Here is a 55467-nt window from a genome sequence, read left to right on the forward strand (position 1 = left end):
TCCCCGCCGCCCCCGCCCCCCCCCCCCCCCCCCCCCCCCCCCGGCCCGCCCCCGCCGCCCCCCCCCCCCCCCCCCCCCCCCCCCCCCCCGACGCCGGAAGCCGCCGATCAAGGAAGACGGGGGTGAAGGAGGACGGGGGGAGTGGTGGAGGGATGGGAGGGGAGGTGAGGCGCGCCACCGGCGAACGACAGGGATGGGGGATTGCGCGAGAGTAGGGTCGGCCCGGGCACGAACCGCCTGTGTCGCACATAAGGCATAAAGGGAGAGAGATGCCGACCTGGCTCGCTTCGCCGAAGGTGTTGCGTACGGAAGTGCTCGCCGGGCTCGTCGTGGCGCTCGCGCTGATTCCGGAGGCGATCTCGTTCTCGATCCTGGCGAACGTGGATCCGAAGGTCGGCCTGTTCGCGTCGTTCACGATGGCGGTCACGATCGCGATCTGTGGTGGGCGCCCGGCCATGATCTCCGCGGCGACCGGGGCGATCGCCCTGGTGGTGGCGCCGCTGGCGAAGGAGCACGGGCTCGGCTACCTGACCGCGGCGGTGATCCTCGGCGGGCTGCTGCAGATCCTGCTGGCGGCGGCCGGGGTGGCGAAGCTGATGCGGTTCATCCCGCGCAGTGTCATGGTCGGGTTCGTCAACGCGCTCGCCATTCTGATCTTCACGGCGCAGGTGCCGCATCTGATCGGCGTGCCGTGGCTGGTCTACCCGATGGTCGCGGTCGCTCTCCTGATCATGGTGTTCCTGCCCCGGTTCACCACCGTCGTCCCCGCGCCGCTGGTGGCGATCGTCCTGATCACCGCGTTCGTGATGATCACCCACCTGACCGTGCCCACCGTCGGTGACGAGGGCACGCTGCCGGACAGCCTGCCGGTGTTCGGGATCCCGGGTGTCCCGTTCACCTGGGAGACGATCAAGGTCGTTTATCCGTACGCCATCGGCATCGCTCTGGTGGGTCTGATGGAGTCCCTGATGACCGCCAAGCTGGTCGACGACGTGACCGACACCCGCTCGGACAAGACCCGTGAGTCGTGGGGGCAGGGGGTGGCGAACATCGTCACCGGGCTGTTCGGCGGCATGGGCGGCTGCGCCATGATCGGCCAGACGATGATCAACGTGAAGGCGTCCGGCGCGCGGACCCGGCTGTCCACCTTCCTCGCCGGGGCGTTCCTGCTGGTCCTGGTGGTCGCGCTGGGTGACGTGGTGGGGCAGATCCCGATGGCCGTGCTGGTCGCCGTGATGATCATCGTGTCGGTGTCGACCTTCGACTGGCACAGCATCGCCCCGGCCACCCTGAAGCGGATGCCCGCCGGCGAGATCGTGGTCATGCTGGTCACCGTCGCCGGCACCCTGGTCACCCACAACCTGGCGGTCGGTGTGGTGCTCGGCGTGCTCACCGCCATGGTCGTCTTCGCGCGCCGGGTCGCGCACTTCACCGAGGTGCGCAGGAGCGGAAACACCTACGCCGTACGCGGTGAGTTGTTCTTCGCCTCCTCGAACGACCTGGTTCACCAGTTCGACTACGCCGGCGACCCGGACCACGTGGTGATCGACATGAGCGGCGCGCACATCTGGGACGCCTCCTCGGTGGCGGCCCTGGACGCGATCACCACGAAGTACGCCGCCCGCGGCAAGCACGTGGAGATCGTCGGGCTGAACGAGGCGAGCAGCGACTTCCACGGCAACCTGGCCGGGCGGCTCAACGCCGGGCACTGACGTTAGGCCGTGGCCCCGGGGGGTAAGCGGCCTGCGTGCATCGTGTCGGATTGCTCCTGATGTCGGTCCTTCTGGTCGCCGCGGGTTGCGGGCTGCCCCGGGACGCCGGAACCACCCTGGACGACGTTCGCGGGGGCGTGCTGCGGGTCGGCGTGACCGCGAACCCACCGTGGACCGACGTGCCCGGCGACGGCCCGCCGTCCGGCGCCGAGGTGGTGCTGACCCAGCGGCTGGCCGCGCGGCTGGGCGCGACCGTCGAGTGGTACCCCGGCTCCGAGTCGACGCTGATGGCCGCGCTGAAGGACCGGGTTCTGGACCTGGTGATCGGCGGCCTGGACGCGGCGGCGCCGTGGACCGCCGACGCGGCCCTGACCCGGCCGTTCGTCACCATGCGCACGGTGGTCGCCGCCCCGCCGGGCGTACCGGTCCCCGAGGACCTGACCGGCGCGCGGGTCGCCGTGCGGGCGGGCACCGCCGAGATGGCCGCGCTGACCGCCGAGAAGGCCGAGGTCGTGCCGGTCGCGGAGGTGACCGGCGAGGAGGGGCTGCTGGTGGTGGTCGGCGAGTGGCGGCTGGCCGAGCTGGGCCTGTCCGAGTCCGGTCACGACCTGGGCGCCCACGATCACGTCTGGGCGCTGCCGCCGGGGGAGAACGGCTGGCAGGCCGAGGTGGAGACGTTCCTGCTGGAGCAGTCGCACAGCGGGGTCGTGGATCTGCTGGTGGCGGCGGAGCGCGCGGCATGAAGGTCTACGACCGGTTCGAGCTGCCGCCGGACAAGGCGCGCCTGCACGCCCGCGCGGTCCGCCTGGAGTGGTGGACGATCGTCTTCTTCCTCGTCGCGATCACGCTGCTGGCGCTGACGCTGGGCCAGTCGCAGGCGATGAAGGCGGCCTGGATCGAGGACATGCTGGGCCTGGTGCCGCCGGTGGCGTTCCTGGTGGCGGCGCGCTATCGCAACCGGAAGCCGACGGAGCGTTTCCCGTACGGCTACCACCGCAGTGTCAGCGTCGCGTTCCTCACCGGTTCGGTGGCGCTGCTCGGGCTCGGCGGCTACGTCGTCTACGACTCGTTCGTCCGGCTGCTGGCCCGGGAACGCCCGCCGATCGGCATGATCGAACTGTTCGGGCACCGGTTCTGGCTGGGCTGGCTGATGATCGTGGTGCTGCTCGCGACGATGGTCCCGGCGATCCTGCTGGGCCGGGCGAAACTGCGCCTGGCCCAGGAGCTGCACGACAAGGTGCTGCTGTCGGACGCCGAGATGAACCGGGCCGACTGGCTCACCGCCGGCGCCGCCGTGCTCGGCATCCTCGGGATCGCCGCCGGGCTGTGGTGGGCGGACGCGGTCGCCGCCCTGATCATCGGCGGGGACATCGTCCGCGACGGGGTACGCACCACCCGCGCCGCCGTCGCCGACCTGATGGACGAGTCCCCGTCGGTGGTGGACGGCAGCCGCCCGCACCCGCTGCCCCGCGAGCTGCTGGCCGCCGTGCTGGACCGGGACTGGGTGGCCGACGCGTGGCTGCGGCTGCGCGAGGAGGGCCACGTGTTCGTCGGCGAACTGCTGGTCGTGCCGGTTCCGGACACCGACCGGCTGCCCGAGCGCCTGGAGGAGCTGGCCGATTTCGCCCGGCACTTCAACTGGCGGATCCACGACCTGGTGGTGGCGCCGGTGACGCGCATCGACTGATCGGTGGATGGGGGTCTCCGTGGCGGTCGATTCGCCGGGCCCCGCGGAGCAACAGGCTGGTGTCATGACAGACACCGGATCGATCAGCCTGCGGGACCGGGCGCTCGCCCCCGACCTCGCCCGCGGCCTGATGCTCGCCCTGATCGCCCTCGCCAACTCGGTCATCTACCTCTACGGCAGGCCCTACGGTTTCCGGCAGCACATCGTCGAGGACGGCCTGCCGGACCGGATCGTCAGCGTGCTCACCGTGACCCTGGTGGACGCCCGGGCGTATCCGCTGTTCGCGGCCCTGTACGCGTACGGCGTGTTCCAGATCCTGCAGCGCCACCAGGACAGGTCGGTGATCAGGCGGCGCAGCGCCTGGCTGATCGGGTTCGGCTTCCTGCACGCCGTGCTGCTGTTCCCCGGCGACATCCTCGGCCTGTACGGGCTGGTCGGCTTCCTGCTGCTCGCCGCGACCCGCCTCCGCGACCGTACGCTGCTGGTCCTCGCCGCGTTGTGGCTGGTCGTGGTGGCGGTGCTGCAGGGCGCGGCGTACTCGATGCCGTCCGACCCGGGCGAACGTTCGTTCTTCTGGTCGTTCGAGACCGCCGACCCGCTGACCGCGCTGATCCTGCGCCCGATCGAATGGGTGATCACCCCGATCGGCGTCATGGGTGTCGGCAGCGCCGTCCTGGTCGGCACCTGGGCGGCCCGGCGCGGCATCCTCGCCGACCCCGCGTCCCATCGGCCGCTGCTGGTGCGTACCGCGGTGATCGGCCTGACCGTCGCCGTCCTCGGTGGCCTGCCGTCCGGGCTGGCGGTCGGGCACTTCTGGCAGCCGGGCGCGCCCTGGGCCCTCAACGCGCTGCACGCGGTCACCGGGGTCGCCGGCGGCCTGGGCTACGCGGCCCTGATCGGGCTCTTCGCGATCCGCTCGCGCCGCGGACCGATCGTGCGGGCGCTCGCGACGGCGGGGCAGCGGTCGCTCAGCCTCTACCTGTTCCAGTCGGTGGTGTTCGTGCTGGTGCTGACACCGCTGCCGTACAGCCTCGGCTGGGGCGAGACCATGGGCACCGCCGCGGTCGCCGGGTTCGCGCTGCTCACCTGGCTGGTGTCGGTGCTGCTGGCGCCCCTGACGCGGCGCGGTCCGGCGGAGGTGCTGCTGCGCCGGCTCACGTACCGTACGAGAAGTGACGTCCGTGGATGAGCAGCGGGAGCGGCGGTGGAACCGGGCGTGGGCGCTGGCCCCGTACGGTCTCCTCGCTCTCGCCTGCCTGGTCTTCCTGGTCTCCGGCGACGCCGACCCGGTCACCCTGGCCGTCGCCGGAGGCCTCGCGGCCCTGCACGGATGGTTCATCGTCGCGCATCCCGGCTGGTGGGAGCGCCGGTCCTGGTGGAACGCCGCCTACTTCGCCGGTGTCCTCGCCCTCACCGCGGTCCTGATGCGGCGCGACGACGCGTTCCAGATCTTCGTCCCGGCCTGCTACCTGATCGCGTTCCTGGCGCTGCCCGGCTGGTGGGCCTACCCGGGCGTGCTCGCCGCCAACCTGCCGGCCCTTCTGGTGACCGGCCCGGATCCGTCCTCGCTGTTGATCAGCGTCGGGGTGGCGACACCGCTCGCGGCACTGTTCGGCGGCATGGTCCGCACCATGGAACGGGAGGCGATCCGGCGGCGCGAGATCAACGCCGAACTGGTCGCGATGACAGCGGAGAACGCCCGGCTGGCCCGGGAGGCGGGCGTCGCCGGGGAACGCGCCCGGCTGGCCCGGGAGATCCACGACACCGTCGCGCAGGGCCTGACCGGCATCGTCACCCAGCTCGAAGCCCTGGAGGCGGCGCCCTCCGACTCCGACCGGCGGCGCCTCGACACCGCCCGTGCGCTGGCCCGCACCAGCCTGCAGGAGGTGCGGCGGTCCATCGACGCGCTGCGGCCGGGGCCACTGCGCGACGCGCGGCTCGGCGATGCGATCGGCCACACCGTCGAGACCTGGACCGAGCAGTACGGGGTGAACGCCGCGTTCACCGTGACCGGCACCCCGTCGCCGCTGCACTCCGAGTGCGAGGTGACGATGCTGCGCGCCGCCCAGGAGACACTGTCGAACGTGGGCCGGCACGCGTCGGCGGAGCGGGTGCACGTCACCCTGTCGTACATGGAGGACGTGATCGCGCTGGACGTCCACGACGACGGCGTCGGCTTCTCGCCGCCCGGCACCCACGGGTTCGGGCTGACCGCGCTGCGGCAGCGGGTCGGCGCCCTCGGCGGCTCGGTGGAGATCGAGTCCACGCCCGGCGCCGGAACCACGGTCAGTGTCACCGTGCCGCTGATCGGGGCGGGCCGATGACGCTGCGCCTGCTCGTCGTCGACGATCATCCGGTGGTCCGGGACGGGCTGCGCGGCATGCTCGGCACCCAGCCCGACTTCGAGGTGGCCGGTGAGGCCGCCGGCGGGGTGGAGGCGCTGACGGTGGCCGGGGCGCTGCGCCCGGACGTGATCCTGACCGACCTGCGGATGCCCGAACCCTGCGGCGGCACCCTGATCCGGCTGCTGCTGGAGCGGGTGCCGGACACCCGGATCCTGGTGCTGACCACCCACGACACCGACTCCGACGTGCTGCCGGCGATCGAGGCGGGCGCGATCGGCTACCTGCTCAAGGACGCCCCGCGCGAGGACCTGTTCCGCGCGGTCCGGGCCGCCGCCCGCGGCGAGACGGTGCTGTCGCCGTCGGTGGCCGCGCTGCTGCTGGCCCGGGTGCGCCCGCAGCGGTCCACGCCGCGGGCGCTGCTCAGCGCCCGGGAGCGCGAGGTCCTGGCGCTGATCGCCGAGGGCCGCACGAACCGGGAGGCGGCCGCCGCGCTGTTCCTCAGCGAGGCCACGGTCAAGACGCACCTGCTGCACATCTACGCCAAGCTGGAGGTCCCGGACCGGGCGTCGGCGGTCGCCGCCGCCCACCGCCGCGGTCTCCTCTGAGCAGCGGCTGCCTTTCGACGGTGCGTAACCTCACGGCAACCCTTTGCCGCTAGGGTTCGTTCGCTGGCTGGTTCTCGAGACAGCCCTGACGACCAGCCGGGGTTCTGCGACTCCATCGTCGATCATCGGAGCAGCGCGTATGACGTCGCCGATCAAGCGCCCTCCCGCCGACGGCCTCTACCTGGCCGCCCACGACGGCATCGGCGCCCGGGCCCTGCTCGCCCCGGAGGTGCTCGCCGTCGGACTGAGCGCCGCCCTGATCGGCGAGCTGATGTTCTGGCGGCGGCTGCACCTGGCCGGCGACACCCTGCACGTGATCGACAACCAGCCGACCGGTGACCGGGCCAGCACCGCCGTCCTGGAACGGCTTGCCGCCGTGCCGGGCCCGCAGAGCCTGACCCGCTGGCTCACCCACGGCCGGTTCACCCCGCTGATCGAGCAGCGCCTCGCCGACGCCGGCGTGATGCGGCGGGAGACCCGCCGCCGGTTGCTCAGCACCACGTCGTCGCTGGTCTTCGCCGATCCGCGCGGCCCGGGCGAGCCGGCCGCGCGGATCCGCACCGCGCTGTCCTACAACGAGTCCCTGGACACCGCCGACCTGATGCTGGCCGGCCTGATCCTGGCCACCGGGCTCGACGAGTTCGTCCTGGACACCTGCAACCCCCGTGACCGGGCCCGGCTGTCCGACCAGTTCCGCCGCAGCCTGCCGGAGCCGCTGCACCACCTGGTCGCCCAGACCCGCGAGGTCACCGTCCGGGCCGGCGGGACCCTCCAGCCCACCGGTTAGCCGTCGCAGCCCAGGGCGCCCCGGTAACCGTTCGGGTCACCCTTCGGCCCACCGCCGGACAGGACCTCCCCGACGGTCTGCCGCAGCGCCTCCGGCCAGTCGCCCTCGGCCTCCATGTTCTTGAGCACCTGCCACCGCGTGCTGCTGCGCAACGCCGTCACCGCCGTGTCCGTCGCCGCCGCGTCACCGGCCTGATCCGCGCGTCTCCACTCGGCGATCCACGCGCACGTCACCTGCCCGGTGACCGAGGCCCCGAACTGGTACGCGTCGTTCGCCCCCTCGACCCGCAGTTCCGCGACGTCGAAGCCCGGCGGGATCGGCACGTCGGCGAGGGCCTTCCGCACCTGCGCGCGGACCTCGCTCGGCGTGACGACCTCCGGCGGCATCGCGGCCAGGAACGCCGCCGCGTCGACCCGGCGCACGCTCGTCAGCAGCTTCTCCAGGCCGGCCCGGGTCCAGCCCTCGTTCGCGCGGATCTCCACGAACACGCCGTCCCGTGGTTTCACCGCCGCCGCGAAGACGCTCTCCCCGTAGGCGAGGATGTGCGCGGGCGTGCCGGCCACCGTCGTCGCCGACGGCTCTCCCTCCGGAGCGCGCTTGTCGTAGAACGCCTGATACTGGTCCTCGGTGTTCCAGTTCATCTCGATCTGGCGCGTGCCGTTCACGAACTGGATCGTCCCGGTCTGCGCGCCGAACCCGTACACCGTCGTGATCCTCCACCCCGGCTCGCCGATCAGCAGCCGCGGCAGCTTCTCCGCCGCCACCAGGTCGAATCGGTAGTCGGCGGACGCCGCGCCGGGCAGTGCCGCCGGTGGCGCCGGGTCCTCCTGGCCCCGATCCCCGAGCAGGGTGGTGGCTCCGATGACCCCGGTGACGACGGCGGCCGCCGCGAGGGCCCCGAAGAAGCGTTTCTTGAGTACGGGTACGAGCACCGGCGTGGACATGATCTCCTCCAGGAGCGTCTGCTCCGCCCCACCGAGGCGCTCGGCGAGATCGGTCCGGTACGGGTCGGCGTCCCGAACCAGCCGGGTCAGGTCGTCCTCGCTCATCGCTCCTCCTTCAGGGCGGTGGTGGTCAGGACGTCACGTTCATGTCCGGCCACCTCCGGGTCGTCACCGATCAGTTCGCGGAGCCGCGCGCGAGCCCGGGACAGCCGGGTCCGGACCGCGCCCGCACCGATCCCGAGCACCTCGGCCGCCTCCCGAGGCTCCAGGCCTTCCCAGGTGGTCAGCATGATCAGTTCCCGGTCCGGTTCGTCGAGGCGAGCCAGCGCGGCCCGTACCGCCAGCCGTTGCGGCACCTCACTGGCCGGATCACGGGACACCACCGCCGTCAGCCGCTGCCGCAGCCGGTCGCCCAGCCGGTCCCGGCGCGTGCCACCCCGGTGATGATTGGCGAGGACGCGGCGGGCCACCCCGTACAGCCAGAGTCTGATCTCCTCATCGGGTGGCAGGTCGCCGCTGCGCCGCCAGGCGACGAGGAACGTCTCGGCGACGATGTCCGCCGCGTCCTCGGGCTGGTCGACACGGCGTGCCGCGTACGCCAGCAGTGCCGGGAAGTTGCTCGCGTAGACGCGCCGGAATCGCTGCTCGTGCTCGGTCCCAGAACTCACGTCACATCCATGTCCGGACCGTCGGTCAGCGTTACGCCGATGACATCGACTGACATCTACCGTATCGGCGGCGATCTCCCGTGCGGCGGCTCGACGGGCGCCCGGAGGCCTGTCCGAGGTGACCGCCGGGCAGCTCGGCGGGGCACGGGAGATCGTGGAGATCGCCAGCGTGCAGAACCGCCACAACCTCCTCGACCGGGAACATGAGCCGGTCCTCGACGCCTGCGAGAGCGCCGGCATCGCCTTCCTGCCGTGGCGCCCGGTCGCGGCGGGCGGTTCCGGGGAACGGCAGGCGGTCGCCGAGGTGGCCGCTGAGCTGGGAGCCACTGCTCCCCAGGTGGCGCTGGTGTGGCTGCTCGCCCGGTCGCCGGTGATCCTGCCGATCCCGGGCACGGCCAGCATCGCCTCCCGGTTGTCCGGCCGGGACCAGAACAGCTCGTGCAGGTCGCCGGGAAGCTCGTCGCGGTGGCTGCCGGTGCGTCCTCGCCGGGAGCAGCCGGCTCAGGACGTTGGCGCCCCAGCTCACGGTGCCGACCGGATCATCCCGGAGGATCATGGCCCGCAGCTCGGCCTCGTACCGCGAAGGATCGTTCTCGCTCTGCAGCCGCGCCCACGAGACCAGCGCGTCCCGGCCGTTTCGTCGACATCGCCGTCACGCTGCCGATGAGTCCTGACGAAGTGGAACCCCGGTGCGGCCCGGAGCGCGTCCGGGGTGCCCGGCCGGTCCTCGTACCCGACCAGGTCCGGGCCGAGCCGCGCGGCGACGCCGTCGACGTCATAGACCGTCGAGGTGCGGATACCGTACAGCCGGAGCAGCAGGATGCGGAGAAAAGTGTTACCGGACGGGGGTACGAAGCGACCCACACGAGCATCCTCGCACGGTAACGCAGCGCACGAAGGGGCACACGGCGTGAAGTTGACGGAGGCACGTGACCTGGCCGCCGGCCTGATGGACCGGCACGGGCTCACGGGCTGGCGACTGATCTTCGACGACGCGAAGACCAGGGCCGGGGTGTGCCGGCCCGCCCGCAAGGAGATCGGCCTGTCCCGTCCCCTGCTGCGCCTCTACACCCCTGACCAGGTCACCGAGACCGTGCTCCATGAAATCGCCCACGCCCTCGCCGGCCCGGGGCACGGCCACGACGACGTGTGGCGGGCCATCGCCCGGCGGATCGGGTGCTCCGGCGCCCGCTGCGTCCCCGAGGACGTCCCCCGCGTCGACGGCGACTGGGAGGGCACCTGCCCGGCCGGCCACCGCACCACCGCCCACCGCCGGCCGGCCCGGGTCCGCTCGTGCGGCAGGTGCTCGCCGCGTTTCAGCCCTGCCGCCGTGTACGAGTGGACCCACCGCGGCGAGCCCGTCCCGATGCTCCCCGCCTACACCGCGGAGCTGAACCGTCTCCGGTCGGTCACACCCTCCACCGCGCCGCTGCCCCGGGTCGGCGACCGGGTGCGCCTGAAGGGCTCCGGAAAATACGGCGGCCTCACCGGGACCATCGTGAAGCAGGGCCGCACCCGCTTCCACGTCCGGACCCGGGCCGGCCTGCTGCAGGCCTCCTTCACCATGGTCGAGCCGGCCGGCCCTTGATCACCGCGCGTCCTCCGGGGACAGCCCTGCACGTCGCCGGTCACCGGGGCCTGCTTGCGCAGCCCGGCCGTGATCAGCTCCTCGTCCGGACGGACGCGTCCTCACGATTGCGGCGAGGAAGGAGGTGAGCCGGGCTCGGGACAGACACCGGACCGAGGCGCACAAGGGTGAGCCGGGCTCAGGACAGGTTGTAGAAGCGGCTCGGGTCGTCGGCGAGGGAGGCCTTCACCATGGCGCTCCACTTGTCGAAGACCACCTCGATCCTCCCCTGCTCGATGCCGTCCAGGGCGGCCCGTACGACGTCTGCCGGATCGGCCTTCTCGATGTCGAAGCCGGCCATCATGTCGGTGTCGGCGGCGCCCAGGTGCAGGCCGGTGACCAGGGTTTTCTGGGCGGCGAGTTCGAGGCGGACGCCGTTGGTCAGGTTCCACTGGGCGGCCTTCGCGGCGCCGTAGGCGGTGGCGCCGTCGGTGTTGAACCAGGACAGTGCGGACAGCACGTTGAGGATCGCGCCGCCGGCCAGCCGCGGCGCGAACGCCCGGATCATGCCGAGCGTCCCCCAGAAGTGCGTGTCCATCTCCAGGCGGATCTTGTCCAGGTCGCCGGTGACGAGATTGCTGTACGTGGACACGCCCGCGTTGTTGACCAGCAGGCCGACGTCGGCGGCGCGCTCGGCGACGGCCGCGATCGAGGCCGGGTCGGTGATGTCCAGGCGCAGCGGTTCCACGCCCGGGATGTCGATGAGTTCGGGGCGGCGGGCGGTGGCGTACACCTTGGTCGCGCCGCGCTCGAGCAACTGCTGGGTGAAGTGCCGGCCGAGACCGCGGTTGGCGCCGGTGACCAGGGCGATCGTTCCGTTGATCTGCATGCGGCTACGCTAGGACCTGACGTTGACGTCAGAGGCAAGTCGTGCGACGGAGGTCACCATGCGGATCGGCGAGCTGGCGGATCGGGCCGGCGTCAGCGTGCGCGCGCTGCGGTATTACGAGGAGCAGGATCTGCTGCACCCGGAGCGCAGCGGGAGCGGGCAGCGGCATTACGCCGACCCGGCAGTCGAGCGGGTGCGGCTCATCCAGACGCTGTATGCGGCGGGCCTGACCAGCCGGACCATCGCCGAGCTGATGCCCTGCGTGGACGCCGGGGTGAGCACCCCGGAGTCCCGGGCCCGGCTGGCCTCCGAGCGCGACCGCATCGACGCGCAGATCACCGAGCTGACCCGCACCCGGGACCGGCTCGACGAGGTGATCCGATCCACCTACCGGACCGGCGAGGGATGCTCGTATCAGGCCGGGTAGGAATGCAGGAACGCGGCGGCGGCGTCGGCGGCCCGGGTGACGTAGGGCTCGACGTCGTACAGGTCGATGTGCTGGGTGGCGTCGAGCCACACCATCGACTTCGGGCCGGGCGCGGCGTCGTACGTGGCCTCGGCCAGCTCCGGTGAGCAGTAGTCGTCGGCCCGCCCGTGCACCAGCAGCAGCGGGGTGTCACCGAGCAGCGGGGCCGCCCCGAGCGCGTCCAGTGTCATCAGGGAGTGCAGCGAGCCGTAGGTGACCCGGTTCTCCCAGTGTTCGGCGGCGGACCGGGCGGTGCCGTAGTACGCGTACGGCTCGTCCCCGCCCATCGCCGCGAGCCCGCCGTCCGGTGCGACCGCCGGAAGCTCCTCGTCGTAACGCTCGATGAACGACGCCAGCGACCGCCGGTAGCCGGCGGCGTCCCCGGCGGCGAACCGGGCCGGGCTGTTGTACGCGCCGGCGATCCCGACGACCGCCCGCAGCCGGGGATCGGTGGCGGCGGCTCGCACCGCGTAACCGCCGCCGAGGCAGATCCCGACGACGCCGATCCGGTCGGCGTCCACTTCGGGAAGGGCGGCCAGGACGTCCACGGCGGCCCGCAGGTCGGCGAGTTTGCCCTGGCTGTCCTCGTGCGCCCGGCGGCCGCCGCTCTCCCCGAACCCGCGGTGGTCGAACGCCAGGGTGGTGATGCCGCGCTCGTGCAGGCGGGCCGCGTACGTCCCGGTCACCTGCTCCTTGACCCCGGTGAACGGGCCGGTCAGCACCACGGCGGGCGCGCCCGGGGCCGCGACCCGCAGGTCCCCGGCCAGCTTGATCCCGTCAGAGTGGAAGAACATGCTGCCCCCGTACGTCGACGACTATCGTTGGGGCCGACCGTAGGCCGCGCGATCCAGCAGCGCCAGAAGGCACCTGGAGGTGCCCATCGTGATGATTCCCGACGTGATCGAGGAGAGCTGCAGCACCCGGCAGGCCCTCGAGCGGCTGGCGTCGAAGTGGCGGGTCCTGGTGATCTATGCGCTGCTGGCCGGTCCGCAGCGGCACGCCGATCTGCGCCGCCGAGTGGCCGGCATCTCGCAGAAGGTGCTGACCGAGACGCTGCGTGACATGGAGCGCGACGGCCTCGTACACCGCCGGGTTCTGAAAGCGGATCCACCGCAGCATGTGGAGTACGCGCTGACCGCGCTGGGGAAGACGTTGCAGGAGCCGCTTGCGGCGATCTGTCAGTGGGCGACCGAGAACGGACAGCGATGAGCCGGCTCGACCTGGGGGACGTGTCGCTGCGGTTCCGGCAGGAGGGCTCCGGCGCGCCCGTCGTTCTGCTGCACGGGCATCCCCGCACGCACACCACCTGGCATGCGGTCGTGCCGCTGCTTGCGGCGGACCACTTCGTGGTCACACCCGATCTGCGGGGGTACGGGCGGAGCACGCTCCCACCCGACCTGCCTGATCACGCGCAGTCGTCCAAACGGGAGATGGCCCGCGACGTCGTCCGGCTGATGGCGCATCTGGGACACGACCGGTTCGCTGTCGTCGGGCACGATCGGGGCGCCCTGGCCGCGTTCCGCACCGCGATGGATCATCCGCAGGCGGTGACGCACCTGGTCGTCATGGACGGCCTGCCGGTCGTCGAACATCTGGAACGCACCGACGCCACGTTCGCCCGGGCGTGGTGGCACTGGTGGTTCCTCGGGCAGACCGAGAAGCCGGCCGAGCCGTTGATCAACGCCGACCCGGACGGCTGGTACCGCCTCCCCGGTCCGGAAGTGATCGGCGAAGCCAACCACGCGGACGTCCTGGCGGCGCTGCGCGACCCGGCCGTGGTGCACGGCATGTGCGAGGACTACCGGGCCGGCCTCGGCATCGACCGCGAGCACGACGAGGCCGACCGGGCCGCCGGACGGCAGGTGCGGTGCCCCACGATGCTGCTCGAATCGGTGCACGACGACATCGACATCCACGGTGATCCGGCGAAGATCTGGGCGCCGTGGCTGGCCCGGCCCCTGCGGCACCGCACGATCGACAGCGGGCACCACCAGGCCGAGGAGGCGCCCGGGCAGGTCGCCGCCGAGTTGCGGGAGTTCCTCACGCGCGCAGGGCGGTGAGGACGGCGCTGATCTCCGGGCGCGGGGTGGGGGAGCGGCGGACCGCGGCGACGATCCGGCGGGTCACCGGCGGGGTGAGCGGCCGGGTCGCGACCTGGTACCGCGGGTCGACGGCGAGGCTCGGCAGCAGTGTGATCGACGCGCCCTTCTCCACGTGCCGCAGCGCCAGCATGTAGTTGTTGAACCGGCAGATCACCACCGGCTCGAACCCGGACTCCCGGCACAGGCGGGTGGCCAGCGACGACATGTAGGACCCGGCCACGTCGAAGGTCCACCGCTGGTCCGCGCACGCCTGCAGGGCGACCGTCTCGTGCCCGGTCAGCGGATGCCCGTCCGGCAGCACCAGGACGATCTCGTCGGCGGCGATCGGGACCAGGTCGATGGCCGGGTCGAGTTCGGCGCCCGCGAAGTCGGCGGTCGTGATGATCACGTCGACCTCGCCGCGGCGCAGCGCCGGCATGCTGTCGTGCGGCTCCAGCTCCAGCAGCACCACCGTCACGTCGGGATGCCGGCCGGCCAGCGCGGCGACCGCCGGTTCGGCGAGCGCGTGGACCGCGCTCTGGAACGCGGCGAGGGTGACCGTGCCGGCCGGTTCGTCGGCGAGCCCGCGCAGCTCCGCCTGGGCGGCGTCCATCGCGGCCAGGATCTCCCGGGCCCGGCCGGCCAGCAGAACCCCGGCGGCGGTCAGCCGGACCCGGCGGCCGGTGCGTTCCAGCAGGGCGGTACGCGTCTCCCGCTCCAGCGTCGCCAGCTGCTGGGACACCGCGGACGGGCTGAGGTTGCCGCGCTGGGCCACGGCGCGGACCGTCCCGTACGTCGCCAGGTCGGCCAGCAGCCGCAACCGCCACGGATTCAGCGTCACGCCCGCACTGTACGGCTCCGCTTAACAGCGACGGCGAAAAGGCGAGATGGACCCGTTCAGCACCAAGCTTCTAGCGTCGGGGCATGGCTGATTCGTTCTGGTCCGACGCCGACCGTCACCTGATCCGCTACTCCGGCCCGGGCAGTTTCGTGCCGGAGATCATCGAACGTGCCGAGGGCAGTTTCGTCTGGACCGCCGAGGGCCGCCGCCTGCTCGACTTCACCTCCGGGCAGATGAGCGCGCTCCTCGGCCACTCCCATCCGGCCGTCGTCGAGACGGTCCAGCGGCAGGCCGCCACCCTCGATCACCTGTTCAGCGGCATGCTCAGCCGGCCCGTCGTGGACCTGGCCCGGCGGCTCGCCCGGTCGCTGCCGGACCCCCTGGAGAAGGTGCAGCTGCTCACCACCGGCGCCGAGTCGAACGAGGCGGCGATCCGGATGGCGAAACTCGTCACCGGCGGCCACGAGATCATCTCGTTCGCCCGGTCCTGGCACGGGATGACGCAGGCGGCGGCGGGCGCCACCTACAGTTCGGGGCGCAAGGGGTACGGTCCGGCGGCGCCCGGCAACTTCGCCATCCCCACCCCCAACGCGTACCGGCCGGACTTCACCACCCCCGACGGCGAACTCGACTGGCAGCGGCACCTCGACTTCGCGTTCGACCTGTTCGACGCCCAGTCCGTCGGCAGCCTCGCGGCCTGCATCGTCGAGCCGATCCTCAGCTCCGGCGGGGTGATCGACCTGCCGCCCGGCTATCTCGCGGCGCTGCGGGACCGGGTGCACGAGCGGGGCGGGCTGCTGATCCTGGACGAGGCGCAGACCGGGTTGTGCCGGACCGGGGACTGGTACGCGTTCCAGCGCGACGGCGTCGTCCCGGACATCCTCACCCTCTCCAAGACCCTCGGCGCCGGGCTGCCCCTCGCGGCCGTGGTGACCAGCGCCGAGATCGAGCAGACCGCCCACGAGCGGGGTTTCCTGTTCTTCACCACGCACGTCTCGGACCCGCTCGTCGCCGCGGTCGGCAACACCGTCCTCGACGTCCTGCAGGCCGAACGGCTGGACGAGCGGGCCGCGGAGCTCGGCGCGTACCTCCGCAAGGGTCTGCTCTCGCTCGCCGACAAGCACCCGGCGATCGGTGACGTGCGCGGCCGCGGCCTGCTCGTCGGCCTGGAGCTGGTGCGGGACCGGGAGACGCGGCAGCCGGCGAACGAGCTGGGGACCGCTGTCACCCGCCGCTGCCTGGAGCTGGGCCTGCACATGAACGTGGTCCAGCTCCCGGCGATGGGCGGCGTCTTCCGGATCGCCCCGGCCCTGACCTCGACCCACGCCGAACTCGACCTGGGCCTGGAGATCCTGGACCAGGCGATCAGCGACGAGGCGGAGCGCGCGGCCAAGGGTTGATCAGATCACGTCCGTCGAGCGGGTCGACCGGGATGTCTTCGACTGCGTCGTGACGGAGGACCTCACCGCCGACGTCATGCTGGCGCGCTGCATCGACGTGTGCGGCGAGGTCCATCGCCGGCTCGACCCATGAGGATCTCCCCGAGATTCATCGGGACTCCTGGGGACGCGGGACCGGTGGGGCGGGTGCGGCATGGGCCGGCTGACCGCCGGGTACGACATTCTCCGGACTCCATGATCACTGTGAGGAGTCCTATCGGATACCGGATGTTGACATCGGAACTGAGGTCGCGTTCACTTCGTGACGACGCGGGTCACTATGTGTCTCGAGCTGCGTCGATGGAACGAGGAGCAGCCCGTGTCGATCACTCCCGCTGACGTCGACGGCATCGCGTTCCGGCCGCCGGCGCCGGGCGCGCATGGTTACCACGAGACCGAGGTCGACACGTTCCTGGAGGGTGTGGCCGCGGAGATGCGCCGGCTCGCCGCCGAGAACGAGGCGCTCGCGCTCCGCCTCCAGCACGAGGACCTGAGCGGGCACCTGCAGCGACTCCAGCGTGAGTGCGAGCAGGCGCAGGCGCGGGCTGAGCAACTGCGCGCCGCCCTGGCGCAGGCGCGGGCCGGGGAGCCGCCCGTGGCGGGGGGTGGGGACACGGGGCTTCTGCGGCTCGCACGGCGTACCGCTGAGGAGCACCTGGAAGAGGCCCGCCGTGCGGCGGCGGACCACCTGCGGAAGGCGACCACCGAAGCCGGCAAGCTGGTCAGCGACGCGGAGTTGCGGGCGTCGACGATCGTCGCCGACGCCCGGCACTCGCATGCGGAGAAGATCGCCGGGCTGGCCGCGAGACGAGAGGCGGCTCTGACCCGGATCGAGGAGCTCACCGTGACCGCCGACTTCCACCGGAAGGCGGTGGCGGCCGAGCTGGCCCACCGGCTGCGGGCCATGGACGGCGGCGCGCCGGCTAAGCCTCCGGGTGCTCCGTGACGTTCTGCAGGTAGAGCGGCTCGCCCAGCTTCTCGATCAGGGCGAGCTGGGTCTCCAGGTAGTCGACGTGGTGTTCCTCGTCGGACAGGATGTCCTCGAAGATGCGGGCCGACGTGACGTCACCGACGGAACGCATGTGCTCCAGGCCGCGGCGCAGCCGGTCGACGGCCTCGACCTCGATCTTCATGTCGCACTCGAACTGCTCCTTGACCGATTCGCCGATCCGCAGCACGGACAGCTTCTGGTAATTGGGCAGGCCTTCGAGGAACAGGATCCGGTCGGTGAGGACCTCGGCGTGTCGCATCTCGTCGATGGATTCGTGCTTGGTGTGTTTCGCCAGCACGGTGTAACCCCAGTTCTCCTGCATCTTGGCGTGCAGGAAGTACTGGTTGATAGCGGTGAGTTCCGCGGTGAGCTGATCGTTCAGAAACTCGATGACACGGGCGTCGCCTTGCATGCCGAATACCCCCAGTTATGGCGTAACTGGGGTTCAGCGTAACGGCTCGGTGACGCTAAGCGACTAGTGGTAGGCGCGTGTCGGCGGTCTCCTCCTGGATCAGGTCGCAGATGCGCTCCAGGCAGCTTCCGCAGCCGGTGCCGGCGCCGCAGGCGTCGCCGACGGCTTCTTCGGTGTGCGCGCCGGAGCGGATGATGGAGCGGACTTCACGCTCGCGAACGTGGTGACAAATGCATACGAACATCGAGCGCCCGGTCCTCAGTAGCTTAGCCTTACCTTCGTTAGGTTTCCCTAAAAACCCAGCTCACGCAAGCCCCGGTTCTGTGACGGGGCTCAGTTGATCGAGGATTCTCGATCAGGCGGATCAACTGTCCGTGAGCTGTGTGTCAACTAGGATCAGCGTGTGCGTTCCGCGCGGGCCGTCGCTATTTCTTGACACTGCTCCGGCGACTTTTCTAATGTCAGGAAATCGATTCCCCGATGCATTTCTCGGTGGGCTGTCAAGTCTTTTGGAGAGGTCCATGTCTGCTGCCGTCCGCCAGGCTCTCGAATCGTTCGGGGCCCGCGTCTCCCACGCTCGCTGGACCGCTGCTCAGGTGATGTCCGAGCTTCGGCGGCCCGATCTCGAGGACGAGCCGGAGACGCGCGAGGAGCACTGCGGCGAGGACGAGGATCTGCACCGGCACTTCCCGCGCCCGTGAATGGGAATGGAAGCTGAGAACCGGCTGTCAAACGCTTAGGAATTGCGTGTGGCGAGGGCTTCGGCAATCGCGTGAATACGGTTCCGGCCCTCGTTCTTCGCGGTGTAGAGCGCCTCGTCGGCGCGCTGGAGCAACTGCTGCGCGGTCTCCGTGCCGTTCCAGGTGGCCACGCCGATGCTGCAGGTCTGCCCGTCCGGCGTCGCGGCCCGCACCCGGTCCAGCACCTCCACCGCCGGTGACGTGCCGGTGGCCGGCAGCGCGACGACGAACTCCTCACCACCCCAGCGCGCGAGGAAGTCGCCGGGACGAAGCTCGCCCGCGAACGCCGCCGCGGCCCGCCGCAGCAGCTCGTCACCCTCGGCGTGCCCCCGGGTGTCGTTGTAGCGCTTGAAATGGTCCAGGTCGGCGATGGCCACGGTCAGCCGCTCCCCGTCCTGCCCGGCCTGGGCGATCATCCGGTCCATGGCCTCCTGCCACGCCCGCCGGTTCGGCAGCGCGGTCAGCGTGTCGGTGAAGGCCATCGCCTCCAGCCGGCGCAGCAGCTTCTCGTGCTCCAGGGCGAGCGCGGTCTCGTCGGCGAGCAGGCCCACGGCCCGGGTACGGTAATCGCCCACCGCATCGACCCGGCGCTTCCAGCCCGCGGCGAGCACCGCGATCACCCGGCCGTCCACGATCACCGGCTGCCACAGCATCGACTTGCTGCCGACCAGGCGCAGCAGCGCCGCCGAGACACGCGGGTCCTGGTCGGCGTCGGCGATGAAGACCGGCTCGGCGCTGCGGTAGGTGTGCGCGATCATCGACGGCCCGTCCAGCGGTACCCGGGTGCCGAGCACGTCGGCGCCGGTGGCGATCGTCGCGACCAGTTCCCGGGGCGGTCCGGGGGCGGGTGGCGGCTCCAGCAGCGTGACGTTGTCGGCGGCGGCCAGGTCCTGGATCGCGGCGACGATCGTGGTGCGGGCGTCCTCACCGGTACGGATCCGCCGTGCCGCCGCGGCCACCGCCGCCAGCAGCCGGTCGGAGTCCCGGACCGCCTCCTCGGCCAGGTGCCGGTCGGTGATGTCCTGCAGTTGCACCAGCGTCCACGGCTGCCCGCCGACCTCGCTGTTGCCGACCGTCAGGTACGCCCACCGCACCGACCCGTCCGGCCGGATCACCTCCCGGGCGCCGTCCTCGGCCAGGTACCGGCTCAGGTCCGCCCCGAGCACGTCGTCCCGTCCCACCAGCTCGCAGAACGCCGGATTGGCGGCCACCACACGCCCGCTCCCGTCGGCGATCGCGACGCCGGCCGGCGAGGCCTTGAACAGCTCCTCGAACCGGTTCGCCACGGTCCGGGCCTGCTCGTGAACGGCCCGCAACTGACGCTGGCGGCGGCGCAGCGCCTCGTGCAACAGCACGCCCAGCGTCGCCGCGAACGCCATCTGCACGCTGTAGTAGCCCAGCTCGGGAACCTGCAGACGGTCGAGGGCGACCACCGTGACGACCCAGCCGCCGCAGCCGGACAGCGCGGCGGACGCGGCGATCCGCCGGGAGGTGACCGCGGCGCCGATCGCCAGCAACGTCAGCATCAGCGTGATGCTGTAGTGCAGCCGCCCGGTCACCGCCACCTGCGCCACACTGTCGGCGACCGGCAGGAACGCCAGCCACTCGCCCCGGCTGCGACCCGGACCGGCCAGGCGCGGGCGCAGCGCGGCGAGCGTCATCAGCGCGGCGGTGGCGAGGTTCAACACGGTCATCACCGTGCGGGCCGTGCCGGTCAGGGCGAGGAAGTTGGTGACGGCGAGGGCGAAGTAGACGCCGGCGACGGCGCCGCGAGTCCACCGGGTGGCGGCGTCGCGGCGCCGGGTCCGATCCGTCATGATGCACCGCCTCCCTCGACGCTCTGTCGGCAGGCGGCCCGGGTACCTGAACGAAACCCTCCGGTTATGCGTGCTTGTCGTGGCCGCGCCAGCTGGCGACGGCCAGCGCGATCACGATCAGGCCCATGGCGACGTCGTTCCAGGTGGCCAGCGGCGACAGCTCCTGGTAGCCGCGGACGAAGGGCGCGGCCAGCAGCCACGCCCCGAGACCGGCGCTGATCAGGGCCAGCGCCGCGGTGTGCCGGATGTGCAGCACCCGGATCAGGGCGAGCGCGACGATCGACAGCCCCACTGCCACGTCGTTCAGGCCGGGGTACGCGAGACCGGCCTTGGCGTGGTCGAGCACGAGCGGGGCGGACGTGAGCCACAAACCGGCGACGACCAGCAGCTCACCGGGGGTGTGCGCCATCTCGCTGACGAGACGGCGGGCGGAGGGGTGGACGTGGATGTGGACGTTCATGCGCCGAGTGTGGCATCACGACAGGGTGGATTCGGACCGAATCGCACTCATGGACATACCGTGCGGACCGGCCCATCGCACGCTCCGGCCACTGATCGCCGTCAGACCGTTTATGCTCACGAAATAGTGCGAAGTGGTCCCTTTCGTGTGCTGGGAACCGGACCGCGAGCAGCGGCCCGGCAAGCCGCCGTGCTCTTCGCCGTGGCCGGGCTGCTCGGCCTGCTCGGCATCCTCAACACGCCCGACCTGGCCGGCCGGCTGCTCGTCGTCACCGCCTGCGACCTGGTGCTGACCGCCGCCGGGATGTTCCTGCCGTGGCACCGTCTCGGCCCGGACTCGCCGGCGCTGCTCGGCCTGGCCGGCTTCGCCGTCCTCGGCCTCTCCACCTGGTCCTTCGGCGGCGTCGCGGCCGGCACCGGGCCCTTCCTGGTGCTGCTGTACGCGTGGTCGGCCCTGCATTTCCGCCGGTGGATCCTCGCCGCCTTCACGGTGCCGGCCACCCTCGCGTACGTCCTGCCGCTGATCCTGACCGACCAGTCGCCGATCGTGGTCAGCAGCGCCGTCGTGTTCCTGCCGGCCGCCGTGGCCGTGGCGTTCCTGATCGAGTCGCAGGCCCGCCACCTGCGCGACGACCGGATGCGGCTGTCCCGCATCGAGCAGTGGCGGGCCGCCATGATCAGTTCGCTGGCGCACGACGTCCGGGCGCCGCTCAGCACCGTACGCCTGGTCCTCGAAGATCTGCGGGAGACCGCGACCGGGCAGACCGCCGGGATGCTCGACGCCGCCATGCGGCAGACCGCCCGGATCGCCCGGCTCGCCGACGGGCTGCTCGACCTGCAGCGCATCGACAGCTCCGGCGAGCTGAAGCTCGACCTGGCCCGGCACCCCGCCGCGAACCTGGTCAAGGACGCGCTGTCGTACGTGCGGGAGGACGCCGACGTGCGCGCCGACATCGACCCGGACCTGACCGTGTACGTCGACAAGCAGCGGTTCGAGCAGATCCTGCTCAACCTGGTCACCAACGCGTTGCGGTACGGCAGGCCGCCGGTGCACGTGACGCTCCGCCGGGACGGCGCCGTCGACCGCCTGGAGGTCCGCGATCACGGCGCCGGGATCCCGGAGACGCTGCGGCCGCGGCTGTTCGGCCAGTTCGCGGGGGAGGGGCCGGAGTCGGTCGGGCTCGGGCTGTGGATCGTCCGGCAGCTCGCGGCAGCCCACGGCGGCCAGGCCTCCGCCGAGGCCCGCGATCCCGGCGTCGCCATGGTGATCACCTTCCCCGCCGCCGGTTAGCCATCCGGCGGTTCGGCGTGTGGAGTTCGGCCGCTATTCGCGCCCGAACTCCACACGCCTGGTTCATGGGCGGATGCGGTAGCCGAGGCCGGTCTTCCGCAGGGCGGTGAGATCGGCGGGGGTCAGGCCGCGGCCGGTGAAGCGCTCGACCGCGACCAGGCCCTTGCCGATGCGGTCCCCCGGCTCGCCGAAGTCCAGGCCGGCGACCGCGGGCTCGATCTCCGGTGGCCAGATCTCGCTGCCGAACGGCTCGTGGGACGCGAGCAGCCGGCCGGACTCGGCGAAGGAGAGCCGGGTGAGCGCGTTGACGTTCCAGAACATGCTCGCCGCCCGGCCACCGGACGAAGCCGCCGCGAGCACGTCCGGGTCCGCGCCGCGGTAGCCGTTGTCCTCCACGACCAGGATCGCGCCGTCCGTCTCCAGAACCCTGATCCACGGCTCGGAGTAGTGCCGCAGCGCCTGCTCCTGCCGGATCACCCGGGCCTCCTCGGGAAGATCCGGGTCGGCGCCGAACGCCACCAGCACCGCCCGCGCCGCCGACCCGGTGACGACCGTGACGGTGGCCGCCGCCGAGATCCGGCTGCTCTGCACCCAGCGGTAGGCGTGCTGCGGCGGCAGGTCCGGTTCGGGTTCGCCGCGCAGCCGGTGACCGAGCCGGTCGGTGCGCTGCAGCACGATCTCGGGGGCCTCCGGGGCGGCCCACATCGTCAGCCGGTAACTCTCCACGCCCTCGTCCCGGCCGCGCGCGTGCACCCGGATCCGGTACCAGCCGGGCCATGGCGGCGTCTCGCGCTGCAGGCCGGGGGTGGTCTCGCCGTCCGGCGCGGTCACCGAGGCGCGGCCCGCGGCGGCCTGCCAGCTAACCTCGACGACGTCGTCCCAACCCGGATCCAGCTCCGGGACCGGGTCTCCGAGGGCCGCGTCGTCTGGAGGCTCGATGATCTGCAGGTCGACGCGAGCGTTTCCGTCGGCGACTCCGGTGCGTATCACCAGGCCGCCGTCGCCGACAGTGACCAGCCCGTTCCGTGAGAAATCCGAAATTTCGGGGAACGTACCCTCGGTGAGGCCGAACCGGTGCCCGATGATCCTGATGTGGCCCGACGAGTGGCGGGGCATCCGATAGTTCTCGCGGATCTTGGTGAGCAGCGCCGCCTCGTATCCGGCGGGCAGCGGCGCCTCCCGCAGCAGCAATGCGGCGATGCCGACACCCAGGCCCACGGCGGCCGCCGCCGGATCGACGACCGGCACCGGCCCGGCCCGGTGGATCACCGTGCCGGCGACCGTGACGGCGAGCGCGAGGTACGCCCGGCCGTGCGCGGCGGCGATCTCCGCCTCGTCCCCGGACGCGGGCACCGTCAGGAGCGCCGCGGCCTCCGGGTGGGCCGCGAGTTCCCTGGTCAGCGTCATGGCACGCTCGGTCAGGCCCGGGCGCAGCCGGTCCAGCAGCCGCGCCGCCTCCGTCGCCTCGGCCTGATAGCCGCCCATCACCGACCCCCAGCCGAAGCGGCCGGTGAACGGCGGCGGCAGATCCGCCACCAGATCCGGGGCGGTGCTCCACGGAAGCCGGGCGACCGCGCGTTCCAGCGCGCCGAGCAGGCGCTCCGCCAGCGGCTCGCCGACCGACCGCAGCGCCGCCAGGCACTCCGGCTCGCCGTTGTCCGGTTTCCGGAACAGGCGGCTGCCGGTCAGCGTCCGCGGATCGGCCTCCGGGGGCGCGGCGAGCCGGCCGAGGTATCGCGCCGGGGCCGCCGGGATCCGCTCGGCCAGCACCGGCACTGCCGTGGCGGCGAAGGCGGCCAGCTCCGGCCCGCCGCTCACCCGGCGGCCCTCGGCCGGTCCCAGCCGCCGGGCAGCTCCACCGGCAGCGGTGGCCAGCCGGCCTCCGGGCGGAAGTCGCACCACGAGCCGTCGAACGGGAACGTGCCGGCCTCGGCCAGCGCGATGACGTCCTTGCCGGCCTGGCGGACCCGGTCCTCGTCGTCCACCCAATACGCCTGCGGCATGGTCAGCCGCTCGGCGAACTCGTCCTCGTCCTTCCACTCCCAGGACCGGTCCGGGCGGATCACCACGTCCAGATCCCAGTCGCACGTGTCCAGACCGGCCAGGCCGGCGTCACGCCAGGCGACCGACGGGGCTTCGAGGTTCGCGTACCACCGGGTGAACCGGCCGCCGGCGGTGAAGATCCAGCGGATCGAATAGTCCCGGTCGCGCCAGTGCCGGAACAGCACGCCCTCGTCGATGGTGTGCGGTGCCGGCGACTTCCGCGCGGCCGACCACTCCGGCAGCGGGAGCTGGGTCATGGTGCGGCCGTCCGGCATCCGGAAATGCCAGCCGCGGCTGCCGGCGGACGCCCACAGGACGACACTGCCGCCGTCGTCCTCGATCACACGGAGCGGCACCACCAGGGCGAGATGATCGCGTTGCCAGTGCCGCAGCAGGATCGTCTCGCCGGGCGGGAACGTGACAGGCATGTCCTGAAGGTAGCGGCCGGTTCGTTCGGGCATGGTGGGAGCGTACGGACGGGGTACGACATTCGGCCGGACCGGCGACCCTGCCCGTGCGGTCACCCGGTGGAGTGATGGCCCGGTTCGCACCGCGAGCGTCTAATTTGCCGGGTGCTGATGCTCATCACAGCGGACGAGCCCGCGGGTGCGGGTGACGACCTACGCGCGCTGCGGGACTGGCTCATCGACGACGACGAGTTCCGGGGGCGGGTCGAGACGGTGCACGGGGCGGTCCGGCCCGGCCACCTCGGGCCGGCTCTGGAAGCGCTCAGCGTGGTGCTCACCACGACGGCGGCGCCGCTCGCCACGCTGGTCGTGACGTGGCTGCGGAACCGGCGTACCGATCTCACGATCACGGTGCAGCGGCCGGACGGCGCCAGCATCACCCTGGAAGCCCAGCGGTTCCGCGGTCTCGCCCCGGACGAACTGGCGAAACTGACCGCCGAGGCGCGGCGGCAGCTGGAGGAACTGGGCGCCGAACCGGGGGACGGGGCCGATGGCCGACCTGGCCGGGCGTGACATCCGGATCCTCGCGGTCGGCACCGCCACCCACCGGCCCGGCTCGGTGCTGCCCGACGTGCCACAGGCGGCGGTGTCGGCGACGGCGGTCCGCGACGCGTTCGTGCAGTGGTGCGGCGTCCCCGAGGAGAACGCTCAGGTCCTGACCGACCCGGGAACGCCCGAGGAGTTCGCCGCGGCGATCGTCGACGCGGCGAAGCAGGCCGGGTCGCTGCTGATCGTCTGGTACGTCGGGCACGGCGTGGTGCCGGACGACGGCGAGTTGTATCTGGCCACCCGCAAGACCGGGGACGGCAGCGGTTCCGGCATGCCGCATCAGGCGCTGCGGCTGCGGGACGTCGCCGGGGACCTGCGTAAGGCCAGCCCGGCGCGGGTGCTGTTCGTGCTGGACTGCTGCTATGCCAAGCGGGCCGCCGTGCTCACCGGCCTCGACGGGCTGCTCGCCTCCGCAGGCAAGGACGAGAACGCGCTGGTCGAGGCGGGCGCCACGTACACCGTGATGACCGGCGCGTTCCTGGAGTTGCTGCGGGCCGGCGACCCGGCGAGCCCTCGGCAGCTCACCCTGCGGGTCGTCCACCAGCACCTGGCGCGGGAACTCAAACGGCACGGCCACCCCGTACCGCATCTGCGCACCGAGAACGACCTGGGCGACCTGGTGTTCACCGCGAACCGGGCCTACCGGGACGTCGACCCGGATCCGGTCGAGGCGGTGGACGGGTTCGACGAGCGATCGCCGTACCTGGGCCTGGACTCGTACGCCGCAGAGGATGGTGATGTCTTCTTCGGGCGGGCCGATCTGACCCGGCAGCTCGTGGAACGCCTGGAACGGGCCGGCCGGACCGGCGGGCTGTGCGTCACCATCGGGCCGTCCGGCTGCGGCAAGTCGTCGGTGCTGCACGCCGGTCTGCTGCCGGCCCTGCGCAAGGGCGCCATCCCGGGCAGCGAGACCTGGCGGTGCACGTCGATGACGCCCGGCCCGGACCCGCTGGCCACCCTCGCCGGCGTCCTCACCGGGGACCGGCGGCGCACCGTGCTCGTCGTCGACCAGTTCGAGGAGCTGTTCACCAGGGTCGACGACCCGGGGACGCGGCAGCGGTTCGTCGACGCGCTGGACACCGCGGCCGGGGCGGGCGCGCTGGTCATGCTCGGCATCCGGTCGGACTTCCACGGGCAGTGCACCCGGATCCCGCGGCTCGCGGCGGCGCTCGCCAACGACCAGGTGGTGGTCGGGCCGATGACCACGGCGGAACTGCGGGAGGCGATCACCCGGCCGGCGCGGCTGCGGAACCTGGCGCTGCAGGCGGGACTCGACGAGGTGGTGCTGCGCGACCTGGGCGTGGACCCGGCGCCCGGATCGTCGCCGGTGAACAACGCGGACGTTCTGCCGTACCTCTCCTATGCCCTGATGCAGACCTGGCGGGAACGGACCGGGCGGGTGCTCACGGTCGCCGGATACACCGGCGCCGGCGGCGTCGCCGGGGCGATCCGGCAGGCGGCGGAGCGGATGTACGAGGCCCTCGACCCGGAGGCGCAGCGTGCCGTCCACCTGCTGCTGCTCACCATGATCGACGACCGGGACGGTACGCGGACCCGCCGTCCCGTCACCCTCGCCGAAGCCCACGGTGTCGGCCGCGACCCGGAAGCCGCCCGGCGGGCCCTGACCGCGCTGACCGACGCCCGTCTCATCGCCGTCGGCGCTTCCTCCGGCGTGCCGTTCGCGTCCACCGGCTCGTTCTCCTTCTCCTCCTCCGCGCTGTCCTTCACGCCCGCCGGCCCCGCCCCCACCGATGAGGTGCGGATCGTGCACGAGGCGCTGATCCGGTCGTGGGAACGGCTCGACGCCTGGCTGACCGCCGACCACGAAGGCACCCGGCGGGCCGTCGCCGACGCCACCACCGGCTGGAAGACCGCCGGCGCCGACACGTCCCTGCTGCTGCGCGGACGCCGCCTGCAAGCCGCGCGGGACTGGTCGGCGCTGCACGGCCACCAGCTCAACGACGACATGCGCGCCTTCCTGGCCGCGTCCGAACGGCAGGAACGCCGGTCCCGCCGCCGGGGCCGCGCCGCCGTCGCCGCCCTCGCCGTGCTGTCGCTCGCCGCCACCACCGGCGCCGTCTTCGCCAACGCGGCGCGCGGAGAGGCGGTCCGCCAGCGCGACGACGCGGTGACCAGCCAGATCAGCGCGCAGGCGGACCGGATCCGGGCCGGGAACCCGTCGCTGGCGGCCCGCCTCGACCTGCTCGCGCACCGGCGCCGGCCCACCGCCGCCACCGGCAGCCGGATGATCGGCGCGGAGAACGCGGTGCTCGCCCAGCCGCTGCGCGGCCACAGCCGCACCATCTGGTCCGCGGCCTTCCGGCCCGGCGGCGGCCTGCTGGCCACCGCCGGCGCCGACCGGACCATCCGGCTCTGGCAGGGTGCGGCCCCCGTCGGGTCCCCTCTGACGTACGAGGCCGAAGTCCGCGCGGTCACCTTCGACCCCACCGGGCGGATCCTCGCCGGGTCCACCGTCGACGGGCACATCCGGCTGTGGGACGTCAGCGACCCCGCGCACGCGGCGCCGATCGGCCCCGGATGGAAGGCACACGACGCGGCGGCGTGGGGCATCTCGTTCAGCGGCGACGGCAAAGTGCTGGCCAGCGGCGGCGGCGACCACACGTTGCGGTTCTGGGACGTGAGCGTGCCGGGCCGGCCGGCCGCCCTCGGGAAACCACAGGTGTCGGCGACCCCGATCGAAGCCGTCCGGTTCCAGCCGGGCGGGCGGCTGCTCGCCACCGGCGGACGGGACGGGCCGGTGCGACTGTGGAACGCGGCGGACGCGGCCCGGCCCGTACCCGTCGGCAGGCCGTTGACCGGGCACACCTCGGAGATCACCGCACTGGCCTTCCACCCGGCCGCGCCGATGCTGGCCAGCAGCTCCTTCGACGGGACCGTCCGCCTGTGGGATCTCACCCGGCCGGACGCCGCGAAACCCCTCGGCGATCCGCTCGTCGGCCCGGACTCCGGGTTCGGGTCGGTCGCGTTCAGCCCGGACGGGCACGAGATGGCCGCACCCGGCCTAGACGGCAGAACCCGCGTGTGGCGGATCGGCGGCCCCGGCCGGCCCACCGCCGCGGTCGCCGACCTGACCGGCATGACCGGCTCCGGCTGGACCGTCGCCTTCAGCCCCGACAGCCGCAGCCTCGTCACCGCCGGCGACGACGCCCGGGCGCACCTGTGGAACCTGCCGCCGACCATGCTCGACAGCGGCAGCATCAGCGACAACGACGCCACCCTGACCCGCGACGGCCGTCTCCTCGTCGCCGGCGACGACTCCCGGATCCGGGTCTGGGACCCGGACGGCGCCCACGCCACGGCTGTCCCGACCGGTCACGGCAGTGAGATCTGGGCGGTCGCCCTCAGCAGCGACGGCCGCCTGCTCGCCACCGCCGACAACGCCGCCCGGATCGAGATCACCGACCTCTCCGACCCGGCCCGCCCCACCCGGCGGAGCGTGATCGGCAAGGCCCACGCCACCGCGATCAACTCGGTGGCGTTCCACCCCACCCGGCCACTGCTCGCCACCAACGGCATCGGCAGCGGCATCCGGCTGTGGAACCTCGCCGACCCCGCCCACCCGGCCCCGATCGGCGGTTTCGTCAACGCGGAGAACCAGGACAACGTCACCAACGTCGTCTTCAGCCCGGACGGACGGCGGCTGCTCTCCGGCGACGGCAGGCAGGTGCAGGTGTGGGACGTCAGCGACCCGCGGCACCCGGGCCGGGCCGAAGCGCCGCTGGCCGGGCAGGCCTCCGGGTATGTGACGGTCGCCTACCGTCCCGACGGCAGGGTGATCGCGGCCGGGAACTTCGACAAGACCGTCGCGCTGTGGGACGCCGCCACGTCGCGGCCACTCGGTGTCCCGCTGGCCGGGCACGGGGCGCCGGTCAGCGCCATCGCCTTCAGCCCGGACGGCAGGACCCTGGCCACCGGAGCGGTCGACAACACGATCCGCCTGTGGAACGTCACCGACCCGGACCACGCGTCCCCGATCGGCGAACCGCTCACCGGGCACACCGCCAACATCAAGCGGCTGCTGTTCACCGGCGACGGGAGATCCCTGATCAGTGTCGCCGACGCGTACACCCGGATCTGGAACCTCGACCCGGAAGCCGGAGCCACCCGCATCTGCCGGACCACGGCGGGCGTCCTGACCCCCGAGGTGTGGAGCGGCTATCTGCCGGACGTGCCGTTCGAGGACCCGTGCGCGCAGTCTCCTCGTTAGGGGTCCCGCGTGACCGGTCATATCCACCCCTGCTGCCAGGCGTGGTGGGCGGCGGCGTGGCGGGTGTCGGCGCCGAGTTTCGTCATCGCCGCGGACAGGTAGTTGCGGACCGTGCCCGGCGCCAGATGCACGGCAGCCGCGACCTCGTTGATCGGGGCGCCACCCCGGACCGCGGCCAGGATCTCCAGCTCGCGCGCGGTGAGGGGGCAGTCGTTCTCGCTCAGGGCGCTGGCGGCGATCTCCGGATCGACATAACGCCGGCCGGCGTGCACCGAGCGGATGATCGCGGCGAGCCGGGCCGCCGGAGTCGTCTTGGGGACGAAACCGCCGACCCCGGCGGCCAGGGCGCGCCGCAGGACCGCCGGGCGGGCGTGCCGGGTCACCAGGACGATCGGGATCCCGAGGCGCGTCCGGATCTCGGCAGCCGCCTGCAGCCCGTCGCCCGGCGGCATCTCCAGATCCAGGACGGCGAGGTCGGGCCGGGTGCGCACAGCGGTCCGGACGGCGGCCGCACTGTCCGCGGCCTCGCCCACGACGGTCAGGTCGCCCTCCAGCCCGAGCAGGGCGGCGAGCGCTCCGCGGATCAGGTCCTCGTCGTCGGCGAGCAGCAACGTGATCATCGGCCGGCGGCCGTCAGGGGCAGGGTGGCGCTGACCTCGAACGCGTCCGTCGACGGGGCGGTCCGCAAGCCTCCGCCGGCGGCGGCCAGGCACTCGGAGAGCCCGGCCAGGCCGCCTGCCGGGCCGGGCGCGCCCGCGATCGGCGCGTCGTTGACGAACCGCAGCACCACGGCGCCGGGCCCGGCGGCCAGGGAGATCTCGCACCGGGTGGCCGAACTGTGCCGCAACACGTTCGTGGTGCACTCCCGCACGACCAGGCCGAGCAGTTTCTCCACAGCCGGCGGCAGGGCCGGCAACCCGGCGGGCGGCGCGATCGTCGGCGTGACACCGGCCGCGGCGAGCACCCGGGCCGCGTTGGTCACCTCGGTGCCCAGGGACACCGCGCGGTAGCCCTGGACGATGTCGCGGGTGTCGCCCAAAGCCTGCCGGGCCAGCGCCTGAACCTCGCGCATCTGTGCCGCGGCCTGCGCCGGATCGGTTGCGGCGAGCCGCTCCGCCAGCTCACTCTTCAAGGCGATGACCTGCAGATTGTGGCCCTGGATGTCGTGCAGCTCGGCAGCGAACCGCAGGCGCTCGCCGGTGACCGCGGCGGTCCGCTCGGCCCGGCGGGCGTGGTCGAGCCGCTCGGCGACCTCACAGATCCAGATCTGCGCGTAGAGCGAGGCCGCGCACAGCACGGTCATGCCGGCGTCGGTCACCGCCGTCAGCAGCGTGGTCCCGCTGCCGGCCCATGCCGCGGCGAAGGCGAGCCCGGCGCCGGCCGGCCAGACCAGGTGGGCCGGCCGGTGCGCGCCGGCGTGTGCCGCGGCGAGCACCGCGGCCAGCGGCAGCACCCAGGGGAAGCCGCCGGCGCCCGCCACGTGCCCGTAAGCCAGGATGCCGGTCGCGCCGCCACCGGCCGCGAGGATCACCGCGGCCGGCGGCGGGGGCCCGCCGGCCAGCGGGACGGCGAAGAGGAAGCCGGCGACCGTGCAGACCGGCAGCAGGACGGCGAACACCACGGCCCGGGCCGGCACGTCCGGCAACTCGGTGGCGACCAGCAGCACCACACCGGCCAGGCACCCGATCATGAGCCACCAGGTGAGCCGGCGCAGCGCGGCGAGGCCGCTCGCTGATTCGTTCGCTGCGTTCACGCCCCCATGATGCGGGCCGCCGGCCGATGATCGGGAACATTGATGACATCTGTCATGAAGCCCGGTGTGGTTACGGCACTGGGCCGCCGCGCCCGGCGGGCCGAGACTCGACGGCATGAATCCGGTCGACTGTGCGGGGTTGCGGTTCGCCTACGGCGCGTCCGCTGTGGTGTGTGAAGTGGATCTGACGATCCGGGAGGGCGAGATGTTCGCCCTGCTCGGGACCAACGGGGCCGGCAAGACGACGGTCATGGAGCTGCTGCTGGGGCACCGGCGGCCCGCAGGCGGGACGGTCCGGCTGTTCGGCCGTGATCCGTTCCGGGACCGGCGGGCGCTGGCCCCCGCGGTCGGCGTCGTGCTGCAGGAGAGCGGCTGCGCGCCGGACCTGACCGTGGCCGAGACCGTCCGGCTCTGGCTGCGCCTGCACCGGCGGCAGCGGGTGGAGCGGGCCGCCGCCGGGCTGCTCGCCGACGCCGGCCTGGAGCAGCGTGCGAGGCTGCGGGTCCGCCAGCTCTCCGGTGGCGAGCGCCGTCGTCTCGACCTCGCCGTCGCTCTCTGCGGTGAGCCCCGCCTGCTGCTGCTCGACGAGCCGACGTCCGGCCTCGACCCGCAGGCCCGCGAGCGCACCTGGGATCTGCTGCGTGGCCGCCGCCGGGAGGGCACGACGATCGTGTTCACCACCCACTACCTCGAGGAGGCCGGGCAGACCGCCGACCGCATCGCCATCATGGATCGCGGGCGGGTGACGCAGACCGGCCCGGCCGATCTGGCGGCGTCCTTCCACCAGGCCGTCGAGCGGCGGCCCGGATGAGGCCGGCCCTGTTGATCGCGGGCGCGGAGCTCACGCTGCTGTACCGGCATCGGCTGACCCTGCTGATGGGCGCGATCCTGCCGGTCGCGCTCGGGCTGCTGATCGTGTGGGCCGAGGCCGACACCGGACGGGCGGGCACCGGCGCTGCCGCCGGACTGGTGCTGGTCACGCTGATCACGCTGACGGCCTACGTCTCCGGCACCACGATCCTCTCCGGCCGCCGGCAGCAGTCGGTGCTGCGCAGGCTGCGCCTCAGCGGCGCCTCGGACACCGCGATCCTGGCCGGCAGCCTCGTTCCGACCGCGGCGCTCACCGTGGTCCAGGCGGGGCTCCTCCTCGGGCTGGTCATGGCGCTCGGCGGCGCGCTGCCGGGGGACGCTGCCCCGCTGGTGCTCGCGACGGTGGCCGGCGTCGTGGCCGCGTGCGCTCTCGCCGCGCTGACCGCCGCCTTCACCTCGGCGCCGGAGCTCGCGCAGCTGACCACCACGCCGATCGGGCTGGCGTTCCTGGGCGGTGCGCTGTGGACCGCGCAGACGCCGCCGGATGAGGTGACCTGGGCGATGCTGGCGCTGCCCGGGGGCGCCGTGACCCAGCTCGCCCGGATCGCCTGGCAGGTCCCCGGCGCGACCGGCCTGGTCCCCGCGGCGGTCTCGCTGGGCCTGGTGGCGGTCATGGCGATCGCGGCGGCGGTCCGCGTGTTCACCTGGGATCTGCGGCGATGAGCGCGCCGCGGACGTCACCGGATCACCGGCCGACCGCGGCCGGTCAGTCGTCGCCGAGGAGTTCGAGGGTGATCTCGAAGGCTTTGAAGCGGGCCGGGTCGAAGTCGGCGGCGGAGTTCAGGCCCAGCCAGGCGAGGCGGTCGGCGTGGTCGGGATGGGAGGGATCGGCGATGACGTCGATCAGCTCGTGGTAACCGCCGATGCCGCCGCAGTCGTCCGGAGGAGCGGCGCGACGGCCGCCGATGCAGCGCGGATAGGCGGCGAGCGGCTGCGGGTCGCCGATTTTCTCCACGAGGATCTCGTGTTCCCAGGAGTCCCCGAAGTCGTAGGTGTAGGTGATCCTGTCGTTGACCGCCGGGGCCACCTGCTCCAGCGTCACCGGGCCCTCCGCGCGGTGGCCGAGTTCCCGGTCCGCGACGCCGAACCGGCCGGCCGGGGTCTCGAAGACGTGCAGGTGGCTGTCGTCCCAGTCGAAAGCGATCTGGATGATGCCGTGCAGCGCCGCGAGGTTCGTGTCGGCCGGGACCTCCAGCCGGCGCCAGATCGGCGGTTTCGCGCCGCGCAGACTCACCTTGATCTGATAGATCGACGCCGGGGTCAGCCGCCGCGACGGCAAGGCGTTCGCGGGGATTCCGCCGGAGATCTCGGACCGGCCGTGACCGGCCGGTGGGCGGGGCGGCTCCGGCAGCGTCCACATGCGGGCCCGCAGCAACGCGGCCAGCAGGTGATAGCCGGGGCCGTCCTCGTCGAGGTTCTCCTCCGGGTCCTGCAGGTCGAAGTCGTGGTCGGCGCGGGCGTCCAGGGCCCGCTCGACCTGCCACCGGAACTCGCCCGGTTCGAGGGTCTCCCGGGTGATCCGCAGGTGGCGGGCGTCCCGGTTGCCCTGGATCGCGCTGGTCACCTGGTCCAGCAGGTCGCCGGGGAAGAGCACGATCCCGGCCGCCGCGAAACAGTCGCCGTGGTCGACGTTGACGGCGAAACCGTGCACGGTCCCGCCCCGCTCGAACGTGCACACCAGCACGGACAACTGATCGTCGCCGTCGGCGAACCGCAGCAGGGCGCCGGCGGTCAGCGGGGCGCGCAGCCCGGCGGCCCAGCCCGGTTCCGGCACCCCGGCCCCGGCGAGCCGCCGGGCGGCGTCCGCGGCCGCCCCGACATCGTCGACGGCGGCGATGGCCAGCAGCACCGCGAGCGCCTCCGGGGATTTCTCCTCCTCGACGGCCGGCACGATCCCGGACGCCAGTGCCTCGGCGAAGCCGTCCCCGGCGAGGTCTCCGGCAGACAGGAAGTTCGCGCCGAACATCTCCGCCTCGAGCGGATCCTCGCAGTCCAGCAGCACGCCGCCGCCGGCGAGCAGGTCGTCGATGAGCGCCGCGGGGTCGAGATCGCCGCCGGCGCAGTCGGGACAGTCGCACTCCTCCGGCGGCGGGGCGACGGTGCGCAGCACCCGCTCACCACCGCCACGGCGCGACTTCGACTTCTTGCGACCTCGGCTCACAGGGCTCACGCGGCCCATCCTTCACCATGATCCGCACACCCGCCACGCTGGTGCCTCGAACGTGGACCACATGCTGCTCAGCGGGTGCTGGTCTCCCGGAGCCAGAGGAGTTCGCAGACGCGTTGCTGGCCGCGGTCCAGGTGCCGGCGGTACGTGCTGAACGGCAGGCCGAGCCGCTGCGCCGCCGCCGACTGGGTCGGCACCCGACGGAAGTAGGTGGTGGCCAGGACCGCATGCAGTTTCGCCTCGCGCGGGTCGTCACGGAGGGCGTCGACGGCCTCGGTGATCAGCTCGGGCAGGGCCTCGACGGGGTCGCCGTTGACCATCCGGGCGTGCCGGAGCGGGTTCGCGGCGAGAGCGTCGGGGCGGTGCACGTCGCGCAGCGCCTCGCGGACGGCCCGGTCGAACTCGTCACGGTGGAGGGTGTGCTCGGCGCCGGACCCACCCGCGCCGCCGAGCGGGCCGGGCTGGGTCCGGTCGAACCAGATCGACAGCGGGGTGCTGCGCCAGTCGCAGGAGAAGAGGGAGTACGGCGGCACGTCGGCGGTCCGGAAGTGGCCGAGGTGCTCCATCAGCGGTTGCCACCGGCCGGGGAACGGGCTGATGATGAACGACCAGGCCAGGCCGGGCTGCCGGATCCAGTCGGCGCAGATCCGCAGCTGCATCAGGTGCAGGCAGGCGGAGATCTCGTAATACGCCGGCGGGTACAGGCAGTAGCGGGCGAGCCGCAGGTGCTCACCGGGGCGCAGCGGGGCGGTGCGTTCGGCGTACTCCCAGGCGGCCTCGGCGACCGGGTCGTCGCCGGAGGGCGGTTCGGTGAGTCGCAGGGAGCAGAGGAATCCGGCGGGGCGGCCGGTCCGCGAGTCCCGGTACACCCAGAACGCGTCGGGCTGCCGCCGCAGCCAGTGCGCGACGATCGCCGCCGACTCGGGGCCCTCGGCGTCGGCGGCGAACCGGATGAGCACGGTCTCGTCGCCGGGACGCAGCCGGTCCTCGTGGAAGTCGCCCTCCCGGCGCATCCGGAAGAACTCGCCCATCGACCCGTACCGCTTCAGATAGCTCAGTTCGCGGATCGCCACCAGGGCGTCCGCGTCGGAGGCGGTGCGGGCCTGTTCGAGCAGATGATGGCCGACCTTGGCGTGCATGTCGGCGTACCCGTCGGGGTCGCGCCAGCGCAGATCGGCGTCGACCGTGTCGCTGACCAGCTCGTGCAGGTAGAGGCCTTGCCGTCCCCAGTCGGCGACCGGCAGCCGGCGGAGCCAGTCGAACAGTTCGGCGGCACGCTCGGGTCCGGCGACGGCGCGGAGCAGGCCCTCGGTGGTGGTCATGGCGTGCGCGGCGATCTCCAGCGCGAGCCGGTGGCCGGCGTCCGGAACATCCCCGACGAGGCGGCTGAGCAGGGCGGCGAGCATGTCGGGGCGGGGTTCCCAGTCGGGTCCGGCGGCGACCGAGGCAGCGAGGCTCAGAGCGAGCGGATGGGTTCCGGCGAAACCGAGGACACGGTCCCGGGCCTCCGGTGACAGGCCGCGGGAGTCCAGCAGTTCGCCGGCCTCCTGCGCGGTCAGTTCACCGAGGCGGCGTACGGTCATGGCGCCCTGCCAGGCCAGATCGCCGAGCCAGACGGCACTGGGCGCCTCCCGCCCGGCGACGACGGTCAGCGCGTCGGCGGGCAACGCCGGCAGGAAACTCTCCCGCAGCCAGTCCTCCAGGCCCTGGCAGTGCTCGAACGCGTCGACGATCAGCACCGATCCGGCCGGGATCGTCTCGCTGATCTCGGCGGTGAACCCCTGCGGCGACGGGTCGATGAGCCTGCCGTTGACCTCGAACACCTGTCGTCCGGCGGCACGGGCCTCGTCGGCGAAGCGCCGCAGCAGCGTCGACTTGCCGAGCCCGCCGGGCCCGTGCACGTGGAGCAGCGCCGGACTGTCCGGCCCGCCGTGCAGCGCGGCCCGGAAGAGAGCCAGCTCAGCGGTCCTGCCGACGAACGCTCGTTCCCGTGCCCACCGCAAGCGCTCCGCCAAGGTCATGCCAGGCATCGTACGAATGAACCGGCATCGTGTCGTGCCCGCCCACCGGCTGCCCGATGGTGTTGACCAAACTGTCCACTGTGCTTCACGGTTGTGAATCCTGCCTGTTCAGAACTGGTTTGCGGGGGGCTGCCATGCCGCCTTTCGAAACGACGTCCGGGGGTTCCGTTGACCAGTCATGCCCTCGCTCAGGTGCTGCTGAGCCTCGCCCTGGTGGTGATCGCGCGTGTCGGCGGTCACCTCTTCCAGCGGATCGGCCAGCCGCCGGTGGTGGGTGAGATCGTCGCCGGGATCTGCCGGTTCCTGGAGACCGGTGACGTCACGCTGCTGGACCGCTTGCACGAGGGGGCTTCTTCGCGGACGACCGCAAGACCATCGCGGAGGCCGCCGACCGCGTGCTGACCGCCTGACCGGATGGTGCGGTTAACCGACCCCCGGTGGGGGAGCTGGCCCGGCTGTGCCGGGGGCCCGGAGCGGCGAGGGTTGACCGCATGGAAATCGCGGTGGAACTGGACGGGGTGTCGCGCCGGTACGGCAAGCGCGGCCCTCTGGCCCTCGACAACGTCTCGCTCGCTGTGCCGGCCGGTTCGTTCGTGGCGGTGATGGGCGCGACCGGCTCCGGCAAGAGCACGCTGATGCAGTGCGCCGCCGGGCTGGACCGGCCGACCGGCGGCACCGTGCGGCTGGCCGGGCGGGACATCACCCGGATGCGGGAGCGGGCGCTGACCAGGCTGCGCCGCGACCGGATCGGTTTCGTCTTCCAGTCCTACAACCTGCTGTCCGAGCTGACCGTCGCGCAGAACGTGCGACTGCCCGGGCAGCTCGGCGCGCCCCGCGCCCGCGACGTCGACGAGGTGCTCACCGCGGTCGGGCTGGGCGGCCTCGGGAGACGCCCGGTCGGTGAGCTGTCCGGCGGGCAGCGGCAGCGGGTCGCCCTGGCCCGGACCCTCGCCACCGGCCCGGCCGTGATCTTCGCCGACGAGCCGACCGGCGCGCTCGACCCGGCGACCGGCGCGCAGGTGCTGCGGCTGCTGCGCGAGGCGGTCGACACCGCCGGTGTCACGGTCGTGATGGTCACCCACGATCCGGTGGCCGCCGCCTGGAGCGACCGCCTCGTGCTGCTGCGGTCCGGCGCGATCGCCGCCGACGGCAGGACGCCCGACGCGCCCGCGGTCGCCGCCCGGCTGGCCGGGGTGACCGCATGATCCGCGGGCTGGTCCGGCAGGCGCTGCGCCGGCACCCGTGGACCTTCGTCGGCCCGGCGTGCACGCAGACCCTCGCCGCCACGACCGTCACCGCCTCGCTCGGTCTGCACGAGTCGCTGTCCCGCGCCGCGCTGTCCACGGCGGAGCGGGCGGCGCTCGACGAGATCGGGATGACAGTGGTCGCGCCGCTGTTCGTGGCGATCTCGGTCTACCTCTCACTGATCATCGTGGGCGTGACGATGGGCTCGGCCATCAGCCGGCAGGCCCGCGACATCGCGCTGGTCAAGACGATCGGCGCGGGCCCCGGGCAGGTCCGCCGGGCGATCGCGCTGCAGGCCGCGGTGGTGGCGATCCCGGCCACCCTGACCGGCACGCTGCTCGGTGCGCTCGCCGGGCGGCTGTGGGTCGCCGGGCTGGTCGCCAACGGGGTGACACCGTCCGGGGTGACGTTCCACGCGCATCCGGCGGCGCTGCCGATCGCGCTCGCCGTCACCCTGCCCACCTCGCTGCTCGGCGCCCTGATCGCCGCGATCCGGCTGTCCCGCATCCGGCCGGCCGCCGCGATGGCCGACACCGCCGCGCCCCGCCGCCGCATCGGTCCGGTCCGGACCGTCGCGGGTCTGCTCTGCGCCGGTGGCGGGGTGTTCGCCGCCCAGCTGGTCGCCAGGATGGACGCCGAGAAGGCGGGCGGCGCGGCGTTCGTGATCATGCTGGCGATGTGTGCCGCCGCCGGCCTGCTCGGCCCGGCGCTGCTCCGCGCCGGAGCGCCGCTGGCCCGGATCTTCGGCCGGACCGGGGCCCTCGCCGCGGCCAACATGGCGGTCCGGGCACGGTCGCTGTCCGGGGCGCTGGTGCCGCTGGCGCTGGCCACCTCGTTCGCCGCGGTCAAAGTGGCCTCGCACACCACCGTCGCCCACGAGACCGGCGTCGACGAGGCCCGCGACGTGCTGTGGCTGGACTACTCCGGCACCGCCGTCTACACCGCCTTCGCCACCGTCGCGGCGCTGGCCACCCTGGTCACGGTCACGATGGGACGGCGGCAGGAGTTCGCGACGGTCCGCCTGGCCGGCGCGACGCGAGGGCACACCCTGCGGATCGTCGCCTGCGAGGCGTTCGTGGTGGTGGTGACCGGCCTCGCCGTCGCCGCAGCCGCGGCCCTGACCCTGCTGATCCCGTTGCTGCGCGCCACCCTCGGCGTCACCCTGCCGTTCCTGCCCGCCGGATGGCTCCTCGCCGGAGTGTCCGCTGTGGTCATCGTCGTGGCGCTCGGCATGCTGGCGCCCGCCGCGGCCCTGCTGCGCCGGCCGCCGCTCGAGGCCGTTAGCGTGGACGCGTGATGATCCTCCGGATCCTGCGGGCGCCGGTCGAGGGCCACACCTGGCGGCCGGTCGGATACGCGCTGGTCAGTCTCTTCCCGGCGATCCCGGCGTTCCTCCTCGGGCTGCTCGGCCTGATCGGGGCGGTCCTGTCGCTGCTCACCATCGGCCTGCCGATCCTGGTGGCGGCGCTGTTCCTGGCCCGGGCCACCGCCCGCTACGTTCCGGCGCCGGCCCGCCTGATCCTCGGCTGGGAGTGGCCGGTCCCGCCGCCCGCGGTCCGGGGCCGGGGCCCGGTCCGGTGGGCCCGGGACGTCCTGCGCGACGTCAACGCCTGGCGGGCGCTCGGCTACTGCCTGGTCAAGCTCCCGCTGACGCTGATCACCGCCTACCTGGGCTACTTCGTCGTGGCCGGCGCCGTGGCGATGACCTACCCCGCCTGGTGGTCGTCGGCCGGCGACGTGCTCGGCGGCGTGGCGCAGGCCGGCTCCGCCCGGTCCGCCTGGCTGGTCGGTGCGGCGGGCGCCGTCGTGGTGCTGCTGTGCCCGTGGCTGATCCGGCTCTGTGCCGGCCTGGACCGGCTGCTGATCCGCGCGCTCATCGAACCCGACCCGGCGCACGCCCGGATCGCCCAGCTCGAGGCGGGACGGGCGGCCCTGCAGGCGGACGCGGCGGCGGTGCTGCGCCGGGTCGAACGCGACCTGCACGACGGCACCCAGGCCCGCCTCGTCGCGCTCGCGGTGTCGCTGTCCCGGATCGAACGGCGTACCGGCCCGGAGGTCCGCCCGCTGATCCGCGACGCGCAGGACACCATCGCCGACGCCCTCACCGAACTCCGCGACATCATCCGCACCGTGCACCCGCCGGCCCTCGACGACGGCCTGCCGACCGCCCTGCAGACCCTCGCCGCGCGCAGCCCGCTGCCGGTCGACCTGGACGTCCGGCTCGACGGGCGGCCCGGGGACGCGGTCGCGTCGGCGCTCTACTTCACCGCCGCCGAGCTGCTCGCCAACGTCGTCCGGCACGCCGGCGCGGCCCGCGCCGCGATCGAGGTGCACGGGGACGGCGACACGGTACGGCTGACCGTGCGCGACGACGGCAAGGGCGGCGCCGAGCCGCGGACCGGCGGAACCGGTCTGGCCGGGCTCAGCCGCCGGGCCACCGCGCTGGACGGATCGTTCACCGTGGACAGCCCGCCCGGCGGCCCCACCAGAGTCACCCTGACACTGCCTTCGAGAGGATTCTGACATTGCGGACGGTCATCGCCGAGGACAACCCGGTGCTGCGGGACGGGCTCGTCCGGCTGCTCGCCGACTACGACATCGACGTGGTCGCCGCCGTGGACAACGCCGACGACCTGATCGCGGCCGCCGCCGAGCACCTGCCGGACGTCGTCGTCGCCGACGTGCGGATGCCACCGACCCACACCGACGAAGGGCTGCGCGCCGCGCTGGCCATCCGGCGGGCCCACCCCGGCGTGGCGGTGCTGGTCTTCTCCCAGTGGGTCGAGAAGTCGTACGCCAAGGAGCTGATCGCCGATCATCGGGGCGGGACCGGATACCTGCTCAAGGACCGGATCGTGCGGACCGACGACTTCGTCGACGCGCTGCGCCGGGTCGCGGCGGGCGGCACCGCCCTCGATCCCGAGGTGGTCGGGCAGCTGTTCTCCGACCCGGCGGTCGACCGGGGCATGGCCAGCCTCACCGCGCGGGAACGGCAGATCCTCGGCCTGGTCGCGCAGGGCCGCTCCAACCAGGCGATCGCCGAGGACCTGCGGCTCGCCGGGCGCAGCGTGGAGAAACACGTCACCGCCATCTTCACCAAACTCGACCTGCCGCAGGACAGCGCCGACCACCGCCGGGTCCTGGCGGTGCTGCGTTACCTCAACGCCGGCCCGGGATCTCAGGGTCCACACAGGAGCGGGGGGTGACGATGCGGACATGACGACGTTGGCGCAACGTCCCGCGGCGGTTCTGGTCGCGGTGTCGCGGCCGTGGTTCTGGCCGGTGTCCTGGGTGCCCGCCTACCTCGGAACGGTGATCGCCGGGCACGCCTGGCTCCCCGATCCGGCCGACGCCGGGCGCGCGATCGTGGCGCTGCTCGTGCTCGGACCGCTGATCTGGGGCGCCGTGCTCGCCCAGAACGATCTGCACGACCTGCCCAGCGACCGGGTCAACCCGCGGAAGGCGACATCGCCGCTGGTCACCGGGGCGGTGTCGGCGCGGCGGCTGCAAACCTGGTACCGGATGCTGGCGCTGGCGTCGATCGGGGCGGCCTGGTTCGTCGGGCCGTTGTTCGTCGTCGGTGTGGCGGGGGTGCTGGCGCTCGGCTGGGCGTACAGCGTTCCGCCCCTGCGCCTGAAGGCCCGGCCTGGGTGGGACGTGGCGGTCAACGCGGTGGTCGTCGGGGCGGTGTCGCCGGCGGCGGGCTGGGCGATCACCCGGGAGCCGTGGGAGTTCCCGTGGCAGCTGGCGCTGATCGGGGTGTTGTTCGCGGCCGCGCTCTACGTGCCGACCACGGTCATCGACGTTTCCGCGGATGCGGGGGCGGGTGACGAGACCTTTTCCGTGAAGTACGGGGCGCGGGCGGCGTACCGGATCGGTCTCGGTCTTTGGGGTCTTGCTCTTGTCGTCTCCCTGGTCTGCGCCGTGTTCGATCAGCTGGTGCCGCGGGAGACGCTGGCGCCGCAGCTGGTGATGGCGCCGGTGCTGTTCATGGCGTATGCGGCACTGACCCGCCGCCCATCGATCGCGCGGCTGGCGGTGGTGTCCCTGCTCTTCGGGATTCCGACCGCCGGGTTCGCCATGGCCTATGTGGGGTGAGGAACGATGCGGATCCTGATCATCGCGGTCGGCAGTCGTGGCGACGTCGCGCCGTTCACCGGCCTGGGCCGGCGCCTGGTCACGGCAGGCCATGCGGTCACGGTCGCCACCCACGAGCTTTTCGAGCCTTTGGTACGCGGTAACGACCTCGACTTCCACCCACTGCCGCTGGACACGCGCGAGGAATTGACGGAACGCCTCGCCGCCGAGGGCGCCCGCGGCCAGTTGCGGACGACGGTCGAGTTCAGCCGGATCCTCGCCGCCCACGCCCGGCCGATGGCCGCCGCGATCCTGGACGCCGCCCGCAAGGCCGACCTGCTGCTGCTCACCCCGGCCGGCTGGATCGGCGCGCACGTCGCCGAGGCGCTGAGCCTGCCGAGCGCCGGCGTCTACCTGCAGCCGATGACCCCGACCGGGGAGTTCCCGCCGGCCACCGTCACCACCCGCTCGCTCGGCGCCCGCGGCAATCACCGGGTCGCGTCCGCGCTGCTCCATCTGGGTCAGCGCCCGTTCCGCAGCGCCGTCGCCGCCCTCCGTGACGACCTCGGCCTCCCGCCGATCGGCACCGGCGCGTGGCTGGCCCGGGTGCGGGCGTCGCGCTGGCCGATCTGCTACGGCTACAGCCCTCTCGTGGTGCCGCAGCCCGCCGACTGGCCGGACGGGAATCACACCGTCGGCTACTGGTGGCCCGCCACCGACCCCGCGTACACGCCTCCGCCGGAGGTCGCGGACTTCCTCGCCGCCGGCCCACCGCCGGTCTACATCGGGTTCGGCAGCATGCCGTTCGCCGACGGGACCGCCGTGTCCGCCCTGCTCCTGGCCGCCGTCCGGAAAGCCGGGCTGCGCGCCGTGGTGAACACCGGCTGGGCCGGCCTGACCGGCGCCGGCGACGACGTGCTGACCGTTCCCGATCTGCCGCACGACTGGCTGTTCCCGCGGATGGCGGCGGTCGTCCACCACGCCGGGGCGGGCACCACCGCGGCCGGCCTGCGTGCCGGGGTGCCGGCGGTGCCGGTGCCGTTCGTGGTGGACCAGCCGTTCTGGGCGCGGCGGCTGACCCTGCTCGGCGTCACCCCGGACGCGATCCCGTTCCGGCGGCTCACGGCCGGCCGGCTCGCCGCGGCCCTCACCAGCGCCACCAGCGATCCCCGCTTCCGTGAGCGTGCCCGGGACGTCGCCGCGGGCCTCGCCCGGGAGGACGGTGCGGGCGGCGTCCTCCGTGTCCTGGACGGCGTCGTGTGAGCACAGTGGACCCGGCGCATAGTTGTCGCTGATTGCATGTGCTAACTTTCCTTGGCATGTGCAGGGTTTCACTATGAGTGCTCCCGGGACGGCTGGAGACGACCTGGTGCGGGTGCTGACCGCACTGGCCAGCCCGCACCGCCTGCGGGTCGTGGCGGCACTGGCGCGGGAGCGCAACTACGTGAGCCGGTTGGCCCGCGAGCTGGGCCTCAGCCGTGCGCTGCTGCAGGTCCACCTGCGCAAACTCGAGGCGGCCGGTCTGGTGTCGGCCCAGCTGGAATTCTCCGACGACGGGAAAGCGATGAAGTTCTACGAGGTCAACGAGTTCGTCTACACACTCACGCCACAGTTCATCGCGGACGCGGCGCGGTCGCTGACGTCGCCCGGCCCGGTGGAGGAGTCATGAGCGGCGACGACTGGGCGGAGGTGGCCGGTGTGATCGGCGTCTTCGCGTTCGTCATCACGGTCATCACGGTGATCATCGTGCAGGTGGCGGCCACGATCCGGGCGAAGGCGGCCCTCGCCCGCGAGGACGAGTACCGCGAGCTGGCCGAGCGGACGGTCCTCCTCCAGGAGGCCATCGAGAAGCGTCTGGTCGCCCTCGACGAGCAGGCGGACCGGGCACACGCCCGTCTCAGCTCGGTCGAGCGGATCCTCAAGCAGGTCGAGTAGACGGTTGGGGTTCGGGCCGTCGAGCGCCAACTCGACGGCCCGGATGAAAGAAGCGCCGCCTCGCCCGCGGGCGAGTTCTCTCCGGAACGTTCCTTCACCGAAAGGACAGCACTTCATGCTGCTCGGAAGCAAATCCGGTGGCCCGTTGACAGAACGGGTCGCGGGGTGGTCGGTCCGCCATCGGGCTCTCGCGGTGCTCGGCTGGCTCACGCTGGTCGTCGTCGCGGTCCTGTCGAGCGCGCTGATGACAGGGCCGGAGGCGCGTTCCGTCGACCCGGGTGACTCCGGCCGCGCCCAGCAGGCCCTGCGCTCGCAACAGGTGCGCGAACCGATCCGCGAGAGCGTTCTGGTGCAGCCGCGGGCCACCGGTTCGCCCCGAGCCGCGATGGAGGATCTGGCGGCCGCGTTAGGGGAGACCGGCGTGGAGTCACTGCTCTCCCCGGACGGGCGGTCGGGCCTGGTCACGTTCCAGGTGCCCGTTACGGCGTACGAGACAGCGGTCGCCGCGATCGAGACGGTGGCGGCCCGGCACCCGGACATGCGGGTCGCGCAGGCCGGCGACCGGAGCCTGTCGATCGCCGTCGACCAGGCCCTCCAGGATGATCTCCGGCGCTCGGAGATCGTCTCGCTGCCGTTGACCGTGGTCATCCTGCTGATCGTTTTCGGCTCCGTGGTCGCGGCGGGCATTCCGTTGCTGCTCGCCGCCACCACTGTCGCGGGCACGTTCGGGCTCCTCCAGACGATCGGCCACTGGATGCCGATCAACAGCGCGGCCTCCTCGATGGTGCTGCTGATCGGGGTGGCGGTCGGGATCGACTACTCGCTGTTCTACATCCGCCGGGTACGGGAGGAACGCGCCGCCGGCCGCGATGTCGCCGAGGCGCTGCGGGTGACCGCGCGCACCTCCGGGCATGCCGTCGTGGTCTCCGGCCTCACCGTCATGATGTGTGTCTGCGGGCTGCTGTTCACCGGGCTCGACAACCTCCAGGGCCTCGCCGTCGGCGCCGTGCTGGTCGTCGGCCTGGCGGTGGTCGGCTCGGTGACGGTCCTGCCGGCGCTGCTCTCGTTGCTCGGCCCGCGCGTGGACCGTGGGCGGATCCCGTGGCTGGGCCGGCGGCGGACCACGGCGGCACCGTCGCGCGTCTGGTCCGCCATGGCACGTGCGGTCATCCGGCGCCCTCTGCTCTGGGGTGGCATCGCGACCGCGGCGCTCCTCGCCATGACGCTGCCGGCGCTCGGGATGCGGCTGCAGGACGCCGCCGTGACCGACAGCCTGCCGCGCAGCGTGCCTGCCGTCGACGCGGCGTCGCGGATGCAGGAGGCGTTCCCCGGCGCCGCCACGCCGTCCCGGGTGGTGATCTGGCGTGCGGACGGCGGCGAGGCCGACAGCCCGGCGGTACGCCAGGCGATCGGCGAACTGACCCGGCTGGTCGCCGGGCCCGCCGCTGTGGTCGACGTCGGACGGGCCCTGGTGGTTCGGGTGCCGCTGCCGGGTGGCGGCACCGACGGCACCTCGAACGCCGCGCTGCGAACGCTCCGCGAGAAGACGCTGCCGGCCACCCTGGGCACGGTGCCCGGTGTCGAGTACGCGGTCGGCGGCCGGACCGCGTTCGCCCACGACTTCACCGCGGTGGTACGCGCGCGCGGTCCGCTGGTCTACGCGCTGGTTCTCGTGACGGCGTTCGCCCTGCTGCTGGTGGCGTTTCGTTCGGTGGCGATCCCGGCGGTGTCGATCGTGCTGAACCTGCTGTCGATCGGTGCCGCGTACGGCGTGGTGACCTGGGTGTTCCAGGACGGTCACCTGGCCGGGGCGTTCGGCTTCACACCGTACGGCGGGGTGGTCGGCTGGCAGCCGCTGTTCATGTTCGTCATCCTGTTCGGCCTGAGCATGGACTACCACATCTTCATCCTCAGCCGGGTGCGCGAACGGTGGGCCGCCGGCGCGACCGCCCGTGACGCGATCGTCGGCGGCATCAGCACGAGCGCCGGGGTCGTCTCCAGCGCCGCCGTCATCATGGCCGGCGTCTTCTCGGTGTTCATCACGCTCGGGGCGATCGAGTACAAGATGCTCGGCGTCGGGATGGCGGTCGCCGTGATCATCGACGCCACCGTCGTCCGCGGCGTGCTGCTGCCCGCGGCGCTGGCCCTCGTCGGTGACCGTGCATGGACTCTGTCCGCCCGTCACCCGAACCGCGGCGCCCTCGCGCCTCACCCCGGGTGACGCGGCGGGCCCGGCGCGCCCGCGAACGCGGTCAGGGCGGCCGCGGTCGCGTCGTCGGCGGGGAGGAAGGCCTCCAGCCGCGGTTCGGCGAGGGTCACGTCGGTCGCGGTGCCGAAATGCGTCAGGGTGGTGATCAGCCGCAGGTCGGGGCCGTCCTCCGTGCGCAGGTGCAGGGGCACCGCGAACCCGAGATGACCGGGCCGGACCTGCCGGGGCGGCACCAGCCCGGTCAGTTCGGTGGCGAGGTCCGCGAGCCGGGCGTCCGGGTTGCGAGGCTCTCCGCCCGGATCCGGTCGACGACGTGCCACGCCCATTCACCGAGGTTGACGATGCGGGGCGCGAGACCGCGCGGATGCAGCAGGATGCGCGGCACGTTCACCGGGGCGGCCAGCAGGTCCGGGGCGGCGCCGCGGGTGAGCCGGTGGAACGCGGCGTTCGCGGCGACCAGGCCGCCGTGCCGGGAGACCACCACTGCGGGGGTACGGCAGATGCCCGTGCAGGATCCGGTCGAGCGCCGCCCGGACCGGCGCCAGTCCCGGCCCGTCCAGCCCGGACTCCGGGTGGGCGGGCGCGAACCCGGCCGCGAGCAGCAGCTCGTTGCGTTGCCGGATCGGCACGTCGAGGGATTCGGCCAGCCGGATCACCATGGTCCGGCCGGGCGCCGACCGGCCGCTCTCGAGGAAGGTGACGTGCCGCTGGGTGGTGCCGGCCCGCGACGCGAGTTCGAGCTGGCTGACCCGCCGCCGGGTGCTTTCCCGATCGCCGGGAGCCGATATTTTCCGTGGCATGCCGAGACCGGTGTGGACGGCGGCCCTGCTGTCCTGGGTGCTCGCCGTGCCACTGTGGTTCGTCATGAAGTTCGTTCTCGTGGTCGGGCACGCGCTGGCCGCGAAGCTGCTCCTCCGGAACCTGGAGCCGATCACGTTCGACCGGCACGATCGCGGCCCTCGCCCACGGCGGCGGCCTGCTGCTGCGGAGCGCGACGTGAGCGGCCCCGGGAGGAGTCCCGGGGCCGCTCACCGCGGGGATCAGAAACGGTCGGCGAAGCCGGTCTCGGCGATCGCCGGCAGGTAGCCGCGCTCGTGCCCGGCGGCGGTCGGGTGCAGGGCGGTGTTGTCCCGCATGCCCTCGGCGCCGACCAGCCACGGCCGGGGGCTGCACACGCCGTGCCGGGCGAACGCCTGCTCGACGTCGGCGAACCGGATCCGGGCCCGGTCGGCGGCCGCGGCGATCACCGCGTTGAGGCGGGCAGCGACCTGGTTGACGCGGGCGCGCATCTTCGCCGGGATCGGCATGCCGGCGCAGCGGGGGGTCTTCGCGAACGGCAGCGGGTAGCCGGTGACGACGATGCGGGCGTTCGGGGCGGCGGCCCGGATCGCCTGGATCATGCGGGAGATCTCGCGCGGCAGGGTCACGGCCAGCTTGCGGTTGATCTGGGCGTTGCCGGTACGGCAGGCCAGCGCGGTCATCGGGCTCATGCAGGCCTGCAGCACCTCCTTGACCTCCAGGTCGTTGGCGCCGACGGTGACGGTGACCAGTGCGGTCCGGTGGTCGAGGGCGGCCAGCTGCCGGCCGGTGACGTCGGCGACGGTGGCGTCGACACAGGCCGCGTTGCGCAGGGCGACCGCGCCGTCGGTGCTGCGGGCGAGCAGCGCCGGGTACGCGGCGGGGGTCCGTCCGCAGTTGTCGCGGGTGGGCGCGGAGCCGTACCCGGCGGCGTAGGAGTCGCCGAGCGCCACGTACTGCAGGGGCGTGGGGGCGACGGACGCGGCGACGGCGGTGGCGGGGGCGGCCCAGGCCGTCGCGGTCAGCGCCACGGTCGCGCAGACGGCAACGACGCGGCGGAAGATCGCAGCAGGGTACGACATCAGAGTCTCCGAACGAGTGCTTTTAGCGCGGATCCGGGGGGACCGGAAACGGACAAACGGACCCTAATGCATGAAAGCACTCATTCCGCGTAGGCGCACCGGTCAGCCGGCGGCGGCCGGAAGGATGACACGGCTCGGACCGTGGGCGGTCCGGTGGTGCTCCGGTCCCGTCGTGACCTGGCGGCGGTACTCCTGCGGGCTCATCCCGCGCTCCCGTTTGAACGCCGTGCTCAGGGCGAACGCGCTGCCGTACCCCACCCGGCGAGCCACCGACCCGATCGTGGCGCCCGGCTCGCGCAGCAGGTCGGCGGCGAGCGTGAGCCGCCACCCGGTCAGATACGCCATCGGCGGTTCGCCGACCAGCTCGGTGAACCGCCGGGCCAGCGCCGACCGGGACACCCCGATCCGGGCCGCCAGCGTCGCCACCGTCCACGGCGCCTCCGGAGCCTCGTGCAGCAGCCGCAGCGCCGGCCCGGCGATCGGATCCCGCCGGGCCCGATGCCAGGCGGGAGCACCGGCCTCCGGGGCGGCCAGCCAGGCCCGCAGCACCGACACCAGCAGCAGGTCGAGCAGCCGGTCGAGGACCAGTTCCTGGCCCGGATCGGTGCGGGACATCTCGGTGGCGAGAAGGCCCACGAGGGTACGGTCGGCCGCCGCCCCCGGCTGCACCAGCAGTCGCGGCAGCGCGCCGAGCAGCCGCCGGCTCACCTCGCTGTCCATCCGATACGTGCCGGTGAGCAGCTCCGTCGCCGCGTCGACCCGGTCGCCCCAGGTCCGTACCCCCAGGTGCAGGGTGTCCAGGGGGTCCCTGCCGTCCACCGTGACGCACACCTGCCCGGGCCGGATGATCGTCTGCCACGGCGTCGCCGGGTCGTCGGCGACCGTGTACGGCTGTGGCCCCCGGATCACCGCCACGTCACCGGGCCGCAACGCGGTCGGCTCGCCGTCGTCGCCGGTCAGCCACGCCGACCCGCGCACCACGGTGAGCAGGGTCAGCGGTGCCCGGTCCTCGATCCGCAGCGCGAACGGCGGATCGAACACCGACCGCAGCAGGAAGGCGCCCCGGGCGCGCGGCGAGTCCAGCAGACCGGTCAGCGTGTCCACACCGGTCACCGTAGCGACCGGCGTCACACGGGAATGCGGACCACCGTGCCCTCGGCGGCGGCGGCCAGATAGAGGGCGCCGTCCGGGCCGGCGGCGAGGCCGGCGAACGGCTGCGGGACGCCCGGCAGGCCGTGGCCGAACAGGTTCGGGGTGATCGGCCGGGGGAGCGGGATCGGCAGGTCCTCCGCGACGACCCGGACCGGGGTGGTGACCTCGACGATCCGGCGGCGGCCCGCCTCGGCGGCGAACAGGCGGCCGCCGTGGAACACCAGGCCCTGCGGGGTGTCCAGGCCCTCGGCCAGCGCCACCGGCTTGCCGTCGTCCAGGCGGTGGACAGCGCCGTGCTCCTCGTCGGTGACGTGCACCCGGCCGTCGGCGTCGATCGCGATCCCGGCCGGCCGGCCCAGGCCCTCGGCCAGCACCGACACCTCGTCGGCGGGGCTGATCGCCAGGACGCGGCCGGTGCCCGCCTCGGCGACGATCAGGGCGCCGTCACCCCGTACCGCCAAGCCCCGGGGTTGATTCAGGTTCTCGGCCCGGTTGCGGGCTGACCGCGACGCCCGGTCGAACGTCCCCGCCTGCCCGTATTGGGAGGTGAAGTGGAGGGTGTCGCCGTCGGCGGCGACGGCGTGGGCGAACGGCCGCAGCGCCCCGTCGATCCGGTAGTGGTCGGCGACGACCACCGCGCCCGACGTGTCCACGGTGACGTCGAACGGGCCGGTCAGCCCGCGCGGGACCACCTCGCGAACGCCGCCGCCGGGCAGGATCTCGGTGATGCCGCCGGTGGCGAAGCTGGAGACGAACATCCGGTTGTCCGCGTCGAAGGCGGCGTTGTCCAGGCCGGGGATGCCGGTGACGATGGTGGTGCGCGCGCCGCCCTCGATGCGGACGATGGTGCCGGCCTCGTCGATCAGGAGCACGTGGAGGACGCCGTCGCGGTCCAGGCGGACCGCCACGGTCTGCGGCACGTCGGCGGCGACGAGTTCCGGGGCGCCGCCGTCGGGCGCGATCCGGTAGACCTCGCCGGGGAACATGTGCGGGTAGTACAGGTAACCGTCCGGGCCGAACTGCATCGCGTTGCCCAGCGTCAGGCCCTCGGTCAGCACCCGCGTCTCCCCGCCGGTGACCTCCAGCAGCCGGCCGCCGAAGGTCATCTCGTTGACGAAGACCCGGTCGCCGAGGACCGCGATGCCGTTCGGGTTCGCCAGATCGCCGGCCAGCACGGTGAGGTCGCCGTCCAGGCCGAGCCGCCACACCTGGCCGGGCGACAGGTCGGTGATGTACATCGACCCGTCCGCGCCGAAGGCCAGATCGTCCGGCGCCTGCAACGGCCCGTCCGGCGCGATCACGGTCTGCACCTCGCCGGTGGCGACGTCGACCGAACTGATCCGGCCGGGCAGGAACTCGGCGACGTAGAGGCGTCCGCCCGGGCCGAAGGTGATGCCGTTGGAACCGCGAAGCGGGGTGGGTGCGGTCACTCGTTCCACAGGACTCCGTCCATGCTGCCGTCGGTGCGCCAGGTGCGCAGGAGTTCGTGGAAGGCGATCGGGCCGGGGTCGTACGCGATGGTGACCTCCAGCGGACTGCCCTCGTTGTTGTAGTACCCGGGGGTGCACTCGGACTGGAACCGGTAGCTGCTGTGCGCGTTCGCGTCGATCGTGGCGGCCCAGGCGTCCTCGGCCTCGCGGGTCGGTTCGATCCGGCGGGCCTTCGTGGCGATCAGCGCGCCGATGTGGACGGCCTGCTCCTGGAGGATGTGCACGAAGTTGACGGCCCGCGCGTTGTGGATCGGGCCGAGGTGGAACAGGTTCGGGAAGCCGTGGCTGTAGAAACCGTGCAGGGTACGGAACCCGTTCGCCCAGTGCTCGAAGATGTTCTTCCCGCCGCGGCCGGTGACGCTCAGGGTGCCGGACAGCACGCCGGAGATGCCCACCTCGAAACCGGTGGCGAAGATGACGCAGTCGAGCTCGTACTCCCGGTCGCCGACGACGACGCCGGCCGGGGTCATCGCGGTGATGCCGCCGTGGTCGGCGGTGTCGACCAGGGTGACGTTCGGCCGGTTGAACGTCTGCAGGTAGTGGTCGCTGAAGGTGGGCCGCTTGCACATGTAGCGGTACCACGGTTTGAGCAGCTCGGCGACCGCCGGATCGGTGACGACCTCGTCGACCCGGGCACGGATCTCGTTCATCGTGGCGAAGTCGGCGAGTTCCCGTTCCTCGTCGGTGAGGTCGTCACGCGTACCGCTCAGGAAGGTCCTCTGCAGTCGCGCCGTGCTCGTCCACCGGTCGTCGATCAGGTCCACGTCGGCGTGCCCGCCGGTGACGATGGTCAGGAAGTTGTCCATCCGTTCCCGCTGCCACCCGGGCTGCATGTTCTCCAGGGAGAGCGGCCGGTTGTCGCGGACGTCGACCGTCGAGGGGGTGCGCTGGAAGACGTGGAGGTGACCGGCCACCTCGGCGATCTCGGGGACGACCTGGACACCGGTGGCGCCGGTGCCGACCACGCCGACCCGCTTGCCGGCCAGGTCGTAGCCGTGGTCCCAGCGGCTGGTGTGGAAGGTGTGCCCCCGGTACCCGGTGATGCCGGGGATGTTCGGCAGTTTCGGCTGGGTCAGCACACCCGACGACACCACGACGTAGCGGGACCGGAACACGTCGCCGCGGTCCGTCGTCACGGTCCACTCGGCGTCCTCGTCGTCCCAGGTCAGATCCACCGCCTTGGTGTGGAACAGGGCCTGGTCGTAGAGGCCGTGGTGCCCGGCGATCGCCATGGCGTGCCGCCGGATCTCCTCGCCGGGCGCGTACCGCCACCGCGGCACGTAGCCGATCTCCTCCAGCAGCGGCATGTAGATGGTGGCCTCGATGTCGCAGTGGATGCCGGGGTACCGGTTCCAGTACCAGGTGCCGCCGAAGTCACCGGCCTCGTCGATCATCCGGATGTCCTCGAGGCCGGCGTCGCGCAGCTTGGCGGCGGTCAGCAGGCCCCCGAACCCGCCGCCCACCACCGTCGCCTCGACCCGGTCACGTGCCGGTGCGCGGTCCTTGACCGGCGTGTACGGGTCCTTCGCCCAGTAACCGAACTCGCCGGTCGTACCCCGGTACTGCCCGCCGCCGTCCGGACGGATCCGCCGGTCCTTCTCGGCCTGGTATTTCGCGCGCAGCGCGACGATTTCCGCACGGGAGATCGGGGACATGCGCATCAGCTAATCATGGACTTCGATTTCGCTGCAATGCGGGGTAGCTCTGGGTAGTCAATCAACAACTCTCCGAATCCTCAAGTGGTCGGATGCCCTGCCGACGAACGGGCCACAACATGAGGGGGCGACGTGGCGAAAGTCCTGGTGGTCGAAGATGAACCGGACGTACGCGACCTGGTCGTGCGCTACCTACGGCGCGACGGGCACGACGTGCTGGCGGTGGACAGCGGCCTGACCGCCCTGGCCGCGGTCCGGCAGCACGGCATGCCGGAGCTGGCCGTGCTGGACGTGGCCATGCCCGGCATGGACGGCCTGGAACTGCTGCGGGAGTTGCGCCTGCTGCGGCCACGCCTGGACGTGCTGTTCCTGACCGCCCTGTGGCTGCCCACCGACCTCAACCGGATCCGCGACGCCGGCGCGGTCCACCTGGCCAAACCGTTCACGGTGGCCGGGCTCGGCCAGGCGGTACGGCTGCTGGAGTCGGGAGCCCGGTCGTGACCGCGGTGTTCGCGGTCCTGTACGTGACCGCGATGATCCTGGGCCGGCTCACCGTCCTGGACGGAACCGAGATCGCCGTGGTGTGGCCGGCCGCCGGCGTGGCCGCGCTGTGGTTCCTCACCCGGCGCCGGTCCCGGGCGCTCAAGGCCGAGCTGGCCCTGTTCGCCCTCCTCACGTTCCTGGTCGACCTGGCGACCGGGGCGAGCGCGCCGCTCGCCGCCGTGCTCGTCGCCGCGAACCTGGCCCAGATCGCGGTCCTGCTCCGGCTGTCCCGGGGCGCCGGAACCCTGCGGAGCCCGCGCCAGTTGTGGCGGATGCTGGGCGCGGTCCTCGCCGCCACCACGGTCGGCGCGGCGATCGGCCCGGCCGGCGCCGGCCTGCTCGCCGGCCCGTACTCGTGGTGGTCGGCGGTGGCCTGGGCCGCCTGCAACACCGCGAGCATCCTGCTGATCGGCGTGTCCGGCCGCTACCTGGCCGCCTACCGGGACCGGGGGGTCAGCTGGCGAACCCCCCGGCTCGCCGAGGCCGCCGGACTGGTCGCCGGGACGCTCGTCGCCTTCCACGTCTGCTTCGTCGCCGACACCGTGCTGCCGGTCGCGTTCCCGCTCATCGCCGTGACCGTGTGGGCCGCCGTCCGGATGCCGATCCCGTGGGCGATCACGCACGCCATCGTGACCGGGGTCGCCGCCGTGGCGTTCACGCGGCACGGCGACGGCATGTTCGCCGCCATCGCCGACGACGTGAGCCGGGCGCTGGTGTGCCAGCTGTTCGTGGTGACGGTGGCGGTGATCGGGCTCGCCGTGGCGCTCGGCCGCGACGAACGCGACGCGCTGCTGGCCGAGCTCGCCGCCGAGAAGGCCCGGCTCGCGACCGAGAAGGAGCAGGCCGCCCAGCACGCCGACCTGGTGACCACGATCATCGACGCGATGGGCGACGGCCTGTCGGTGATCGACGCGAACGGGCGGGTGCTGCTGCGCAACCCGGTCGCCGCGAACCTGCTCGGCGGCCGGATCAGCCCCGGGGACGTGGTCGCCGGCGCCGCCCACTACGGCCTGTTCCACCTCGACGGCCGCCCGGTCGCCGACGAGGAGCTGCCGTACGCCCGGGTGATGGCCGGTGAGGACATCGAGCAGATGGATCTCGTCGTCCGCAACCCCGGCGTCCCGGACGGCCGGATCATCAGCGTCACCGCGACCGGCGTGGTCCGGCCCGGCGGCAACGTCGCGGTGATCGTCTTCCACGACGTCACCGCCGAGCGCCGGCACCGCGACGAGCTCGCCGGATTCGCCGGTGTCGTCGCCCACGACCTGCTCAACCCGCTCACCACCGTGGAGGGCTGGACCGACACCGTCGCCGACCTCCTCGAGACCGAGCCGCCGCGGATCGACATGGCCCGCGACGGGCTGTGCCGGGTCACCCGGGCCGCCGCCCGGATGCGGGGCCTCATCAACGATCTGCTCGCCTACGCCACCAGCCGGGACGCCGGGATCGCCGCGGCGCCGGTCGACCTGGCCGAGATGGTCGGCGACATCATCACCGCCCGCTGCGACGCCGCGGTCGCCGCCGGCACGCCGGTTCCCGAGTTCACCGTGGGCGCGCTCGCCGAGGTGCACGCCGACCGGGTCCTCACCCGCCAGCTGCTGGACAACCTGATCGCCAACGCCGTCAAGTACACCGCCCCCGGCGTGGTCCCGCGCCTGACGATCGCCGGCGAACTCCGCGACGGCGCCGTCGAGGTCACGCTCAGCGACAACGGCATCGGCATCCCGGCCGGTCAGCACGATGCGATCTTCGGGAACTTCCACCGCGCCCACCGTGACTCCGGGTACGCCGGGACGGGCCTGGGCCTGGCCATCTGCAAGCGGATCGTGGAACGGCACGGCGGGGTGATCAGCGCCGCCGACAACCCCGGCGGCGGGTCACGGTTCACCTTCACCCTCCCAGCCGTCACGGTCCGCGACACCGCGGCCTTGCTTCCCGCCTGAAATCGCGCCCCGCCGGACGCGTCCTGTCCGGCGGGGCGCCCACCTTCCGATATCGTTCTTTCTCGATGCCGTCGTCCCCGTGGAGCCGACCTTGACCGAGCAGCCCGTCCATTCCGCCTGGCTGCCCGCCGGGGCGTTCCGCGCGATCGCCGGCCGTCGCGTCGCCGTCGAGGGCGACGGCCTCCTGGTCGATACCGTCCGTGACGAGGTCACCCGCGCGGGCGGGATCGTGACCGCTCCGGGCGACCCCGCCGATCTCGTCCTCACCGCCGGCGACTCGCCGTCCGAGGGCTTCTCGGTGGACCGCCACGACGACACCGTGATCGTTCGCGCCGACGGCCCGTCCGGGCTGCTCCACGGCTGGTTCGCGCTGGCCCGCGACGTCCCGTCCGGCCGTCACGGCCCGGCGCTCCGGCTGCGGGTCCTCGACCACTGGGACAACGTCGACGTGCACCCGGTGATGGGCCAGGTGGAACGCGGCTATGCCGGTGGATCCCTCTTCTGGGGTGACGGACGGTTGCGGGACGATCTGTCCCGCGTCCGCGACTACGCGCGCCTGCTCGCCGCCACCGGCGTCAACGCGGTCACGATCAACAACGTCAACGTCCACGCGACGGAGACCCGGCTGCTCACCGACCGGCGCCACGAGGTCGCCGCTCTCGCTGCCGAGTTCCGGCGGTACGGCATCCGCGTCCACCTCTCGATCAACTTCGCCGCCCCGGTGATCCTCGGCGACCTTCCCACCGCCGACCCCCTGGACGATCGCGTCCGCGCCTGGTGGTCGCACACCACCGCCCGGATGGCCGAGACCGTCCCGGACTTCGGCGGCTACCTGGTCAAAGCCGACTCCGAAGGCCAGCCCGGCCCGCACACGTACCACCGCACCCACGCCGACGGCGCGAACATGCTCGCCGAGGCCCTCGCCCCGTTCGGCGCCGTGGTCCGCTGGCGCGCCTTCGTCTACAACCACCGCCAGGACTGGCGCGACCGCACCACCGACCGGGCCCGCGCCGCCCACGACCACTTCGTCCCGCTCGACGGCGCGTTCCACGACAACGTCATTCTCCAGGTCAAACACGGACCGATCGACTTCCAGACCCGCGAGCCGATCTCCCCGGTCCTGCTGTCGATGCCCCACACCGGCCTGGCCGTCGAGTTGCAGGTCACCCAGGAGTACACCGGCCAGCAGAAACACGTCTGCTACCTGCCCCCGATGTGGTCGGAGGTCCTCCGATCCGTGCGGGTGCGGGCGCTGGCCGCCGTCTCCAACGCCGGCGACGACCCCTTCTGGACCGGGCACCCGCTGGCCCAGGCCAACCTCTACGCCCTCGGCCGTCTCGCCTGGGACCCCACCCTCGACCCGATCGCCGTCCTCGACGAGTGGATCACCCTGACGTTCCCCGGGGCCCGCGACGTCCTGCACGACCTGATGGACGACTCCTGGCGAACCTACGAGCAGTACACCGCCCCCCTCGGCGTCGGTTTCATGGTCCGCCCCG

Annotated in this window: 54 protein-coding genes and 1 pseudogene (1 of these 55 only partly in view); 33 read left to right on the forward strand and 22 right to left on the reverse strand. The window is 72.7% G+C overall.

Translation table 11 applies throughout. The features are described 5' to 3' along the window. Positions 1-269 precede the first annotated feature (269 nt). The 7 genes from ACZ3II_RS40375 (at position 270) to ACZ3II_RS40405 (ending at position 7136) form a co-directional block, all read left to right on the forward strand. A complete protein-coding gene (locus ACZ3II_RS40375; protein ID WP_465525565.1) occupies positions 270-1712 on the forward strand; it encodes a SulP family inorganic anion transporter in 1443 nt (480 codons plus the stop codon). 59 nt (positions 1713-1771) lie between these two features. Continuing rightward, complete coding sequence (locus ACZ3II_RS40380) at positions 1772-2455, forward strand: substrate-binding periplasmic protein (RefSeq protein WP_465525567.1); 684 nt, start codon at positions 1772-1774, stop codon at positions 2453-2455. Continuing rightward, the gene (locus ACZ3II_RS40385) at positions 2452-3399 is read left to right on the forward strand and encodes a cation diffusion facilitator family transporter (RefSeq protein WP_465525569.1); all 948 of its coding nucleotides are present in this window, start codon (positions 2452-2454) and stop codon (positions 3397-3399) included. The genes ACZ3II_RS40380 and ACZ3II_RS40385 overlap by 4 nt, the downstream gene beginning before the upstream one ends. Before the next feature lie 64 nt (positions 3400-3463). Continuing rightward, entirely contained in the window at positions 3464-4588 is a 1125-nt protein-coding gene (locus tag ACZ3II_RS40390) for a DUF418 domain-containing protein (protein WP_465525571.1), read from the forward strand. After that, complete coding sequence (locus ACZ3II_RS40395; protein WP_465525573.1) at positions 4572-5723, forward strand: sensor histidine kinase; 1152 nt, start codon at positions 4572-4574, stop codon at positions 5721-5723. The genes ACZ3II_RS40390 and ACZ3II_RS40395 overlap by 17 nt, the downstream gene beginning before the upstream one ends. After that, a complete protein-coding gene (locus ACZ3II_RS40400) occupies positions 5720-6349 on the forward strand; it encodes a response regulator (RefSeq protein ID WP_465525574.1) in 630 nt (209 codons plus the stop codon). Before ACZ3II_RS40395 ends, ACZ3II_RS40400 begins: the two co-directional genes overlap by 4 nt. 139 nt (positions 6350-6488) lie before the next feature. Further along, positions 6489-7136, forward strand: a complete 648-nt coding sequence (locus ACZ3II_RS40405; RefSeq protein WP_465525576.1) for a GOLPH3/VPS74 family protein — start codon at positions 6489-6491, stop codon at positions 7134-7136. Here the strand turns inward: ACZ3II_RS40405 and ACZ3II_RS40410 are convergent. Both ACZ3II_RS40410 and ACZ3II_RS40415 read right to left on the reverse strand, forming a co-directional pair. Next, a complete protein-coding gene (locus ACZ3II_RS40410) occupies positions 7133-8185 on the reverse strand; it encodes a hypothetical protein (protein ID WP_465525578.1) in 1053 nt (350 codons plus the stop codon). The two genes, ACZ3II_RS40405 and ACZ3II_RS40410, sit on opposite strands and share 4 nt — an antisense overlap. Continuing rightward, positions 8182-8748 carry an RNA polymerase sigma factor gene (locus ACZ3II_RS40415; protein WP_465525580.1) on the reverse strand — a complete coding sequence of 189 codons (567 nt, stop codon included), beginning with the start codon at positions 8746-8748 and terminating at the stop codon, positions 8182-8184. Before ACZ3II_RS40415 ends, ACZ3II_RS40410 begins: the two co-directional genes overlap by 4 nt. Before the next feature lie 118 nt (positions 8749-8866). Between ACZ3II_RS40415 and ACZ3II_RS40420 the strand changes: the two genes are divergently transcribed. Further along, positions 8867-9415, forward strand: coding sequence for an aldo/keto reductase (locus ACZ3II_RS40420; protein WP_465525582.1), 549 nt, complete (start codon positions 8867-8869; stop codon positions 9413-9415). A 243-nt stretch (positions 9416-9658) separates the two neighbouring features. Then, complete coding sequence (locus ACZ3II_RS40425; RefSeq protein ID WP_465525584.1) at positions 9659-10336, forward strand: SprT-like domain-containing protein; 678 nt, start codon at positions 9659-9661, stop codon at positions 10334-10336. Positions 10337-10514: 178 nt separating this feature from the next. On the opposite strand, the gene ACZ3II_RS40430 is transcribed toward ACZ3II_RS40425, so the two are convergent. Further along, on the reverse strand, positions 10515-11204 hold the full coding sequence (locus ACZ3II_RS40430; RefSeq protein ID WP_465525586.1) for an SDR family oxidoreductase: 690 nt from the start codon (positions 11202-11204) through the stop codon (positions 10515-10517). 58 nt (positions 11205-11262) lie between these two features. On the opposite strand from ACZ3II_RS40430, the gene ACZ3II_RS40435 reads away from it, so the two are divergent. Continuing rightward, complete coding sequence (locus tag ACZ3II_RS40435) at positions 11263-11631, forward strand: MerR family transcriptional regulator (RefSeq protein ID WP_465525588.1); 369 nt, start codon at positions 11263-11265, stop codon at positions 11629-11631. Here ACZ3II_RS40435 and ACZ3II_RS40440 read toward each other — a convergent pair. Further along, positions 11619-12464 carry an alpha/beta hydrolase gene (locus ACZ3II_RS40440; protein WP_465525590.1) on the reverse strand — a complete coding sequence of 282 codons (846 nt, stop codon included), beginning with the start codon at positions 12462-12464 and terminating at the stop codon, positions 11619-11621. The two genes, ACZ3II_RS40435 and ACZ3II_RS40440, sit on opposite strands and share 13 nt — an antisense overlap. A gap of 91 nt (positions 12465-12555) precedes the next feature. Here ACZ3II_RS40440 and ACZ3II_RS40445 point away from each other — a divergent pair, with 91 nt between their 5' ends. Both ACZ3II_RS40445 and ACZ3II_RS40450 read left to right on the forward strand, forming a co-directional pair. Further along, the gene (locus ACZ3II_RS40445; RefSeq protein WP_465525725.1) at positions 12556-12879 is read left to right on the forward strand and encodes a winged helix-turn-helix transcriptional regulator; all 324 of its coding nucleotides are present in this window, start codon (positions 12556-12558) and stop codon (positions 12877-12879) included. Further along, positions 12876-13730: an alpha/beta fold hydrolase gene (locus tag ACZ3II_RS40450; protein WP_465525592.1), complete on the forward strand. Its 855-nt coding sequence runs from the start codon at positions 12876-12878 to the stop codon at positions 13728-13730. The genes ACZ3II_RS40445 and ACZ3II_RS40450 overlap by 4 nt, the downstream gene beginning before the upstream one ends. Here the strand turns inward: ACZ3II_RS40450 and ACZ3II_RS40455 are convergent. Next, on the reverse strand, positions 13711-14592 hold the full coding sequence (locus tag ACZ3II_RS40455) for a LysR family transcriptional regulator (protein ID WP_465525594.1): 882 nt from the start codon (positions 14590-14592) through the stop codon (positions 13711-13713). The two genes, ACZ3II_RS40450 and ACZ3II_RS40455, sit on opposite strands and share 20 nt — an antisense overlap. Positions 14593-14675: 83 nt before the next feature. Between ACZ3II_RS40455 and ACZ3II_RS40460 the strand changes: the two genes are divergently transcribed. Together ACZ3II_RS40460 and ACZ3II_RS40465 are read left to right on the forward strand one after the other, a co-directional pair. After that, on the forward strand, positions 14676-15992 hold the full coding sequence (locus ACZ3II_RS40460) for an aspartate aminotransferase family protein (protein ID WP_465525596.1): 1317 nt from the start codon (positions 14676-14678) through the stop codon (positions 15990-15992). A 358-nt stretch (positions 15993-16350) separates the two neighbouring features. Continuing rightward, on the forward strand, positions 16351-16977 hold the full coding sequence (locus tag ACZ3II_RS40465) for a DivIVA domain-containing protein (RefSeq protein WP_465525598.1): 627 nt from the start codon (positions 16351-16353) through the stop codon (positions 16975-16977). On the opposite strand, the gene bfr is transcribed toward ACZ3II_RS40465, so the two are convergent. Both bfr and ACZ3II_RS40475 read right to left on the reverse strand, forming a co-directional pair. Beyond that, on the reverse strand, positions 16955-17434 hold the full coding sequence (gene bfr / locus ACZ3II_RS40470; protein WP_465525600.1) for a bacterioferritin: 480 nt from the start codon (positions 17432-17434) through the stop codon (positions 16955-16957). The two genes, ACZ3II_RS40465 and bfr, sit on opposite strands and share 23 nt — an antisense overlap. 55 nt (positions 17435-17489) lie before the next feature. Next, on the reverse strand, positions 17490-17678 hold the full coding sequence (locus tag ACZ3II_RS40475) for a (2Fe-2S)-binding protein (RefSeq protein ID WP_465525602.1): 189 nt from the start codon (positions 17676-17678) through the stop codon (positions 17490-17492). A gap of 277 nt (positions 17679-17955) precedes the next feature. Between ACZ3II_RS40475 and ACZ3II_RS40480 the strand changes: the two genes are divergently transcribed. Next, a complete protein-coding gene (locus tag ACZ3II_RS40480) occupies positions 17956-18135 on the forward strand; it encodes a hypothetical protein (RefSeq protein WP_465525604.1) in 180 nt (59 codons plus the stop codon). Positions 18136-18170: 35 nt separating this feature from the next. Here the strand turns inward: ACZ3II_RS40480 and ACZ3II_RS40485 are convergent, their stop codons facing one another. Together ACZ3II_RS40485 and ACZ3II_RS40490 are read right to left on the reverse strand one after the other, a co-directional pair. Further along, positions 18171-19991, reverse strand: coding sequence for a sensor domain-containing diguanylate cyclase (locus ACZ3II_RS40485; RefSeq protein WP_465525606.1), 1821 nt, complete (start codon positions 19989-19991; stop codon positions 18171-18173). Positions 19992-20055: 64 nt separating this feature from the next. Then, positions 20056-20451, reverse strand: coding sequence for an SPW repeat domain-containing protein (locus tag ACZ3II_RS40490; protein ID WP_465525608.1), 396 nt, complete (start codon positions 20449-20451; stop codon positions 20056-20058). A gap of 189 nt (positions 20452-20640) precedes the next feature. Here ACZ3II_RS40490 and ACZ3II_RS40495 point away from each other — a divergent pair, with 189 nt between their 5' ends. Further along, positions 20641-21741: a sensor histidine kinase gene (locus ACZ3II_RS40495; RefSeq protein ID WP_465525610.1), complete on the forward strand. Its 1101-nt coding sequence runs from the start codon at positions 20641-20643 to the stop codon at positions 21739-21741. Between the two features lie 63 nt (positions 21742-21804). Here the strand turns inward: ACZ3II_RS40495 and ACZ3II_RS40500 are convergent, their stop codons facing one another. Together ACZ3II_RS40500 and ACZ3II_RS40505 are read right to left on the reverse strand one after the other, a co-directional pair. Next, the gene (locus tag ACZ3II_RS40500) at positions 21805-23559 is read right to left on the reverse strand and encodes a DUF6461 domain-containing protein (protein ID WP_465525612.1); all 1755 of its coding nucleotides are present in this window, start codon (positions 23557-23559) and stop codon (positions 21805-21807) included. After that, positions 23556-24245 carry a ribonuclease FAU-1 family protein gene (locus tag ACZ3II_RS40505; RefSeq protein WP_465525614.1) on the reverse strand — a complete coding sequence of 230 codons (690 nt, stop codon included), beginning with the start codon at positions 24243-24245 and terminating at the stop codon, positions 23556-23558. The genes ACZ3II_RS40500 and ACZ3II_RS40505 overlap by 4 nt, the downstream gene beginning before the upstream one ends. A gap of 117 nt (positions 24246-24362) precedes the next feature. Here ACZ3II_RS40505 and ACZ3II_RS40510 point away from each other — a divergent pair, with 117 nt between their 5' ends. Then, on the forward strand, positions 24363-24764 hold the full coding sequence (locus ACZ3II_RS40510) for an effector-associated constant component EACC1 (RefSeq protein ID WP_465525727.1): 402 nt from the start codon (positions 24363-24365) through the stop codon (positions 24762-24764). After that, positions 24742-29028, forward strand: a complete 4287-nt coding sequence (locus ACZ3II_RS40515) for an nSTAND1 domain-containing NTPase (RefSeq protein ID WP_465525616.1) — start codon at positions 24742-24744, stop codon at positions 29026-29028. The genes ACZ3II_RS40510 and ACZ3II_RS40515 overlap by 23 nt, the downstream gene beginning before the upstream one ends. A 17-nt stretch (positions 29029-29045) precedes the next feature. Here ACZ3II_RS40515 and ACZ3II_RS40520 read toward each other — a convergent pair whose 3' ends face one another. Further along, positions 29046-29648 (reverse strand): response regulator transcription factor, encoded by a 603-nt coding sequence (locus ACZ3II_RS40520; RefSeq protein WP_465525618.1) that lies wholly within the window; start codon positions 29646-29648, stop codon positions 29046-29048. Next, complete coding sequence (locus tag ACZ3II_RS40525; RefSeq protein WP_465525620.1) at positions 29645-30781, reverse strand: sensor histidine kinase; 1137 nt, start codon at positions 30779-30781, stop codon at positions 29645-29647. The genes ACZ3II_RS40520 and ACZ3II_RS40525 overlap by 4 nt, the downstream gene beginning before the upstream one ends. Positions 30782-30896: 115 nt before the next feature. Between ACZ3II_RS40525 and ACZ3II_RS40530 the strand changes: the two genes are divergently transcribed. Together ACZ3II_RS40530 and ACZ3II_RS40535 are read left to right on the forward strand one after the other, a co-directional pair. Continuing rightward, positions 30897-31592, forward strand: coding sequence for an ABC transporter ATP-binding protein (locus ACZ3II_RS40530; protein WP_465525622.1), 696 nt, complete (start codon positions 30897-30899; stop codon positions 31590-31592). Further along, positions 31589-32314, forward strand: a complete 726-nt coding sequence (locus ACZ3II_RS40535) for an ABC transporter permease (protein ID WP_465525624.1) — start codon at positions 31589-31591, stop codon at positions 32312-32314. Before ACZ3II_RS40530 ends, ACZ3II_RS40535 begins: the two co-directional genes overlap by 4 nt. A gap of 43 nt (positions 32315-32357) precedes the next feature. On the opposite strand, the gene ACZ3II_RS40540 is transcribed toward ACZ3II_RS40535, so the two are convergent. Both ACZ3II_RS40540 and ACZ3II_RS40545 read right to left on the reverse strand, forming a co-directional pair. After that, entirely contained in the window at positions 32358-33821 is a 1464-nt protein-coding gene (locus ACZ3II_RS40540) for a plasmid pRiA4b ORF-3 family protein (RefSeq protein WP_465525626.1), read from the reverse strand. A gap of 68 nt (positions 33822-33889) precedes the next feature. After that, entirely contained in the window at positions 33890-35839 is a 1950-nt protein-coding gene (locus ACZ3II_RS40545) for an ATP-binding protein (RefSeq protein ID WP_465525628.1), read from the reverse strand. A 168-nt stretch (positions 35840-36007) separates the two neighbouring features. Between ACZ3II_RS40545 and ACZ3II_RS40550 the strand changes: the two genes are divergently transcribed. From ACZ3II_RS40550 to ACZ3II_RS40595, 10 genes are all read left to right on the forward strand, one after another. Next, positions 36008-36241 carry a hypothetical protein gene (locus ACZ3II_RS40550; RefSeq protein ID WP_465525630.1) on the forward strand — a complete coding sequence of 78 codons (234 nt, stop codon included), beginning with the start codon at positions 36008-36010 and terminating at the stop codon, positions 36239-36241. 89 nt (positions 36242-36330) lie between these two features. Then, positions 36331-37044: an ABC transporter ATP-binding protein gene (locus tag ACZ3II_RS40555; protein WP_465525632.1), complete on the forward strand. Its 714-nt coding sequence runs from the start codon at positions 36331-36333 to the stop codon at positions 37042-37044. Further along, on the forward strand, positions 37041-38381 hold the full coding sequence (locus tag ACZ3II_RS40560; RefSeq protein ID WP_465525634.1) for an FtsX-like permease family protein: 1341 nt from the start codon (positions 37041-37043) through the stop codon (positions 38379-38381). The genes ACZ3II_RS40555 and ACZ3II_RS40560 overlap by 4 nt, the downstream gene beginning before the upstream one ends. Next, a complete protein-coding gene (locus tag ACZ3II_RS40565) occupies positions 38381-39607 on the forward strand; it encodes a sensor histidine kinase (RefSeq protein WP_465525729.1) in 1227 nt (408 codons plus the stop codon). Before ACZ3II_RS40560 ends, ACZ3II_RS40565 begins: the two co-directional genes overlap by 1 nt. A 2-nt stretch (positions 39608-39609) precedes the next feature. Continuing rightward, on the forward strand, positions 39610-40290 hold the full coding sequence (locus ACZ3II_RS40570) for a response regulator transcription factor (protein ID WP_465525636.1): 681 nt from the start codon (positions 39610-39612) through the stop codon (positions 40288-40290). A gap of 10 nt (positions 40291-40300) precedes the next feature. Then, positions 40301-41182: a UbiA prenyltransferase family protein gene (locus ACZ3II_RS40575; RefSeq protein ID WP_465525638.1), complete on the forward strand. Its 882-nt coding sequence runs from the start codon at positions 40301-40303 to the stop codon at positions 41180-41182. A gap of 6 nt (positions 41183-41188) precedes the next feature. Continuing rightward, positions 41189-42424 (forward strand): glycosyltransferase, encoded by a 1236-nt coding sequence (locus ACZ3II_RS40580; protein ID WP_465525640.1) that lies wholly within the window; start codon positions 41189-41191, stop codon positions 42422-42424. Between the two features lie 73 nt (positions 42425-42497). Beyond that, the gene (locus ACZ3II_RS40585) at positions 42498-42830 is read left to right on the forward strand and encodes an ArsR/SmtB family transcription factor (RefSeq protein ID WP_465525642.1); all 333 of its coding nucleotides are present in this window, start codon (positions 42498-42500) and stop codon (positions 42828-42830) included. Next, positions 42827-43096, forward strand: coding sequence for a hypothetical protein (locus ACZ3II_RS40590; protein ID WP_465525644.1), 270 nt, complete (start codon positions 42827-42829; stop codon positions 43094-43096). The genes ACZ3II_RS40585 and ACZ3II_RS40590 overlap by 4 nt, the downstream gene beginning before the upstream one ends. Before the next feature lie 145 nt (positions 43097-43241). Next, positions 43242-45317 (forward strand): MMPL family transporter, encoded by a 2076-nt coding sequence (locus tag ACZ3II_RS40595; protein WP_465525646.1) that lies wholly within the window; start codon positions 43242-43244, stop codon positions 45315-45317. On the opposite strand, the gene ACZ3II_RS40600 is transcribed toward ACZ3II_RS40595, so the two are convergent. The 7 genes and pseudogenes from ACZ3II_RS40600 to ACZ3II_RS40630 form a co-directional block, all read right to left on the reverse strand. Next, positions 45305-45625, reverse strand: coding sequence for a hypothetical protein (locus tag ACZ3II_RS40600; protein ID WP_465525647.1), 321 nt, complete (start codon positions 45623-45625; stop codon positions 45305-45307). The genes ACZ3II_RS40595 and ACZ3II_RS40600 overlap by 13 nt on opposite strands. Next, on the reverse strand, positions 45547-45789 hold the full coding sequence (locus tag ACZ3II_RS40605) for an MmyB family transcriptional regulator (protein ID WP_465525649.1): 243 nt from the start codon (positions 45787-45789) through the stop codon (positions 45547-45549). Before ACZ3II_RS40605 ends, ACZ3II_RS40600 begins: the two co-directional genes overlap by 79 nt. Before the next feature lie 145 nt (positions 45790-45934). Continuing rightward, positions 45935-46171, reverse strand: a pseudogene (locus ACZ3II_RS40610) (helix-turn-helix domain-containing protein); the annotation flags it as partial. 174 nt (positions 46172-46345) lie between these two features. Further along, positions 46346-47185 (reverse strand): SGNH/GDSL hydrolase family protein, encoded by an 840-nt coding sequence (locus tag ACZ3II_RS40615; RefSeq protein WP_465525651.1) that lies wholly within the window; start codon positions 47183-47185, stop codon positions 46346-46348. A gap of 102 nt (positions 47186-47287) precedes the next feature. Further along, positions 47288-48289: an AraC family transcriptional regulator gene (locus ACZ3II_RS40620; RefSeq protein ID WP_465525653.1), complete on the reverse strand. Its 1002-nt coding sequence runs from the start codon at positions 48287-48289 to the stop codon at positions 47288-47290. 23 nt (positions 48290-48312) lie between these two features. Next, on the reverse strand, positions 48313-49767 hold the full coding sequence (locus tag ACZ3II_RS40625; protein WP_465525655.1) for a hypothetical protein: 1455 nt from the start codon (positions 49765-49767) through the stop codon (positions 48313-48315). Next, the gene (locus ACZ3II_RS40630) at positions 49764-51488 is read right to left on the reverse strand and encodes a flavin-containing monooxygenase (protein ID WP_465525657.1); all 1725 of its coding nucleotides are present in this window, start codon (positions 51486-51488) and stop codon (positions 49764-49766) included. The genes ACZ3II_RS40625 and ACZ3II_RS40630 overlap by 4 nt, the downstream gene beginning before the upstream one ends. Before the next feature lie 126 nt (positions 51489-51614). On the opposite strand from ACZ3II_RS40630, the gene ACZ3II_RS40635 reads away from it, so the two are divergent. The 3 genes from ACZ3II_RS40635 to ACZ3II_RS40645 form a co-directional block, all read left to right on the forward strand. Further along, positions 51615-51983 (forward strand): response regulator, encoded by a 369-nt coding sequence (locus ACZ3II_RS40635; protein ID WP_465525659.1) that lies wholly within the window; start codon positions 51615-51617, stop codon positions 51981-51983. Further along, positions 51980-53968: an ATP-binding protein gene (locus tag ACZ3II_RS40640; RefSeq protein WP_465525661.1), complete on the forward strand. Its 1989-nt coding sequence runs from the start codon at positions 51980-51982 to the stop codon at positions 53966-53968. Before ACZ3II_RS40635 ends, ACZ3II_RS40640 begins: the two co-directional genes overlap by 4 nt. A 91-nt stretch (positions 53969-54059) precedes the next feature. Further along, positions 54060-55467 carry the 5' portion of an alpha-glucuronidase gene (locus tag ACZ3II_RS40645; protein WP_465525663.1) on the forward strand. It continues 464 nt past the right edge of the window, so the window shows 1408 of its 1872 coding nt (coding positions 1-1408); it begins with the start codon at positions 54060-54062; its stop codon lies off the right edge, out of view.

The organism is Actinoplanes sp. NPDC019969 (genome assembly GCF_055562375.1).

What these genes read in the sequence shown, in the direction of transcription:
- ACZ3II_RS40375 (WP_465525565.1), top strand. Translation starts at nt 270, where the DNA reads ATGCCGACCTGGCTCGCTTCGCCGAAGGTGTTGCGTACGGAAGTGCTC.
- ACZ3II_RS40380 (WP_465525567.1), top strand. Translation starts at nt 1,772, where the DNA reads ATGTCGGTCCTTCTGGTCGCCGCGGGTTGCGGGCTGCCCCGGGACGCC.
- ACZ3II_RS40385 (WP_465525569.1), top strand. Translation starts at nt 2,452, where the DNA reads ATGAAGGTCTACGACCGGTTCGAGCTGCCGCCGGACAAGGCGCGCCTG.
- ACZ3II_RS40390 (WP_465525571.1), top strand. Translation starts at nt 3,464, where the DNA reads ATGACAGACACCGGATCGATCAGCCTGCGGGACCGGGCGCTCGCCCCC.
- ACZ3II_RS40400 (WP_465525574.1), top strand. Translation starts at nt 5,720, where the DNA reads ATGACGCTGCGCCTGCTCGTCGTCGACGATCATCCGGTGGTCCGGGAC.
- ACZ3II_RS40405 (WP_465525576.1), top strand. Translation starts at nt 6,489, where the DNA reads ATGACGTCGCCGATCAAGCGCCCTCCCGCCGACGGCCTCTACCTGGCC.
- ACZ3II_RS40410 (WP_465525578.1), bottom strand. Translation starts at nt 8,185, where the DNA reads ATGAGCGAGGACGACCTGACCCGGCTGGTTCGGGACGCCGACCCGTAC.
- ACZ3II_RS40430 (WP_465525586.1), bottom strand. Translation starts at nt 11,204, where the DNA reads ATGCAGATCAACGGAACGATCGCCCTGGTCACCGGCGCCAACCGCGGT.
- ACZ3II_RS40435 (WP_465525588.1), top strand. Translation starts at nt 11,263, where the DNA reads ATGCGGATCGGCGAGCTGGCGGATCGGGCCGGCGTCAGCGTGCGCGCG.
- ACZ3II_RS40440 (WP_465525590.1), bottom strand. Translation starts at nt 12,464, where the DNA reads ATGTTCTTCCACTCTGACGGGATCAAGCTGGCCGGGGACCTGCGGGTC.
- ACZ3II_RS40445 (WP_465525725.1), top strand. Translation starts at nt 12,556, where the DNA reads ATGATTCCCGACGTGATCGAGGAGAGCTGCAGCACCCGGCAGGCCCTC.
- ACZ3II_RS40450 (WP_465525592.1), top strand. Translation starts at nt 12,876, where the DNA reads ATGAGCCGGCTCGACCTGGGGGACGTGTCGCTGCGGTTCCGGCAGGAG.
- ACZ3II_RS40460 (WP_465525596.1), top strand. Translation starts at nt 14,676, where the DNA reads ATGGCTGATTCGTTCTGGTCCGACGCCGACCGTCACCTGATCCGCTAC.
- bfr (WP_465525600.1), bottom strand. Translation starts at nt 17,434, where the DNA reads ATGCAAGGCGACGCCCGTGTCATCGAGTTTCTGAACGATCAGCTCACC.
- ACZ3II_RS40475 (WP_465525602.1), bottom strand. Translation starts at nt 17,678, where the DNA reads ATGTTCGTATGCATTTGTCACCACGTTCGCGAGCGTGAAGTCCGCTCC.
- ACZ3II_RS40480 (WP_465525604.1), top strand. Translation starts at nt 17,956, where the DNA reads ATGTCTGCTGCCGTCCGCCAGGCTCTCGAATCGTTCGGGGCCCGCGTC.
- ACZ3II_RS40485 (WP_465525606.1), bottom strand. Translation starts at nt 19,991, where the DNA reads ATGACGGATCGGACCCGGCGCCGCGACGCCGCCACCCGGTGGACTCGC.
- ACZ3II_RS40490 (WP_465525608.1), bottom strand. Translation starts at nt 20,451, where the DNA reads ATGAACGTCCACATCCACGTCCACCCCTCCGCCCGCCGTCTCGTCAGC.
- ACZ3II_RS40505 (WP_465525614.1), bottom strand. Translation starts at nt 24,245, where the DNA reads ATGCCCGAACGAACCGGCCGCTACCTTCAGGACATGCCTGTCACGTTC.
- ACZ3II_RS40510 (WP_465525727.1), top strand. Translation starts at nt 24,363, where the DNA reads ATGCTCATCACAGCGGACGAGCCCGCGGGTGCGGGTGACGACCTACGC.
- ACZ3II_RS40515 (WP_465525616.1), top strand. Translation starts at nt 24,742, where the DNA reads ATGGCCGACCTGGCCGGGCGTGACATCCGGATCCTCGCGGTCGGCACC.
- ACZ3II_RS40520 (WP_465525618.1), bottom strand. Translation starts at nt 29,648, where the DNA reads ATGATCACGTTGCTGCTCGCCGACGACGAGGACCTGATCCGCGGAGCG.
- ACZ3II_RS40530 (WP_465525622.1), top strand. Translation starts at nt 30,897, where the DNA reads ATGAATCCGGTCGACTGTGCGGGGTTGCGGTTCGCCTACGGCGCGTCC.
- ACZ3II_RS40535 (WP_465525624.1), top strand. Translation starts at nt 31,589, where the DNA reads ATGAGGCCGGCCCTGTTGATCGCGGGCGCGGAGCTCACGCTGCTGTAC.
- ACZ3II_RS40545 (WP_465525628.1), bottom strand. Translation starts at nt 35,839, where the DNA reads ATGACCTTGGCGGAGCGCTTGCGGTGGGCACGGGAACGAGCGTTCGTC.
- ACZ3II_RS40555 (WP_465525632.1), top strand. Translation starts at nt 36,331, where the DNA reads ATGGAAATCGCGGTGGAACTGGACGGGGTGTCGCGCCGGTACGGCAAG.
- ACZ3II_RS40560 (WP_465525634.1), top strand. Translation starts at nt 37,041, where the DNA reads ATGATCCGCGGGCTGGTCCGGCAGGCGCTGCGCCGGCACCCGTGGACC.
- ACZ3II_RS40565 (WP_465525729.1), top strand. Translation starts at nt 38,381, where the DNA reads ATGATCCTCCGGATCCTGCGGGCGCCGGTCGAGGGCCACACCTGGCGG.
- ACZ3II_RS40575 (WP_465525638.1), top strand. Translation starts at nt 40,301, where the DNA reads ATGACGACGTTGGCGCAACGTCCCGCGGCGGTTCTGGTCGCGGTGTCG.
- ACZ3II_RS40580 (WP_465525640.1), top strand. Translation starts at nt 41,189, where the DNA reads ATGCGGATCCTGATCATCGCGGTCGGCAGTCGTGGCGACGTCGCGCCG.
- ACZ3II_RS40585 (WP_465525642.1), top strand. Translation starts at nt 42,498, where the DNA reads ATGAGTGCTCCCGGGACGGCTGGAGACGACCTGGTGCGGGTGCTGACC.
- ACZ3II_RS40590 (WP_465525644.1), top strand. Translation starts at nt 42,827, where the DNA reads ATGAGCGGCGACGACTGGGCGGAGGTGGCCGGTGTGATCGGCGTCTTC.
- ACZ3II_RS40615 (WP_465525651.1), bottom strand. Translation starts at nt 47,185, where the DNA reads ATGTCGTACCCTGCTGCGATCTTCCGCCGCGTCGTTGCCGTCTGCGCG.
- ACZ3II_RS40630 (WP_465525657.1), bottom strand. Translation starts at nt 51,488, where the DNA reads ATGCGCATGTCCCCGATCTCCCGTGCGGAAATCGTCGCGCTGCGCGCG.